Raw genomic sequence first — 57,671 nt, 5'->3', positions numbered from 1 at the left:
GAAGAAGCGGTCTGGTGGTTCGGCGGCGGCATGGACCTCACGCCCTACTACGGTGTGAAGGAAGATGCAGTCCACTTCCACCGCACCTGCCGCGATGCGCTGCAGCCCTACGGAGAGGACCTGTATCCGCGCTTCAAGACATGGTGCGATGACTATTTTTACCTGAAACACCGCAAGGAGCCGCGCGGCGTCGGTGGCATCTTCTTCGATGACTTCAACGCCCTGCCCTTCGAGCAGGCCTTTGCCATGCAGCGCAGCGTCGGCGATGCCTTCCTGGAAGCCTACCTGCCCATCGTGGCGGCGCGCCGCGATACGCCCTATGGCGAGCGGGAGCGCGACTTCCAGGCCTATCGCCGGGGCCGCTATGTGGAATTCAACCTGGTCTTTGACCGGGGCACGCTGTTCGGATTGCAGTCGGGTGGACGCACCGAATCCATCCTGATGTCCATGCCGCCGCTGGTGAAGTGGCGCTATGACTGGCATCCGGAACCGGGCAGCCCGGAAGCTGCGCTGTATTCGGACTTCCTGGTGCACAAGGAATGGCTGTAATGGCGCCGCCTGCGGCGCAACGCTGCATTGCCGTGCTCGGCGGCAGCTTCGATCCGGTGCACAATGGCCACGTCCTGCTGGCCGAGCATTTCGTGCAACTGCTGCAGCCTGACGAGCTGCGCGTGATTCCCACCGGCAATCCGTGGCAGAAGCACGGCTTGCAGGCCACACCGGCCGATCGCGTGGAAATGGTGCGGCTGGCCTTCGACCGCCAGCAGGTGCCGGTGGTCATCGATGAGCAGGAAATCCGCCGCGCCAGCGCGACCTATACCATCGATACCCTGCGCGCACTGCGCTCCGAGCTGGGACCGGAGGTATCCATCGTGTTTTTGATGGGCGCCGACCAGCTGCAGCATCTGGATACCTGGCAGCACTGGCAGGAACTGTTCGAGTACGCGCACCTGTGCGCGGCCTCGCGGCCCGGCTTCGCGCTGGCCGATGCTCACGTGCCGTCGGCCGTGAGCGAAGAATTCAAGCGGCGCAGCGCTGCGCCGCAAGAGATCCGCAGCACCACGCACGGATACGGCTACCTGGCCCTCGGGCTGGCGGTCGATATCTCATCGACTGAAATCCGTGCCCAGCTGCAACGCGGCATCCGTCCCGATTCGCTGATCCCGGGCAGGGTGCTAGACTATATCGAACAACAACATCTGTACCGAACTCAATAATGGACATCAAAAAACTGCAAACCCTGGTCGTGGACGCCCTGGAAGACGTCAAGGCCCAAGAAATCCGCATCTATGACACCTCGCACCTGACCAGCCTGTTCGACCGCGTGGCCATCGCCTCCGGTACCTCGAACCGCCAGACCAAGGCACTGGCCGCGTCCGTGCGCGACAAGGTGAAGGCCAAGGGCGGCAACGTCGTCAGCGTCGAAGGCGAAGACACCGGTGAATGGGTGCTGGTCGACCTGGGTGACATGATCGTGCACATCATGCAGCCGGCCATCCGTACCTACTACCGCCTGGAAGAAATCTGGGGCGACAAGGAAGTCAAGCTGGGCGCGGCCAAGCGTACCGGCACTTCGGCCGCCGCCAAGCGCGCCGCCGCCGACGAAGCCCCGGCACCCAAGACCCGCCGCACCCGCGCCCAGGCCGAAGCGGTCGAAGCCAGCCAGGCCCTGGACGACGACGAGGACGCACCGAAGAAGCCGGCCCGCAAGCCGCGCGCGACTACGACCAGCACCACCGGTACCCGCGCTGCTGCCGGCACGACCCGCACCACCCGTACCACCGGCACCAAGACCACCGCAGCCAAGACCACCACCACCCGTGGCACCGCTGCCGGCAGCAAGACCACCACGACCAAGGCTGCTACCACCCGCAAGGCGGCAGCGCCCAAGACCCCGACCGGCAAGACCGTGCGCGTGGCTCCCGCCAAGAGCGAGACCGCCAAGAAGCCGGCCGCCAAGCGTTCCAGCAAGGCTTGATGCAGCTGGTGATCGCCGCCGTCGGCCACAAGATGCCGGCGTGGATCGAGACCGGCTTCCAGGAGTATGCCAAGCGCATGCCACCGGAATGCCGGATCATCCTCAAGGAAATCAAACCCGTCGAACGCTCCGGCAGCCGCACGGCAGAAACCGTGATGGCGCAGGAGCGCGAGAAGATCGAAGCGGCGCTGCCCAAGGGTGCGCGCGTGATCGCGCTGGACGAGCGCGGCCGCGACTGGACCTCGGTGCAGCTGTCGCAGCAACTGGTGCAGTGGCAACAGGATGGACGCGACGTGGCCTTCGTCATCGGGGGGGCCGATGGCCTCGATCCGGGATTCAAGGCCGGTGCCGATACGCTCATCCGCATCTCCAGCATGACCTTGCCGCATGGCATGGTGCGGGTGATGCTGGCCGAGCAGTTGTACCGGGCCTGGTCGATCACGCAGAACCATCCGTACCACCGCGCCTGAATTCGTCCACCGCCGGCCAGCCGCGCTGGATCCGGCCTTTGACATCCATGGCTCAATGAAACAAGCGGACCACAAAATCTATCTCGCCTCGAAAAGCCCGCGCCGGCGCGAATTGCTGCGCCAGATCGGCATCGATTTCGAACTGCTGCTCTCGGACAAGGAAGTCGACGAGAGCGTGCTGCCCGGCGAAGCCCCGCTAGACTACGTTGCCCGCGTCACCCGCGCCAAGCTCGACAGCGCCCAGCAGACCATGATCCTGCGCCAGTTGCCGCACCGCCCGCTGCTCTCGGCCGATACCACGGTGGTGGTCGATGACATGATCCTGGGCAAGCCGGCCGATCACGATGAAGCCGTGCGCATGATCAACCTGCTCTCCGGCCGCACGCACCAGGTCCTGACCAGCGTGGCAGTGGGCGTGACGCACGGGGTGGACACCGAAGTCTGGCAGATCGTGCAGCAATCCGACGTCAGCTTTGCGCCGCTCACCGAGCAGGCCATCGCGGCCTACTGCAATACGGTGGAACCCTACGACAAGGCCGGCGCCTATGGCATCCAGGGCCTGGCCTCGGTCTTCATCAGTCATATCGTGGGCAGCCATTCCGGTATCATGGGGCTGCCGCTCTTCGAGACGGCTCAACTACTACAACAAGCGGGCGTGCGCATCCTATGAGCGAAGACATCCTCATCAACATCACGCCGCAGGAGACGCGCGTGGCGCTGATCCTGCAAGGCGCCGTGCAGGAACTGCACATCGAGCGCACTCTCTCGCGCGGCCTGGCCGGCAACATCTACCTGGGCAAAGTGGTACGGGTCCTGCCGGGCATGCAATCGGCCTTCATCGACATCGGCCTGGAGCGCGCGGCGTTCCTGCACGTGGCTGACATCTGGGAAGCCCGTCCGCACGATGGCCAGAATGCGCCGGCCATTCCCATCGAGAAACTGCTGCACGATGGCCAGAGCATCACGGTGCAGGTCATCAAGGATCCCATCGGCACCAAGGGAGCGCGGCTGTCCACGCAGATCTCCATTGCCGGGCGCATGCTGGTCTACCTGCCGCAGGACAAGCACATCGGCATCTCCCAGCGCATCGAGAACGAAGCCGAGCGCGAACTCTTGCGCAGCAAGGTGCAGGCGCTGCTGCCGCCGGAAGAAAAAGGCGGTTTCATCATCCGCACCATGGCCGAGGATGCCTCCGACACCGACCTGCAGATGGACGTGGAATACCTGCGCACCACCTGGGCCACCATCATCAAGCAGGCCAAGACCAAGCCGGCGCCGACGCTGCTGCACCAGGATCTGTCGCTGGCGCAGCGGGTGCTGCGCGATTTCGTCTCCGACCACACCGCCACCATCCAGGTCGATTCGCGCGAGAACTTCCACATGCTGCAGGAGTTCGGCGCCGTCTATACGCCCTCGGTGCTGCCCAAGCTGATGCATTATCGCGGCGAGCGTCCGCTATTCGAGCTGTATGGCGTGGAAGAGGAAATCGAGCGTGCCTTGGGCCGCCGGGTCGACCTGAAGTCGGGCGGTTATTTGATCGTCGACCAGACCGAGGCGATGACCACCATTGACGTGAACACCGGCAGCTTCGTCAACGGCCGCAACTTCGACGACACCATCTTCAAGACCAACCTCGAAGCGGCGCATGCCATCGCCCGCCAGTTGCGGCTGCGCAACCTGGGCGGCATCATCATCCTGGACTTCATCGACATGGAGAGCACCGAGCATCGCCAGGCCGTGCTGGCCGAACTGGGCAAGGCCTTGCAGCGCGACCGCACCAAGATTTCGGTGTCCGGCTTCTCGACGCTGGGCCTGGTGGAAATGACCCGCAAGCGCACCCGCGAATCACTGGCCCACATCCTCTGCGAGACCTGCCCCGCCTGCAAGGGCCGTGGCCAGGTCAAGACGCCGCGCACGGTGTGCTACGAGATCCTGCGCGAGGTCATGCGCGAGGCCAAGCAGTTCAATCCGCGCGAATTCCGCATCCTGGCCTCGCAGGTGGTGGTGGACATGTTCCTGGAAGAAGAATCGCAACACCTGGCCATGCTGGGCGATTTCATCGGCAAGCCGGTGTCGTTGCAGGTGCAGAGTGATTACCAGCAAGAACAATACGACATCATTCTGATGTAACGCCCTGAGCCCCCCTTCTTACACGCTTTACCCATGAACTCCTTCTCCAGCGCATCCACCGCCACGTCTTCCCTGTCCGCGTATGTCGATTTCAGCAAATTGCGGTTGGGCGACCGCATGGCCTCGGCCTGGTATGCCCAGCAGCGCCGCCTGCGCACGGGGGAACGATTCGGCATGGTGGATGAGCACCTGCTGATTCCCGAACCGTTTCCGATGGATGTTTTTTTCCCGGAGACCTTCGTGGCCATCTCGCGCGAGGAGATCGCCGCTACCGCGCTGCCGGAATGGGACCAGACCATCCTGTGGATCAATGCCACCAACGAATTTGCCCGCCATCCCGCCAACGGATTTTTCGAGCACATCCCCGAGGACGTGATGGCAGCCGCCCAGGAACTGGTCAAGCAGCGCAAACCGAACCGTCCGCGCGTACTCATGCACGTGCTTGACGATGCCACCTACAATCACCGGCGCAACTGGCAGCGCAGCGATGCCCAGGCTACGGCACGGGCGCTGCAAGGAGCGGGATGCGAGGTAGTCCTCCTCAATCCGGCCCAGGGTCAGTTCAATGGTTCCTATCGCGACATGATGGCGCAGATGCTGGCCGCCGATGCCTTCATCGGCGGCGATACCGGCCCCAGCCACCTGTTTGCGCAGCTCTGCCCGCTCAAGCCGCAACTGGCGATCTATCCGAACATGGCGCGCGACCAGCGCACCTACCGGCCGGTGCAGCAATCCCTTGGACTACCGCTGGCCTGGAACAGCCTGCCCTTGAAAGCCAATCTGGCGACGATCCAGCTGAAACAGGTCAGAAAGCTGACACTGGAAGGCTGGAGAGTGCGCCGGCGCCGTTATCAGCACTTCTTCGCGGCAGACGTGCTGGCGGTATTGATGCCGCTGCTCAAGGCGCATCGTGCGTTCCCGTTGAGCCACATCCGTTCGACCGCGCCCATCAGCACGGCCAGTACGATGACGTAAAAGAGGGCGCATTCGCGCCACAGCAGCATCACGTCCACCAGACCGTAGGCGACGTAGCTCAATACCAGCGTCGTGCCCATCATCGCCGCTGCAGCGCCGGTCTGCGGCGCGCGCAACACCGCGCGGAGGAAGTACATCAACGGCACCACATACAAGGCCAACAGCGAAACGATGCCGGCACTGCCGAGAATGGCGGCAAAAAACAGTGCTTCATTGTGCGAGTGGGGAAACTGGCTGCTCTGCTCGGACAGCAGACCGCGCCTGGCCATGTCCTTCAAGGCGGGCGAATAACCCGTCAGCCCGACTCCGATCAGCGGATGCTCGGCAAATATGCGCGCCGAGGCCTTCCACAACTGCATGCGCGTCCCGATGGAAGAATCGCTTTTGTCGTGCACCTTCATGTCATGCACATCAGCCTGTATCTGCGCCACCCGCTGCCGCACCGAAGCGGTGGTTCCATAGATCACACCGATGAACAGCAGTGCGACCAGCGCCACCAGCAGCTTCCTGATGGCGGTCTTGCCCGGCAGGAAGGTCAGGCTGATGGCGATGGCAAAAACGGGAATGGCCAGCCAGGCACCACGCGACTGATAAAGATAAATCGTGTAGAGACTGCACACGCCCGCGAACATCAGCGGCAAATGGCGCACGCGCAAACGGTAAGGCTGGTCCAGGCTGCGCTGTGACCACGCAATGGCCAGGACCGCCATCACGCCCAGCACCCCACCCAGTTCCGAGAAGGCCAGAATGGGCATGAAGTTGGGATGTTCGCGGGTGACGCCGCCACCGGTGAGCCAATACGTCTTGAGCATGACGATGATGGCACCGCCGGCAAAAAGCCAGCCCATCCATTGGAAGAAACGCTTTTCCAGCTGGCAGATTCCCCAGAAGAAAAAAACGAAGCCAAAGAAGCGCAGGCCGAAATTGAGCTCGTTGGAGGAGAACTGATGGAACCACCATTGATTCATCGCCAGCGACAGCAGCACCGACGTCATCGCCAGATAAAGCGGCCAGTAACGGCGCCAGGAACCTGCATACGCCAGCAGACTGGCCCGGCCGCCCTGAAAGATGCTGACCAGGCCCAGCAGGATGAGCAGATAAAAGCAGGCACCCGCCACCCTGTCCACGCTCAGCCCCAGGAGCAGGAACAAGGAGAGGACACCGAAGAACGACCATTGCAGCCACATGGGTGCGGTGGGGTGATTCATTTTCAAAGAATTCTTATAAGAAATAGAAGTAGGTGAACTGCGGCAAGAAGTGGCGGCGTTCGTTCAATCGGATGGGACCATCGCCGATGCCATGACACCATGGTGCAAGACCGTCTCCAGCACCTCATCCACGGAAATCTCGGTAATCCAGCCCTTGCGCGTCTTCACGCCAATGAGCGTGGTCGAGGCAGCATCGAAGGGCACCCACTCCGGGCTGGTCTGGCGCATCAGCGCGATGACCGGCACATGGACCGCATTGGCCAGATGCATGATGGCGGTCTCGACCGAGACAATCAGCGTGCACAGACTGAGGACAGCAGGAAGCTCGAAAAAATTCTCCTGGGCGCTGAAGAGGTGAAGGAAACTCTTCTCTGCCGGCAACAAGGCCTGCGCCTGCGCCATCTTCTCGGGCACGACATTGATGATGAAATGCATCTGCCCTCCCCCCGGGCTGTGCCGGATGCGCTGCGCCAGTTCGATCATGCGTTCCAGGGGCCAGCTGCGTTCCTGGGATTTCGAGAAGGCATTGAGGAAAATGAGCTTGCTGCCCGGCGCCACACCGGCCGCCTGCAAGCGCTGGCGGACGCGGTCGATCCAGACCGGCGCGATGTCGACGTAGGGGTACAAGGCATCCCGGTCAATCGGCATGCCAAACAGCTGGGAGAACCAGCCCGCATAGATCTCGCTGATGTGCCTGCCATTCAGATCGGCCGTGGTGTAGGCCGGAATGACCGCATCCAGCTTGCGATAGGCCAGATGCTTGCGGATATCGAGCAGGCGCACACGCTTCTTCTGTCCCACCACGAAGCCATGGGGCGACAGCTTGCGGGCCAGTTCGGCATAGAGATGCCGGCGTAGCACGGCGAAGGACACCACGATGGGATAGTTCTCCTGGCGCGCCTCTTCGATGGATTGCCGGTACAGCTCAGGGCTGTAGGTGCGGTCGTAGATGCGCTCGAACATCCCGCAATCGCGCACCCAGTCGTAGAGCGAATACTTGCTCAGGTGCTCCCACTGGCTCGCATCCGGGGTGCGCCTGACCTCATCGACCCAGAGATGGATGCGGATATGCGGATAGGCTTGCCGGAACGCGCGGAAGCAATTCTGCATGTAAGTGAAATCGCCCAATGCCAGATGGGCGACGAAGAGAATCTTGTCCGCCTTGCCGAGCAAGTCCGCGGGGATCAATTGTTGTGTCATGTTGTACTTTCTGTACGTCCTGGGGCGCTAGTGGTCTGCCTGGGGTGAGCGGCGGTCAACGATGCAAGCGGCGGCGCGCCATCAAATAGCGCCAGTACCAGCGCAAGCTGTCGGCATACTGGCCGCGTGCCCATTGGAAACGGGAATGCATGCGCAACTCCTTGTAATTCTCCGGCGCCAGGTCCAGCGGCAGATCCGACCAGGCCGATTCAGCGTGATAGCGCTGGAACAGCGCCACGGCGTCGTGGCCGCTCCATACCCCCCACGGTTTGACCGAACCGGCAAAATGGATGAGGCTGGCCGCGCCCTCGGGAATGGCCAGCGCAGTGCGCGTGTTCTCCAGATCGCCCACCAGACCATAGAGATAATTCCAGCGGATATCGACGTAACGGGCCCGGCCGTCCAGCACCAGGTTGAGGGCATCCTGATCCGGGAAGCGGAAATCCTCCCATTCCTTGAGCAGCACATCGATGATCTGCTGGGTGATGCCCTCCGCGATCCAGTTGGTGATGTTGATGTAGAGCATCCCCGAATTGAAGTAGCGACCATGCTTGAGCTTGAGTGCCTCCACCCGGCGCCGCGTGGTGGCCTCGGCGTCGGGAACGACGGCGGCGATGGTGTCTTGCAGGTCCAGCGCTACCAGCGCGTCGAGACTGCCGACGCACAGGATGTCGGCATCCAGGTACAGCACGCGGTCGGTGACCGACTTGAGCACGTCGGCAATGACCAGCCGCGCAAAGATGGCCGAGGAGTAATAGGTCGATTTGGTGTAGTGCTCGAAGCGGGAAAACAGCGCAGCATCCAGCACGTGCAACTGCGTAGTGACGCCGGGCTGCTGGCCGAGCGAGGCAAAGCGGCGGCGATTGTCTTCATTGACCTGCGTGGCCAGCACGTGGAAGCTGAAACGGCGGCGCGGGTTGTTGGCCAGCAAGGAAGCAATGGTGGCGCCCATGCAGCGGAAATAGCGATCATCGACGCAGAAGGCGATGTGCACCGTGTCCTGGTCGCGCTGGGCGGCATTCGCCGCCGGGTTGGGAGGCAGGCTGCTCATTGCTTGGACTCCGGTGTTTGCAGCACTTGCAGCACTTGCTGGGTGGAGATGGCATCCACCCAGTCGCTGCGACGTGCGGCCATGATGACCGTGCTGTGGGCCCGGTCGATAGGTGCCCACTCCGGATTCTTGCGGCGCATCAGCGCCACCACCGGGACGTGCACGGCATTGGCCAGATGCATGACAGCCGTCTCCACCGAAATGATCAGGCCACAGCGCTGCAACACTGCCGGCAGCTGGAAGAAGTTCTGCTGGGCGCTGAACCAGTAAGTCCGCGCTGGCAAACGATCGGCGATCTCGGCCTTGGCCGCTTCGATCTCCTGGGGCGTGGCGTTGATGACGAAACGGGTCTGCGCCCACGCCGGATGGGCCTGCAGCGCCGAGATCAGTTCTGCCACACGGGTCACGGGCCAGCAGCGTTTCCTGGTCTTGGCAAAGGGATTGATGAACACCAATGCCGGCTTGCCGGTGCCGGTGGTGGGACCGTCAACACCCCACTCCAGCAGTTGCGCCCGGGCAGCCTCTTGCCACTGCTGCGGAATTTCGACGAAGGGCAGGCGTTGCTCCCCTTCGACGGCCACGTTGCCGAGTTGCCGGAACCAGTGGGCATACTCATCGGTGATGTGATAACCGGCAAAGGGCTTGAACGGCGCAAAGGCAGCATCCAGGCAGCGATAGGCCAGCTGTTGCAGCGGCGCGTACCAGCGCAGCTTGCCGCGCATGCCGACGACCCAGGCATCGGGGCCGACCTGGCGTGCCAGGCGCGCATACTGCGCCGGTCGCAAAGTCGCCAAGGAAACCACCAGCGGATAATGCTGGGCGCGCGCTTCTGCGATCGACTCTTCCAAGAGGGCCGGGCTGTAGGTGCGGCGATAGACCTTGGCGAAGAACGGGCAATGCTCGGCCCAGTCATAGAGCGCGTAGTTTTTCAGATAGGGCCACTTGCTCTGGTCATCGGTGCGACGCACCTCATCGATCCACAGGTGCACCTGCAAGTGCGGATGTGCCTGTGCGAAGGCACGGAAGAAGTTCTGCAGATAGGTGAAGTCGCCAATGGCCAGGTGGGCGATGAAAAGAATCTTGTCGGCGCCAGCCAGGCGGGGTGCGGGTATCACGCTCATTCAGTTGGCCATCCGTCTCAGCTGTTCGGGGGAGAAGCGCGGTGCGCTTCCCATCGGGATATCGAGGAACTGCATCACCTTGTCCACCGGGATGCGGTCGAGGCTGTCCTCGAAACCCTCGGTGTAGAGGATGTTGGTCTGCGCCGCATCGATGGGCGCCCACTCCGGATTGATCTGGCGCATCATCGCCACTACCGGCACCCGTACCGCATTGGCAAAGTGCATGATGGAGGTCTCGACGGTGATGATGAGATCGCACTGTTCCAGCATCGCCGGCAGCTGGAAGAAATGCTCCTGGGCGCTGAACACGTGCAGCCGGGGCAATGCGCTGTCCCTGACCGCCTGACGGACCTGCTCACTGGCTTCGGGCGGGGCGTTGAGGACGAAATGGGCATCCTTCCAGCGGGCATCGTTCTGCATGCGCTGCACCAGCGCAATGGCGTTGCCCAGCGGCCAGTTACGCTCCTTCTGTTTGGAAAAAGCGTTGACGAAAATGAGGGGATGATCGCGCTCTCCCTTGGCGGCACTGCCCCAATCCGCCAGCTGCGCCTGGGCCTGGCCGCGCCAGCTGGGCGGAACCGGCAGCTCCGGCACGCGCGCCTGCAGTGGCACCTCCAGACCGAACAGCTGCAGGAACCAGTCCGCGCAGATATCGCTGATGTGCTGGGTCTTCTGACGCGAATAGGGATAGCTGCCATCCAGGGAGCGGTAGATCAGGTGCTTGCGGAGGTCATAGAAACGCACCCGCTTGGACATGCTCACCACGAAACCCTTGGGGCTGATCCGCCGCACCAGCCGGGCATAGAAATCACGCCGTGCGATGCCGAAGGACACCACGATGGGATACTGCTCCAGACGTGCCTGGCGCAGCGAACTATGGAGCGCGAAGGGACTGTAGGTCTTGGTATAAAGCCGGTCGAACATGGGACAAGCTTCGAGCCAGTCGAAGACCACATAGTTTTGCAGATGCTTCCACTGTCGGAAGTCATAGGTGCGCCGCACCTCATCGACCCACAAGTGAATCTTGATGTGCGGATAGGCCTGCGCAAATGCCTTGAAGCAGGCCTGCATGTAAGTGAAATCCCCCAGTGCCAGATGGGCAACGAACAGTATCTTGTCGGCCCGCTGCAATAAGGCTGGCGGAACGATTTGCGCCCCCCCGGGCGCCGTTTCTTCGTTATGCATGGACATGTCGTTGTATATACGCTCTTGTTGTGCGCCGGTCAGACCAGCTTTTTCAGTTGCTGTAATTTGCTCTCATCCTGTTCGGTATCGTCTCCGGAAAACTGAAGGTGATAAAGCTTGGCGTAAGCGCCGTTCTGTTGCAGAAGTTCCTGGTGGGTCCCGACTTCGACGATCTTGCCGGCCGACAGGACCACGATGCGGTCGGCACGTTCCACCGTGGACAGCCGGTGGGCGATGACGAAGGTGGTGCGGCCTTCCATCAGCCAGTCCAGCGCGGCCTGGACGGCGCGTTCCGATTCGGTATCCAGCGCCGAGGTGGCTTCATCCAGGATCAGGATGGGGGCATTCTTGTAAATGGCGCGCGCAATGGCCAGGCGCTGGCGCTGACCACCGGAGAGGCGTGAGCCGTTGTCGCCGATCACGGTATGCATCCCGTCCTGCAGCTCCTTGACCAGCCCTCCCAGATGGGCCGCTTCCAGCGCCGCCTCTACCCGTGCCAGATCAGGCTGGGCATCGCCATAGGCCACGTTGTCGATGATGGTGCCGTTGAACAGCACGACGTGCTGGCTGACCATGGCGATCTGCTTGCGCAGGCTGCGCAGGGAAATCTGCTCGATGGGTTCGCCGTCCAGCAGGATCTGCCCGCCGGTGGCCGAATAGAAGCCGGGAATCATGTTGACCAGGGTGGACTTGCCGCCACCGGACATGCCGACGAACGCGATGGTCTCGCCGGCCTTCACGCTCAGGTTCAGATGATCCAGAGCCAGTTGCTCGCGCTCGGGATAGGCAAAACACAGATCGACCAGATCGATCTTGCCCTGCGCGCGGCCAGGCAGTTCGCGTCCGCCGGTGCGTTCGGTGGGCATGTCGATCAGGTTGAAGACCGCCTCGGCCGCCGCCATGCCGCGTTGCAGGGGGCCGTTGACTTCTGCCAGCTGCTTCAAGGGCGTCAGCAGCATCAGCATGGCGGTAATGAAGGAAACGAATCCGCCCACGGTGATCTGGCCATTGCCCGACTGGATCAGGGCCATCACGATCACGATGGCCACGGCCGATGCCGTCATGAACTGCGTGATGGGCACGGTCGACGAAAAGGTCTTGGTCATGCGCATGGTATAGCGGCGCAGGTTTTCGGAACTCTGATGAAAGCGATGCTTCTCGAACTCCTGGCCGCCGAATATCTTGATGACCTGCTGGGCGCGGGTGGACTCTTCGATGACCTGGGTCAGCTCCGCATTGACCTTCAGGGATTCCTGATTGAGCTTCTTCAGGTTGCGGCTGGTAAAGCGCACCACGGTGGCCAGCAAGGGCAGCAGGATCAGGGTGACGATGGTCAGCGACCAGTTCAGATACAGCAGCCAGGCCAGCAGCCCCAGCACGGTCAAGGCCGAGCGGATCATCGAGGTGAAGATCCGGGTCACCATGTCGGTGATGCCCTGAACCTCGAACATGATCGAATTGATGACCTTGCCCACGCTGTTGGTGGCATAGAAGGCCAAGGGAAAATCGAGCATCTGGGCGAACATGCGGCCGCGTACCTCATTGAGGATGCGAGTGGTGACCCAGGTCATCAGATAGCTGCTGGCGAAGGTGGAGGCGCCGCGGATGACGAAGATCCCGATCACGGCCACCGGCACCAGCCACAGCGAAAATGCCGGCTTGCCCACGAAGCCCTTGTCCAGCAACACCTGAAAGATATACGGCACCACAGGCTCGGTACCGGCCGTGACCGCCATGGCGACGAAGGCCATCAGCAGACGCCAGCGATAAGGCATGTGCAAGCGCAGCAGGCGAAGAAAATACGGCGAGATTTTTAGTTTCATTCTTTTACGTCCATGAGGAAATATCCCTGCGGCCGGGGCCGGTAGAGCGCGCCATCGGCAGTGCCGCCGTGGCTGCATCCCTGGCCCATCCCCGGCCCCATGTGCAGGCTTGCGGGATCAATATTCGACCACCACCGCTTCCTTGCCAAAGGAAGCCACCAGCGTCGATTGCAGGCTGTCGCTAGGATTGACGCGCCAGGCATCGCCCAGCACCACCTCGCAGGCGGCATCGGCCTGGCGGTAGCGCATCACGAAGGGCAGGCCCTGCTCCTGGCGATGTGCGGCCAGGGTGTCGCGCAGGTGATTCGGGTCGATCGCCTTGTTGAGCGACACCACCATGCGCACGCCGTACTGGATGCGCGCCGCGCCCAGGTCCATCACCTTGTCGGCAGCCACGCGCAGGCCGCCATTGAAGCGGTCTTCCGACACCTTGCCCGACACCACCAGCAATTCATCTTCCTTGATGAGGTGCTTGAACGGCTCGAACAGTTCGTTGTAGATCGTGGCTTCGATCACGCCCGTGCCATCGTCCAGCGTGCAGATCACCAGCTTGCCGCGCTGGGTCATCTGCACCCGCACGCCGGTGATGATGCCGGCCAGGCTGCGTGGCTCCCAGGACGGTTCCAGGCTGGCGATCTTGGTGCGCACGAAGCGGCGCACTTCCTTTTCGTAAGCCGAGAACAGGTGGCCGGAGAGATAGAAGCCCAGCGCGCCCTTCTCTTCGGTCAGGCGCTGCTTGTCGCTCCAGGGCGGCACCTGAACGTATTCCAGCGGTGCTTCCAGGTCGCTGTCGTTGCCACCGAAGAGGCTGACCTGGTTGGCCGATTTCTCGGCCTGCTCGGCGCTTTCCCAGGCCAGGTTGACCGAGGCCTGCAGGATCGCACGGTCGACCTTGAAGCAGTCGAAGGCACCAGCGCGGATCAGCGAATCGATGGTGCGGCGGTTGATCTGCTTCTTGTCCACGCGCTTGGCGAAGTCGAACAGGTCCTTGAAGGGGCCGCTCTTGCGGGCTTCCAGGATGGCTTCGATGGCGTTCTGCCCGGCACCCTTGACGGCACCCAGGCCATAGCGGATCTGGGTGGCCTTCTTGCCCGGCTCGCCCACCGGCATGAAGCGGTAGTCAGACTTGTTGATGTCCGGCGGCAGGATGGCCAGCTTGCAGATGTCGATCGAATCCTCGATCAGGATCTTCACCTTGTCCGTGTCTTCCATGGCCAGCGACAAGTTGGCGGCCATGAACGCGGCAGGGTGATGGGCCTTGAGGTAGGCAGTGTAGTAGGACAGCAGTGCATAGGCAGCCGCGTGCGACTTGTTGAAGCCGTAGCCGGCGAACTTTTCCATCAAGTCGAAGATCTCGTCGGCCTTGGCCTGGTCCAGCCCGTTCTTGGCCGCGCCTTCGCGGAACAGTTCACGGTGCTTGGCCATTTCCTCGGCCTTCTTCTTGCCCATCGCCCGGCGCAGCAAGTCGGCGCCGCCCAGCGAATAACCACCGATCACCTGCGCCATCTGCATCACCTGCTCCTGATAGACCATGATGCCGTAGGTCTCGGAGAGGATGCCCTCGGTACGCGGATCAGGATAGTCGAAGGCTTCGCCGTGCTTGCGCTTGCAGAAGTCGGGAATCAGGTCCATCGGGCCCGGACGGTACAGCGCCACCAGCGCGATGATGTCCTCGAAGCGGTCGGGACGTGCGTCCTTCAGCATGCCTTGCATGCCGCGGCTTTCCAGCTGGAACACGGCGACCGTCTTGGCCTTGGTCAGCAGTTCGTAAGAAGGCCGGTCATCCAGCGGCAGCTTGGCCAGGTCGAAATCGGCCATGGCCGGATCGAGCATGCGGATGTAGCGCACCGCCCGGTCGAGGATGGTCAGCGTGGTCAAGCCCAAGAAGTCGAACTTCACCAGGCCGACGGCTTCCACGTCGTCCTTGTCGTATTGCGAGACCACGCCGGAATCGCCGCCCTGGGTATAGAGCGGGCAGAAATCGGTCAGCTTGCCGGGCGCGATCAGCACGCCACCTGCGTGCATGCCGATGTTGCGGGCGATGCCTTCGACCTGCTGGGCCAGGCCCATTAGCTGCTTGACCTCTTCCTCGTTTTCCAGGCGCTCTTTCAACAGAGGCTCTTCCTCGATGGCATCGGCCAGGGTGACCAGCTTGCCCGGCTTGAAGGGGATCAGCTTGGAAATGCCATCGCAGAAGTTGTAGCCGAGGTCCAGCACGCGGCCCACGTCGCGCACCGCGCCCTTGGCGGCCATGGTACCGAAGGTGGCGATCTGCGAGACCGCATCCTTGCCATAGCGGTCCTTCACGTACTGGATCACGCGGTCGCGGCCTTCCTGGCAGAAGTCGATGTCGAAGTCGGGCATCGAGACGCGTTCCGGGTTCAGGAAACGCTCGAACAGCAGGTTGTAGCGCAGCGGGTCCAGGTCGGTGATCAGCAGGCAGTAAGCCACCAGGGAGCCTGCACCCGAGCCCCGGCCGGGACCGACCGGCACGCCATTGTTCTTGGCCCACTGGATGAAGTCGGCCACGATCAGGAAGTAGCCCGGGAACTTCATCTTGATGATGGTGTTGTTCTCGAACTCCAGCCGCGCCTCATAGCGGGGGCGCTGCTTCTCGCGTTCGGCTTCGTTGGGGAACAGTTCCTTCAGGCGCACTTCCAGCCCGGCCTTGGTCTGGGCGACCAGGAAGTCGTCGATGCTCATGCCGTCGGGCGTGGGGAAGTCCGGCAATTGCGGCTTGCCCAGTTGCAGCACCAGGTTGCAGCGCTTGGCGATTTCCACCGAATTGGCCAGCGCACCGGGCAGGTCGGCGAAGAGCTCGGCCATCTCGGCCTGCGACTTGAAGTACTGCTGCTCGTTGAAGCGGCGCACGCGGCGCGCATTGGCCATGATCTCGCCTTCGGCGATGCAGGTGCGGGCTTCGTGGGCAATGAATTCTTCGGGACTCTGGAACTGGATCGGGTGCGTGGCCACGCAAGGCAGGCCCAGCTTGGCGCCCAGGGCAACGCTCTGGCGCACCTGCAGTTCCATGTTGGCCTGGCCGGCGCGTTGCAGCTCCAGGTAGAAGGCACCGGGGAAGATCTCGGCCCAGCGGCGCGCGCAGGCTTCGGCCTGGGCCAGGTTGCCGTTGTCGATGGCCTGGCCGATGTCGCCCATGCCGGCCCCGGACAGGGCGATCAGGCCGTTGCCGCCGTCCTGGTGGCGCAACGCGTCCAGCCATTCCATGCGCACTTCGGCACGGCCCTTGTATTGGTTGTTCAGCCAGGCTTGGGACAATACTTCACATAATTGCAAGTAACCATGACGGTTCTTGATCAATACGAGCAGGCGGAAGGGTTTTTCGCGGTCGGCATCGTTGGTGATCCACAGATCGCAGCCGGCGATGGGCTTGACCCCCTTGCCGCGCGCTTCCTTGTAAAAACGCACCATGCAGAACAGGTTGGCGAGGTCGGTCACCGCCAGGGCGGCCTGTCCATCCTTGGCGGCGGCCTTCACGATGTCGTCGATACGCACCAGGCCGTCCACGATGGAATACTCCGAGTGCATACGGAGGTGTACAAATTGCGGGGTAGTCATAGGGCGTCATTTTACCGGAGCTTGCGAGCCTGACCGATTCCTATTGATGGCAATTTGTGACGGATTGCAAAGACTTTACACCTGCCATGAACGGCGATCCCGCGAACTTGCCTTGATCTGCATCAGAGAAGCCGCACGCACCTGCCAAATAACTGCGGCCAGCCGGAGCGCACGGTTATAATGCTGACGATTCAAAGACTTAGAGTTGAGCACGACATCATGCAGTCCCCCGATACCCCCTACGTCAACATCGCCGCCTACAAATTCGTCAGCTTCGATGACACCGCCGAAAAGCGTCCCGCTTTTCTGGAGTTTTGCCAAAAGAACAACCTTCGCGGCACCGTGATCCTGAGTCCGGAAGGCATCAACCTGTTCCTGGCCGGCCTGCGCCATGAAATCGACGCCTTCCTGGCTTGGCTGCGTGCCGATGCGCGCTTTGCCGACCTCACCGTCAAGGAAAGCTATTCCGAGAAGCAGCCCTTCACCCGCATGCTGGTGAAACTGAAGGCCGAGATCATCACGATGAAGCATCCGCTGATCAAGCCGGAGCTGGGCCGCGCGCCCTTCGTGGAACCGAAGGAACTCAAGCGCTGGCTGGACCAGGGCCATGACGACGAAGGCCGTCCGGTGGTGATGGTGGATACCCGCAATGGCTTCGAGGTCGATGTGGGTACATTCGACAACACCGTGGATTACCGTATCAGCAAGTTCACGGAATTCCCCAAGGTGATCGAAGACCACAAGGCCGATTTCGAGGGCAAGACCGTGGTGACCTTCTGCACTGGCGGCATCCGCTGCGAAAAGGCTGCCATTCACATGCAGAACATTGGCTATGACCATGTGTACCAGCTCGAAGGCGGCATCCTGAAGTATTTCGAGGATGTCGGCGGCGCCCACTACAACGGCGACTGCTTCGTCTTCGACTATCGCACCGCCCTGAGCCCCGAGCTCAAGGAAACCCAGACCGCCCAATGCTTCGCCTGCCGCGCCGTGGTCACCCCGCGCGAACAGCTGTCGCCGGATTACGTGCCGGGCAAGTCCTGCCCGCATTGCGCGCCCCGGCAGCGTGCAGCGCAGGAAGCCAGCTCTGCTGCGGCCTGAGCGGCACAGCGTCCTGACAACGAAAAAAGCCGGCCCTTGTGAGGCCGGCTTTTTCACATCTGCAGCAAAAGGAGTGAAGCTTACTTCTTGAACTTGGCAGCCGTTTCCACCACGCGCGCACCAAACAGCTTGGCCGTTTCTAGGTCGCCCGGCAGCGGACCTTCTTCCGGCGAGGAATCCGACGGGCTTTGCGCCATCAGGCCCGAGAACGAGGCGACGTAGTTGATATCGTTGCGCTGGGCTGCCTTGCTGTTGGAAGGCATCAGGCCGGTGCCGACCCAGATCATGCTGTGCTGCATGCCCAGCGTGAACAGGTAGTGCAGGGTCGACAGCTTGTCGCCGTTCATGCTGGCCGAATTGGTGAAGGCGGCGCCGATCTTGTCCTTCCATTTCTGGCTGAACCAGGGCTTGGAGGAAGCGTCGGCGAATTTCTTGAACTGCCAGGACACGGTACCCATGTAGGTCGGCGAGCCGAAGATGATGGCATCAGCCGCATCCAGGCTGGCCCATTGTTCATCGGTGATGGTGCCTTCGGCGCTGATGGCGATCAGCTCGACATTGGCGCCGGCAACGCCGGCAGCGCCAGCCTGCACGGCTTCAGCCTGCTTCTTGGTGTGGCCGTAGCCGGAATGGTAGACGATGGCAACTTTGGTCATGACGTAATTCCTTCTCTAGAGAGTGAAGTGACGCGAAAAAACCGCCGGTGTGATCGGTACCGGCGGGCTTGCTACTGCAAACTGCCCTGCCAGCGCTAAGTGCTCAGCGCGGCAGATCGAACAAGAGAACCTCAGCCTTTTCACCGCCAGCAATCTCGATGCGGTCGACCGCACTGAGCTTGACGGCATCGCCCGCTTCCAGGGGCTGGCCATTGACGCTGACCTTGCCACGGGCTACATGCACATAGCCCAGGCGGCCTTGCGGCAAGGTGTAGCTGGCGCCTTGGGCGCCATCAAACAGACCGGCATACAGCTGGGCATCCTGGTTCATGCTGACCGAACCGTCACGACCATCCCGCGAGGCCACTAGGCGCAGCTTGCCCTCCTTGTCGGCGGCCGAGAAGTGCGCTTCCTGATAACCCGGTTCGGCGCCGGCGCGGTCCGGCATGATCCAGATCTGCAGGAAATGCGTGGTGCCGTCCTGGGAGTGGTTGTACTCCGAGTGGCGCACGCCCGTGCCGGCACTCATGCGCTGCACGTCACCGGGGCGGATCACGCTGCCATTGCCCATGCTGTCCTTGTGTGCAAGTTCACCTTCGAGCACATAGGAAATGATCTCCATGTCACGGTGGCCGTGCGTACCGAAGCCCTGGCCAGCAGCAACGCGGTCTTCATTGATCACGCGCAAGGGGCCGAAGCCCATATGCTTGGGATCATAGTAGTCCGCGAAGGAAAAGCTGTGATAGGAATCCAGCCAACCGTGGTTGGCGTGGCCACGATCATTCGCTTTGCGAAGTTCCATCATGTCAACACCTCTTTCTTGAGTCAGGTACAAACCGGAATTGGTTTGGTCAAAATGTTTGTCGATGGCGTCACTATAGAGGCTAACTTTTGGACAGATAAGGTCTAAAATCCGTAGTGTTCGTTCAAAAAATTTAAACAAGCGGAGCAAGACGTGAACCTGACCCTGGAATCCCTGCTGATCCTCGACATGATCGACCGCAAGGGCAGCTTTGCCGCGGCTGCCGTGGCACTGGACCGGGTGCCCTCGGCCCTGACCTACAGTGTGCGCAAGCTGGAAGATGACCTGGACGTCCTCCTGTTCGACCGGCGCGGCCATCGGGCCCAGTTGACACCGGCGGGCCTGCAATTGTTGCAGGAAGGCCGTCATTTGCTACTGGCCGCCAACGACCTGGAGCAGCGCGTCAAGCGCACCGCCACCGGGCGTGAGACCGAGCTGCATATCGTGCTCAACAGCCTGATTCCTTTTGACAAGATGCTGCCGGTGATCGAGGCCTTCGACCGCGAGCAATCCGGCACTCGCCTGCGCTTTACGCCCGGCGTGCTGACCGGTGCCTGGGAAAAACTCATCGAAGGCCGCGCCAACCTGGTCATCGGGGTGACGCTGGACGGGCCGGAAGTGGTGCGCACCAGCGGCCGCTTCCAGATGCAGGAGCTGGGGGCGGTGGATTGGGTCTTTGCGGTGGCGCCGCAGCACCCGCTGGCCTCGGCCAGCGAGCCGCTGTCGGCCGAACTGGTGCGCAGCCACCGGGCCATTGCCGTGGGGGACAACAGCCAGTCCCTGCCCACCTTGACCATGGGCTTGCTGTCGGGCCAGGAAACGCTGACGGTCGCCACCGTGGCCGACAAGCTGCAAGCCCAGCTGGCCGGCCTGGGCTGCGGCCACCTGCCGCGCATCTGGGCCGAGCCCTACCTGACCACGGGCGCGCTGGTGGAAAAGCAGACCCTGGCCACCAAGCCCAGTGACAACTTCATGGTGGCCTGGCCCAAGGCCGAACTGGGCAAGTCGCTGAGATGGTTCATCCAGCACCTGGCGCAGCCGCACGTGCGGCAGTCGCTGATCGGCCCGGTCCCGCTGCGGGAGCAGCCGTGAGCCGCCCGGCCTACGTGGGCCGCTTTGCGCCCTCGCCTTCCGGGCCCCTGCATGCCGGCTCGCTGGTGGCGGCGCTGGCCAGCTACCTGGATGCGCGCGTGCACGCGGGCCGCTGGCTGCTGCGCATCGAGGATATTGATGAGACCCGCACCGTGCCCGGCGCGGCTGACGACATCATCGCCACCCTGGCCGCGCTGGACATGCATTCGGACGGCCCGGTCCTGGTGCAGAGCCAGCGCAAGGCGCGCTACCAGCTGGCGCGTGAGCGGCTGGGTGCGCTGGCCTACCCCTGCGGCTGCAGCCGCAAGGAGATCGCCGATTCACGGGTAGGAACGGCCAGCGATGGCGCCGCACTCTATCCCGGCACCTGCCGTCACGGCCTGGCGCCGGGCAAGGAGGCGCGTACGCTGCGGCTGCGCGTGCCGGAATCCGGCGAAGCGGGCGAGCTGGTGCGATTCACGGATCGCTGGCTCGGCCCGCAGGCACAGCACCTGGCGACGGAAGTGGGAGATTTCGTGCTGCAGCGAGCCGATGGCTTCTGGGCCTATCAGCTGGCGGTGGTGGTGGATGACGCCGAACAGGGCGTGACCGACATCGTGCGCGGCGCCGACCTGCTCGACTCGACGGCGCGGCAGATCTACCTGCAGGGATTGCTGGGCTATCCGACGCCGTGCTACCTGCACGTGCCGCTCTTGATGAATGCGATGGGGGAGAAGTTTTCCAAGCAGAACGGCGCGCAGGCACTGGACCTGAGCCAGCCGCTGCTGGCCTTGCAGCAGGCGGCGGCATTCCTGGGACTGGAGACGGGCGCGGCGCGTGACCGCGAGGGCTTCTGGACCCTGGCGCTCACCGCCTGGCGAGCGCGTTTCGGCCCTGGCTGACAGCGCGGAATCAGCGCTTGGGGATGCCGCCCAGCAAGGCTGCGACCTTGGGCTTGGGACGGTTGTTCTTGGGCAATTCCGGCTTGGTGGAGACGGTCTCGGTGGCGCTGGGCTCATAGGGCTTGAGGAACCAGGGATCGACCTTTTCGCGGCGTCCCGACGGCGCAGCACCGTCACGGCTGCCACGGCTGCGCTCACTGCGCTCGCCGCGCTCCGAACGCTCACCACGATCACCACGATCACCACGATCACCACGATCAGAGCGCATGCGCGGCGCAAAGCCGGCAAGTTCGGCGCGCTCGAATTTCTTCTTGATCAGCTTCTCGATATCGACCAGCAGACGTTCATCCTTGTCACAGAACAGCGAGATGGCGTCGCCCGAGGCGCCAGCGCGGCCGGTACGGCCGATACGATGCACATAGTCTTCGGCGTTGTAGGGCAGGTCATAGTTGATCACGCAGGGCAGCTCGGCGATGTCCAGACCGCGTGCAGCCACGTCGGTAGCCACCAGCACTTCGATCTGGCCCTGCTTGAAGGACTCCAGCGCGGCCATGCGCTCGGACTGGGTCTTGTCGCCGTGGATGGCAGAAGCCTTCACACCCTCGGCCAATAATGTGCGCGCCAGGCGCGAAGCGCCGATCTTGGTATTGGAAAAAACGATCACTTGCTTCAGTTCGCGCTGGCGAATGATGAAGCTGACTGCATCGGCCTTGGCGGCTTCCTCCACCTTGTAGATGGTCTGGGTGACGTTTTCGGCGGTGGCATTGCTGCGCGCCACTTCGATGGTCACCGGGTTGTTCTGGAAGCTGGCGGCCAGCTTCTTGATCTCGGGCGAGAAGGTGGCCGAGAACAGCAGGTTCTGGCGCTGCTTGGGCAGCAGGTTGATGATGCGCTGCAGGTCTGGCAGGAAGCCCATGTCCAGCATGCGGTCGGCTTCGTCCATGACCAGGATCTGGGTCTGCGACAGGTTCACGGTCTTTTGCTGCACGTGATCCAGCAGGCGGCCCGGGGTGGCGATGACGATCTCCACGCCGGCACGCAGGGTGGCGGTTTGCGGGGCCATGTCCACGCCACCGAAGACGACGGTGGAGCGCAGCGGGGTGAAGCGTGAATACGCCTTCACATTGTCCGCCACCTGGTCCGCCAGCTCGCGCGTCGGGGTCAGGATCAGGGCGCGCACCGGATGGCGGGCCGGCGAAGCGCTGTGGCTGGCGTGCGCCAGCAGGCGCTGGATGATCGGCAGAGAGAAGCCGGCGGTCTTGCCGGTGCCGGTCTGGGCTGCCCCCATCACATCGCGGCCTTGCAGCACCACGGGAATGGCCTGGGCCTGGATCGGGGTCGGGTGGACGTAGCCTTGTTCGGCCAGGGCTTTCAGGATATCGGGCGAAAGGCCGAAATCTTCGAAGCGGACGGCAGGTGCAGCCGGTGCTGCGGACGCGGACGTGGTGTCGGACATGGTGTATTGCGAACGGTGCGACAGCGCCGCGGCAGCCGCCAGGCGGCTCCGGTGCATGGCGTGCATGCGCACGGGTTCTGATTGCTTTCTGTGTTGAGGTGTTACGGGCGAACCGGCCAAACCTGCTCGGCCGGGCGCTTCGGATGATGCCAACGATGCTGACCGGGCCGGCACAAACTCTGCCCGGAACTCCTTATTATACGCCGCATCGCGGCCGGCTTCATGACAGTTTGGTTTCCGCCCGGAATTGCGGGCTGCAGAACAAGCCTGCGGGCGCTGCAGCCACCGGCTGCGGCGCCCTGCTCGCCGGCCTGGTCAGCCGATGGTGATGTTGAGGTCCGGCAAGCCGTCCACGTGGCCTTGCAGGTGATCGCCCTTGACCACTGCCCCCACGCCTTCGGGAGTGCCGGTATAGATCAGGTCGCCGGGGAACAGCTCGACCAGGCCGGAGAGGTAGGAAATGGTCTCGGCCACGTTCCAGATCAGGTCCGAGAGATCACCCTGCTGGCGCACTTCACCGTTGACCTTGAGCCAGATGGCGCCCTTGTCCGGATGGCCGGCCTGGGCCACCGGCACCAGCGGTGCGCAGGGAGCGGACTGGTCGAAGCCCTTGGCCATGTCCCAGGGACGGCCCAGCTTCTTGGCCTGCGCCTGCAGGTCGCGGCGGGTCATGTCCAAGCCCACCGCATAGCCATAGACCGTTTCCAGCGCCTGTTCCACCGGGATGTCACGGCCGCCCTTGGCCAGCGCCACCACCAGTTCGATCTCGTGGTGGTAGTCGGCGGTGGCAGCCGGGTACGGCACCACCGAGTCGGTCGGCACGACGGCATCGGCCGGCTTCATGAAGAAAAACGGCGGTTCGCGGTCAGGGTCATGGCCCATTTCGCGGGCGTGGGCGGCATAGTTGCGGCCCACACAATAGATGCGGCGAACCGGGAACGGCGCACCGCCAAGCACGGCAACGGTGGCCTGGGCGGGGGCGGGAATGGCGAAACTCATCGGGAAGACTCCGTGGTGGCGACATGCATGCAGCCTGCATGCGGTGGATGAAGAACCGGTCAGTGCCGGCTTGGCGCATCAGTTGTCTGATGTCCCGGTAGTGTAAAAGAAAAGCGCGCCCCCCGCTGGCGCACCTACCGGTTACCCCGCTGCCCAACCATAGCCCGCAATTGGAGGGCGATTGCCCCGGTAATCCGCTGGCAGAAACAGCGCGAATTTGGGACACTTGCCAGACTCCGGCACTGTCGGCACTTCTCTCTCACATTGACTACTTCCATGCATCCGCAAGCAAACGCGTCACTCATCTTGTTGCAAAAAGCCCTGGCACTTCATCAGAAAGGCAAGCTGGGACCGGCGGAGGATCTCTACAAGAAGGTGCTGGTCAAGCTGCCGCGCCATTTCGAGGCCAATTATCTCTACGGCATGCTCAAGCTGCACCAGGAAGACTGGGAGGCCGCCGAAGCCCAACTGGCCAAGGCGATCGAACTCAATCCCGAGCATGCCGATACCTATTTCGACCACGCCGGCGCCCTGGTCCACCTGGGCCGCGACGCCGAAGCCGTAGAACGCTACAACCAGATCCTGGCGCACAACCCGGCCTTCGCCGAGGCCCTGCTGGCACGGGGTACCGCCTTGCGCCGCCTCGAGCTGAACGCAGAAGCGCAGGCCGACCTCGAACGTGCCGTGGCGCTGGCCCCCGACAATGCCGATGCCTGGTTCCAGCTGGGCAATATCCAGCATGAACGCTACGCCTATCATGATGCGCGCGAGAGCTATGAGCGTGCCGTGGCGCTGCGCCCCGACTTCATCGAAGCGTGGTTCAACCTGGGCAATACCTGCAAGGACAGCTATCGCTTCGAGGATGCCCTGCGCGCCTATGACCGCGCCGTGCAGGAGCATCCGGACTTCTTCGAAGCGCATTCCAATCGTGGTTTCGTGCTCTTCAAGATGCATCGGCCCGTCGAGGCCCTGTCCGCCTATGACCGCGCCCTCGAACTGGACGAGAGCTCACCGGACCTGTGGTTCAATCGTGGCTCCACGCTGGAACAGCTGTATCGCTTCGACGAAGCCACCGAATGCTATCGCCGCGCCCGCGCACTCAAGCCCGATACGAATTCGGCCGCCTGGAACGACGCGCTCATGAAATTGCGCCAGGGTGACTTCGCCCAAGGCTGGCCCGCCTACGAAAGCCGCTGGGCGACCGAGCAGATGCGCTCCCTGGCGCGCCAGTTCCTCCAGCCGCTGTGGCTGGGTGAACAATCGCTGCAGGGCAAGACCCTGCTGGTCCATGCCGAGCAAGGCTTTGGCGACACCCTGCAGTTCGTGCGCTATCTGCCGCTGGTGGCCGCCATGGGCGCTCGCGTCATCCTAGAAGTCCAGCCGGCGCTGGTGCGCCTGCTGGCCAAGGTGCCGGGCGCTGCCGAAGTCATCGGCAGCGACCATTTCATGCGGCCCGGCTTTGACTATCACTGCCCGCTGATGAGCTTGCCACTGGCCTGCAAGTCCTTCAGCGAAGCCGACATCCCGCGCGCGCCCTACCTGCTGCCGGAAGCCGGCGCCTGGGCCGGCTGGCTGCAGCGCCTGCCGCACAACCGCGCCTTGCGGGTCGGCCTGGTGTGGGCAGGCAGCTCTGCCCAGACGCATCCGGATGCAGTGCGCATCGACGGCGAACGTTCCCTGCCCTTTGACGCGCTGGCTCCGGTGGTGGAGCTGGCACGCGAGCATGCCCGGCTGGAATTCTATTCGGTGCAGATCGGCGAGGCCGCCCTGGCGCAGTTGCGCGCCCATCCGCTGGCGCAGCATGTGCAGGACTGTTCGCCCGAATTGCGCGACTTTGCCGACACCTCCGGCCTGATCGCCAATCTTGATCTGCTCATCAGTGTGGACACGGCGGTCTGCCATCTGGCCGGCGCGCTGGGCAAGCCGGTGTGGCTGCTCAACCGCGTCAACACCTGCTGGCGCTGGCAGCTCGAACGCAGCGATACGCCGTGGTATCCGTCCATGCGCCTGTTCCGCCAGGGCCAGACCGGCGACTGGAGCGACGTGATCGCCGAGGTGCGCAGCGCCTTGCTGCAACAGTTGGCCTGATGCTGGTACCATGCGCGCCGATGCGGATGGCCAGCTCATCCGCCGGAACCTGGCGCGCCGACCTGCCTCATATCCTGTAGCGCACAAGCAGCAGAAGCAGCCCGACTCCATTGCAACCGGACAGGCGGCACGGCCACGCGCCCTGCCGCCTGCCGGCATGAACAGAACAAGGACAGACCATGCAAGCCCCGACGCCCTCCCCGAACAAGCCGCCCCACGCCGGCGGTCCGCGCCTGCTGGCCGACATCGGCGGCACCAACGCCCGTTTCGCGCTGGAAACTTCAGCTGGGCATATAGAACAAGTGAAGGTCCTGCGCGGCGCGGACTATCCGCAATTTACCGATGCCGTCCAGGCCTACCTGAAGCTGGCCGGACACCCTCCGGTCAGGCATGCCGCGGTGGCCATCGCCAATCCGGTACAGGGCGACCAGATCAAGATGACCAACCACGACTGGGCCTTCTCCATCGAAGCGGCGCGCCAGCTGCTGGGCTTTGATCTGCTGCTGGTGGTCAACGACTTCACGGCGCTGTCGATGGCGGTGCCGCAGTTGCGCGCCGATGAGCTGCAGCAGATCGGTGGCGGTGCGCCCAAGCCTGGCCAGCCGGTCGGACTGGTCGGTGCCGGGACCGGATTGGGGGTCGGCGGACTGGTACGCGGCGATGGCCACTGGCTGCCACTGGCCAGCGAAGGCGGCCATGCCGCTTTTGCCCCGGCCAATGCGCGCGAAGCAGCGGTATTGGCCTATGCCTGGCAGTTCCATGAGCACGTCTCGGCTGAACGCCTGGTCTCCGGACCGGGGCTGGAATTCATCCACCGCGCGCTGCTGGCCATCGATGGTCGTCCGGCTGCCGAACTGAAGGCCGCCGACATCGTGGAAGGCGCATTGAAACAAGGCGATGCACTGTGCCAGGAAACACTGGACCTGTTCTGCAGCATGCTGGGCACCGTCGCCGCCGACCTGGCGCTGACCCTGGGTGCGCTGGGCGGCATCTATATCGGCGGCGGCGTAGTGCCGCATCTGGGTGAGTATTTCGCGCGCTCGCCCTTCCGCGCGCGTTTCGAGAACAAGGGCCGCATGTCGGTGCTCACCAAGGCCATTCCGACCTATGTCATCACGGCGGAATATCCGGCTTTCACGGGCGTCTCGGCGATCCTGGCGGACCGGCTGGATCCGCACGAGTAATCTCTGCCGCAAGTGAAGTACAACGGCTGATGCGACTTGTTCGCTTCAGCCTTTTTGATGGCCGTGACAAACGCAAGCGCTGAGGCAATCAATCCGGGAAAGCAAGGAGCGGGAAGAACTGCTGGAACAACAGAAGAGAAAGAGAATAGAGGCGAGCCTTGTCTGCGGCACTTGCGGGAAATGGCTGTGGCTGCTTCGTTCCCGACCTGACCAGGTTGACCATGCCACAATGCGCAGGGGCCCGCCGGGGTGCATTGTATCCCAATTCACACAGGCCCGGCCAGAGAAATCATTGCAGTGCATCAGAAAGTGAAAAGCCGCGCAAAATGCCTAAACAATTTACGCGGCTTTTTACCTGAAGCTTCACCTGGCGAGAGCGGCGTGTCACACGCGACCGCCCGACCTGCTTAGATACCGAGGTCCTTCCAGATGGTATCGACACGCTTCTTCACATCGTCGCTCATCACGATGGGCGTACCCCATTCACGGCTGGTTTCACCGGGCCACTTGTTGGTGGCATCGATGCCCATCTTGCTGCCCAGCCCGCTGATGGGCGAGGCGAAGTCGAGGTAATCGATGGGCGTGTTATCCACCAGCACCGTATCGCGCACCGGGTCCACACGGGTGGTGATGGCCCAGATCACTTCCTTCCAGTCGCGGATATCCACATCCTCATCCACCACCACGATGAACTTGGTGTACATGAACTGGCGCAGGAAACTCCACACCCCGAACATCACCCGCTTGGCATGGCCGGCGTAAGATTTCTTCATCTGCACCACCGCCATGCGATAGCTGCATCCCTCGGGAGGCAAGTAGAAATCGGTGATTTCGGCAAACTGCTTCTGCAACAAGGGGACGAAAACTTCATTCAACGCCACACCCAGCACAGCCGGCTCATCGGGCGGTTTGCCGGTGTAGGTGGAGTGATAGATGGCATCGCGCCGCATCGTGATGCGGTCGATGGTGAAGACCGGGAACCAGTCCTGCTCATTGTAGTAACCGGTGTGATCGCCATACGGTCCTTCGAGCGCATGCTCGAATCCGGAGGCATGATGTTCATCCGGATAGATATGCCCTTCCAGCACGATCTCGGCCGACGCCGGCACGCGCAAGTCACTGCCCATGGCCTTGACCAGCTCGGTGCGGCTGCCGCGCAAGAGGCCGGCGAACTGGTATTCGGAAAGGCTGTCCGGCACCGGCGTGACCGCACCTAATATAGTGGCGGGATCGGCCCCCAATGCCACCACCACCGGATACGGCTTGCCCGGGTTGGCAATGCAATGCTCGCGGAAATCCAGCGCCCCGCCGCGATGGGCCAGCCAGCGCATGATGACCTTGTTGGGGCCCAGCACCTGCTGGCGATAGATGCCCAGATTCTGGCGCTTCTTGTGCGGCCCCTTGGTGACGACCAGGCCCCAGGTAATCAACGGGGCAATGTCGCCCGGCCAGCAGTGCTGGATCGGCAGGCGCGACAGGTCCACGTCCTTGCCCTCCCACACCACATCCTGGCAGGGTGCCGAGCTGCGCTCCTTGGGGGCCATGTCCCACAAGGACTTCACCAGCGCGCCCAGGTCCAGCACATCCTTGATACCCTTGGGCGGTTCAGGCTCCTTCAGCCGCGCCAGCAGATGGCCGATGCGGCGCAATTCACCGATGTTCTCGGCCCCCATGCCCAGGGCAACACGATGAGGAGTACCGAAAAGATTCGCTAAAACCGGGATATTTTTTTGGTCGACTTGCTCAAAAAGGAGCGCCGGGCCTTCCGCCCGGAGGGTGCGGTCGGCGATTTCGGTCATCTCCAGATGCGAGGAAACGGGATGCGAGACACGCTTGAGCTCACCTTTTTGTTGCAATTTGGAAATAAAGTCGCGCAAATCAGTGTATTTCATACTTTTTAACAAATTTCTTTTTGCATCACAGCCGGCTCAAGTAACCCCGGCAAACGCTTGATTCTATTGATTTTTGACGAAAGGCCACGTGCAATATGATACACAAAAGTTATAAAGAACTCTTTTCATAGTATTGACTCGATATAAAGTGGCTTCTACAATTCGCCCACTCTAAACCGAAGAGGTGAGCCGTGAGCTCGTAGAGGCTCGATCGAAAATAGTCGAGCCAAGCAAGGTATCCAGGGATCCGGGGTCCCAGCAACTCAAGAAGTGTGTCCAGGGCGTCAGCCCTACCCCCCGAAACATGCCATCCGACGGCAGGGCCAGCAGGCCTCGCGGATGGCCTTGCCGTAACGCCTTGCGACGGTAACGTAATAGATTGCAGCAGCGACAGTTCAGCCGTTTGGTCTTCACTTCTTGGCCAGGCGCGCCCTGTTTTTGCCGCAATAATGCAGGAGGTTCAATGTCCAACCAAGCTTCCGAGGCGCCTTTAGCGGGCGCCCCGCAGATGGTTCGCCGCGTGAATTTCCGGAATCTCTCCGGGAACCCACGCATTGCTCAATTTTTCGGCATCGCCCATCGTCTGCTGACGATTCTCGGCCTTGCCGCGCTGTTCGTTCTGGGCCTGATGTTCTTCAATCCCGACCTGGCCGACAAGCTGATCAGCATGTCGCCCTTCTCGGATGCCACCGAAGAGGTCCAGGAAGCCGAAGCGCCCGCCACGCCAGCCTTGGCCGACCTGATGGCACCCACCGCACCGGTGGCTACCGTGAGCGCCCTCGCTGGTGCAGCGGCCGCCAGCTCGGTGCAGCAGGCGCCGGTCCATCCGGGCCCCCAGGCACTGTCGCCCGAAGAGCGCCAGTTCCTGGGCAATCCGCGCCAGCAGAAGCTGGTCACCAACTGGCTGGCCAAGCGCTATCGTGTGGCCAGCGACGCGGCTGACATGCTGGTCTCGGCCGCCTACCTGACGGCCCGCGACATCAAGCTCGATCCGCTGCTGATCCTGTCGGTGATCGCCATCGAATCGCGCTTCAACCCCTTCGCCGAAAGCCCGATGGGCGCGCAGGGTCTGATGCAGGTGATGGCCAAGGTGCATCACGACAAATTCCAGGAACTGGGCGGCATCAAGGCGGCCCTGAATCCGGTGGCCAACATCCGCGTCGGTTCGCAGATCCTGAAGGAATACGTCACCCGTGGCGGTTCGGTGGAAGCCGGCCTGAAGAGCTACGTGGGTGCGGCGGACATGGCCAATGATGGCGGCTATGGGATCAAGGTGCTGTCGGAATACCAGAACCTGAAGGAAGTGGCGATGGGCAAGAATGTCTCCATCTACACCACTGCGACCGTCAAGCTGCCGGTCTCGGCCAGCGCCGAACAGCCCAAGGCGCCTGCCAACAACGTGGCCTCGGCAGCCAAGCCCAAGACGGAAGAACAACTCGCTGCGCTGTAAATACAGCAAAGCGTGTTGCGATATGAATATTACCGGTATTCAGAACGCATGAAAAAAGGAGCCCTCGGGCTCCTTTTTTTGTACCTATACACAGGATCAGGGCTTCATGCCGCCTTGCGCCGCGCGTCGAAGAAAACGCGCAGACGGGCCACCGCCTCCTGCAGCTTTTCCATCGAGGTCGCATAGGACAAGCGGATATAGCGGCGCGCCGTGAAGGGTCCGAAATCCAGCCCTGGCACCAGCACCACGCCGGCTTCGTAGAGCATGTCCAGGCTCAGCTGGTCGGCATCGTCGCATAGTGCGCTGCAATCGGCATACACATAGAAGGCGCCGTCCGGCACCACCGGCACCTTGAAGCCCAGGCTTTCCAGCGCCGGCACGATGTAGTCGCGGCGGCGCTTGAACTCGGCCTTGCGCGCCTCATACACGGCGATGGTCTCGGGCGTGAAACAGGCCACCGCCGCATGCTGGGCAATCGAGGACGCACAGATCAACAGGTTCTGCGCCAGCTTCTCCACCTGCGGCACCAGCGCCGGCGGCAACACCAGCCAGCCCAGGCGCCAGCCGGTCATGTTGAAATACTTGGAGAAGCTGTTGATGACCACCACGTCCTCGCCCAGCGACAGCGCCGAGAATGGCGCGCCTTCATAGGACAGGCCCTGGTAGATCTCATCGACGATGGTGAAGCCGTCACACTGGCGCACTTCGCCGAGAATGGCCCGCAATTCATCGGGAGCAATCGAGGTACCGGTGGGATTGGAGGGCGAGGCCAGCAGCACGCCGCGCGTCTGTTCTCCCCAGTGCTCACGCACCATCTCTGCGGACAGCTGGAAGCGATGTTCCGGGCCGCTGGCGATGAGCTTGGCGCGCCCCTCGAAGGCCGCTACGAAATGGCGGTTGCAGGGATAGCTGGGGTCGGGCATCAACACTTCGCTGTCGCGTTCGACCAACGCCGCACAGGCCAGCAGCAGCGCGGCCGAAGCACCGGCCGTGATGACGATGCGTTCCGGCGCGATCTCCAGCCCGTAGACGCTGCGGTAATGCTCAGAGATGGCTGCGCGCAAGGCCGGCAGGCCCATGGCTGCGGTGTATTGCATTTTGCCCTCGGCCATGGCGCGGGTAGCGGCCTCGACCACGGCGGGCGGCGCCGTGAAATCGGGTTCGCCGATGCCCATGTGGATCAGGTCGCGGCCCTGCGCGGCCAAAATGTCGGCCTTCTTGGACAGTTCCATCACGTGGAAGGGAGCGATGTGCTGCAGACGTGAAGCAAGTTGGTTCAGGTTCATGCGCTAATCCCAGACAACATGGGCAAAAATGACAAGACGGCGCCCGTGGCCACGGCGCCGTCCAAAAGCGAGCAGCTGCGCTGGCAAACGCAGCGGGCGCAAGTCGCTCAGCGGCGGCCGGCCGCTTCCACTTCGGTGGCGCGGGCCTGGGCGGCGAAGCGGTCCAGCACGCCGTTGACGTACTTGTGACCATCGATGCCGCCAAAGGACTTGGTGAGTTCCACGGCTTCGTTGATGACCACCTTGTAGGGGATCTCGATATGGTTCTGCAGCTCGTAAGCACCGATCAGCAGGGCCGCGTGCTCCACCGGCGAGAGTTCCTTGAGCGGACGGTCGATCAGCGGCGCCAGGCCCGCACGCAGCTTCTCGGCGTCGCGGATGGCACCAGTGAGCAGGGTATCGAAGTGTTCGGCGTCGGCCTTGTCGAAACCGTGGGCTTCGCGGATGTGGGCTTCGATGGCACCCGCGTCCTCGTGGTTGAGCAGCCACTGGTACAAGCCCTGCAACGCGAACTCGCGCGCGCGGTGGCGCGGGGTGCGGTTCTTGTTCGAATTGGCGTGTTGAGTTTTGTTCGACATGATGAATGCGGCCGGGGCCTTGGATAACTGAAACAAATGAATGCGAGTGCCGGCAGAGGCCGGCGGGGCGGCGGCAGGACGCAGGTCCCGCCGCTACCGGTGAATTATTCTTCTTCGGGGGCCTGGCCGAGCTCTTCCAGCACGATCGACAGGTTGGCCATTTCCACGGCCACGCGCGCCGCATCGGCGCCCTTCTCGGCCATGCGGACTTCGGCTTGCTCGTCGTTTTCGGTGGTCAGCACGGCATTGGCGATGGGCAGGCCGAAATCCAGGCCGATGCGGGTGATGCCAGCACCGGATTCATTGGAGACCAGTTCGAAGTGATAGGTCTCGCCACGGATGACTGCGCCCAGCGCGATCAGGGCGTCGAACTGTTCGGTCTCGGCCATCTTCTGCAGGGCCAGCGGGATTTCCAGGGCACCCGGCACGGTCACGTGCAGGATATCCTCGTCAGCCACGCCCAGGTGCTTCAGTTCGGCCAGGCAGGCGGCCAGCAGGCCATGGCAGACGTCTTCGTTGAAGCGGGCCTGGACGATACCGATGCGCAAGCTTTCGCCATTGAGGTCTGGTTCATAGGTTCCGATGGTCATGGCTGTTCCTTCTCGATAGGTTGACTTGCGTAATGGGGTAATGCGTCGGGCGGCTCAGTGGCCTTCGCGCGTCTGGTAACCGGTGACTTCCAGCTGGAAGCCGGTCATCGAGGGCATCTTGCGCGGGCTGGCCAGCAGCTTCATCTTGCACACGCCCAGATCCTTCAGGATCTGGGCGCCGATACCATAAGTGCGCAGGTCCATGCGGTCGGCGCGGGTAGGCTTGGCGGCGGCGGGCGTGCCGACCTTGTTGAGCGCGCCGAACTGGTCGAACATCTGCTGCGCCGATTCTTCGCAATTGAGCAGCACGATCACACCGGATTGGGCAGCCTGCACCGCCTGCATCGCAGCGGCCAGGTTCCAGGAGTGAGTGGTGGCACCGGCTTCGAGCAGATCCAGGATGGATACCGGCTGGTGCACCCGCACCAGGGTTTCCTTGCCCGGCTGGATGTCGCCGTGCACCAGCGCCAGGTGCGCGCCGCCCGAGGGTGTATCGCGATAGGCGATGGCCTTGAAGCTGCCGTGGGCAGTCTGCATCTGGCGCTCGGCCACGCGTTCGATGATGCTCTCGTTGCGGCTGCGGTAGTGGATCAGGTCGGCGATGGTGCCGATCTTCAGCTGGTGTTTTTCGGCAAACTCCAGCAGGTCCGGCAGACGGGCCATGGTGCCGTCTTCCTTCAGGATTTCGCAGATCACCGACGCCGGGGTGAGCCCGGCCATGGCAGTCAGGTCGCAACCGGCTTCGGTATGGCCGGCGCGCATGAGCACCCCGCCCTTTTGCGCACGCAGCGGGAAGATGTGGCCCGGCTGTACCAGGTCGGACGGCTTGGCGCCCTTGGAGGCGGCCACCTGGATGGTGCGCGCGCGGTCAGCGGCAGAGATGCCCGTAGTCACGCCTTCAGCGGCTTCGATGGACACGGTGAAATTGGTGCCATAGGCCGTACCGTTGCGGGTGGCCATGAGCGGCAGGTCGAGCTGGTCGACATGTTCTTCGGTGAGGGTCAGGCAGACCAGGCCACGCGCATGCGTGACCATGAAATTGATGGCTTCGGGCGTCACGAAGTCGGTGGCCAGCACCAGGTCGCCTTCGTTTTCACGGTCTTCTTCGTCGACCAGGATCACCATGCGTCCGGCACGGAGTTCGGCGACGATTTCTTCGGTTGTTGCAAGTGGCATGTTCACGCTCTTTTCCCAATTGGAACCCGCTATTTTAAAGGATTGCGGGCCTCCTCCGCTGGCCAATTACGCCATTTGCGCAGCCTGTGCAGCCTGGGTACGTTGCAAGGCTTCCACCAGCAGCGCCGGATCCCCCAGCGCCAGCCGTTTGGAATCCGACAAGGTTTGCCGGAAGGCACGCGCACCGGGCATGCCGGTCAACAGGCCCAGCATGTGGCGGGTGATGCTGTTGAGGCGCAGGCCGCGGCCATTGTCGCCATGCAATTCCAACTGGCGCTTGATGTAGGGCAACATGGCCTCGATCACCTCAGCGCGGCTGGGCTGGCGGCCACCGTCCAGATCGCCATAGTAGCGGGCGTCGAAACTGGCCATCAGGTAGGGGTTGTGATAAGCCTCGCGGCCCAGCATGACGCCATCCACGTGCTTCAGGTGCTCGTCGATCTCAGGCAGGGTCTTGATGCCGCCGTTGATGAGGATTTCCAGGTCGGGGAAATCCTGCTTCAGTTGATAGGCGTAGTGGTATTTCAGCGGCGGGATTTCGCGGTTTTCCTTGGGGCTCAAGCCCTTGAGGATGGCATTGCGGGCATGGACGATGAAGGTCTTGCAACCCGCCTCGGCGATCTGGCCGACGAAATCGCGCACGAAGTCATAGGATTGCACGTCATCGATGCCGATGCGGTGCTTCACGGTCACATCGATGGACACCGCATCGCGCATGGCCTTGACGCAATCGGCCACCAGCGCCGGTTCGCCCATGAGGCAAGCGCCGAAGGCGCCCTTCTGGACGCGCTCGGAGGGGCAGCCGCAGTTCAGGTTGATCTCGTCATAGCCCCACTGCTCGCCCAGCTTTGCACCATGGGCCAGGTCGGCCGGCTCGCTGCCGCCCAGCTGCAGGGCCACCGGGTGTTCCTGCTCGTCGAAATCCAGATGACGCGGCACGTCGCCATGCAGCAGCGCGCCGGTGGTGACCATCTCGGTGTAGAGCCAGGTGTGGCGGGTGATCTGGCGGTGGAAGACGCGGCAGTGGCGGTCGGTCCAGTCCATCATCGGGGCAACCGACAAGGTACGCGCAGGCAGGAATTTCTTCATAAACTGACGAAACGCTTCATTAAATTTCTGGGCAGGATGCCGGAAAGCCGGACAACAAGCGCCGGGGATGAACAAACCTTCATTTGACCGTTTTAGCACCCCGGATCAGCCGCAGCGGCAAATAGAAAGCCCGCAAGGCTTGCGCGTTGCGGGCTGGTGTCCCCTCTATCCTCTTCGAGATAGGATTTTTCGTACAGCGGACTCGATTCTGCACCACAATCCGGCAGCCGTCATTTCGCAATGCACAAAAACAGCGCAGCACAAACTATTTTGGACAAACGTTCATCTCATACAACGATAAACGGAAGTAAAGACCTTCATCTCACACCTGCCCGGCAGGCGTGGAAGCCGCCAGCCGCATGACTTCAGGCGGAATGGCAAAAAAAAAGCCCACAACCGAAGTTGCGGGCTTGAATCCAATTCTTTAGGAGGAAATTGGAGGAGACAGGTGTAACTATATGGCACTGCATCATGACTGTCTGCTTTTTTGTGCTGATATCAGTTATTCACAAAACCCATATCACCACCAGGCCAGCCTGCCACACCTGCAACCTCACAACAGGCCGCCCCAGCCGGGACTGCCCTTCCTGCTATCGATTTAGATGGATTCCTCGCGCGACGCCTTCTTGCGCTCGTGTTCCTTCAGGTGACGCTTGCGCAGGCGGATGCTCTTCGGAGTCACTTCAACCAGTTCGTCGTCCTCGATGAATTCCACCGCGTATTCCAGCGACAGTTCGATGGGCGGCACCAGGCGCACGGCTTCGTCGGTACCGGAAGCGCGCACGTTGGTCAGCTGCTTGCCCTTGATCGGGTTGACGACCAGATCGTTGTCACGCGAGTGGATGCCGATGATCATGCCTTCGTACACCGGGTCGTTGTGGCTGACGAACATGCGGCCGCGATCCTGCAGCTTCCACAGTGCGTAGGCCACGGCAGCGCCGTCGTCCTGGGAGATCAGCACGCCGTTGCGACGGCCGGCCAGTTCACCCTTGGTGGTGTCGACTGGCTTGTAGTCGTCGAAGACGTGGCTCATCAGGCCGGTGCCGCGAGTCAGGGTCATGAATTCACCCTGGAAGCCGATCAGGCCACGTGCCGGGATATGGTATTCCAGGCGCACACGGCCCTTGCCGTCCGGTTCCATGTTCTGCAGGTCGCCACGGCGGCGGCCCAGTTCTTCCATGACGCCACCCTGGTGGGTTTCTTCGACGTCCACGGTCAGGTTTTCGTACGGCTCTTCGCGCACGCCATTGACCATGCGGAACACCACGCGCGGACGCGAGACGGCCAGCTCGAAGCCTTCGCGGCGCATGTTTTCGATCAAGATGGTCAGGTGCAATTCACCACGGCCCGACACTTCGTAGGTCGAGTCGTCGTTCTCGGCCTGCACCACGCGCAGGGCCATGTTGGACTTCAGTTCCTTTTCCAAGCGGTCGCGGATCTGGCGGGTGGTGACGAACTTGCCTTCGCGGCCAGCCAGCGGCGAGGTGTTGACCATGAAGTTCATGGTCAGGGTCGGTTCATCCACCTTCAGCATCGGCAGGCCGTTGGGCGCATCCGGTGCACAGATGGTGGAGCCGATGCCGATTTCTTCGATACCGTTGATCAGCACGATGTCACCAGCCAGGGCTTCATCGACCAGCACGCGTTCCAGGCCCTTGAAGGTCAGCACCTGGTTGATGCGGGCCTTGGTCGGCTTGTCTTCCGGACCATTCATCCACACCACGTCCTGACCGCCCTTGACGCGACCAGCCAGGATGCGGCCCACGCCGATCTTGCCGACGTAGGAGGAGTATTCCAGCGAGGTGATCTGCAGTTGCAGCGGTGCGTCCGGATCATCCTTGCGGGCCGGGACGTACTTCAGGATGGCGTCGAACAGCGGCTCCATGTTGCCTTCGCGGGTTTCCGGATCCAGGCTGGCGTAGCCGTTCAGGCCCGAGGCGTAGATCACGGGGAAGTCCAGCTGCTCTTCGGTCGCACCCAGCTTGTCGAACAGTTCGAAGGTGGCGTTGATGGCCCATTCGGCGCGTGCGCCCGGACGGTCGATCTTGTTCAAGACCACGATGGGCTTCAGGCCCAGGGCCAGCGCCTTGCGGGTCACGAAGCGGGTCTGCGGCATCGGGCCTTCCTGGGCATCCACCAGCAGCAACACCGAGTCCACCATCGACAGCACGCGCTCGACTTCACCGCCGAAGTCGGCGTGGCCCGGGGTGTCGACGATGTTGATGTGGGTGCCCTTGTATTCCACCGCGCAGTTCTTCGACAGGATGGTGATGCCGCGTTCCTTTTCGATGTCGTTGGAGTCCATCACGCGGTTGTCCACTTGCTGGTTGTCGCGGAAGGTGCCGGACTGGCGCAGCAGCTGGTCCACCAGGGTGGTCTTGCCGTGGTCAACGTGGGCGATGATGGCGATGTTGCGAATTGCGCGGATATTGTTTGACATGGTGAATGTGGTTGGGAAATGCCGAATCTCGGGAGGCGCGCATTATAGCATGTTGCGACGCATGAACTTTGGAAAAACCTGTGTTTTCAACGGCTTGCCGCTGCTTCGGGGCTGCCCCGGAAGCCGCGCCGCAAGCCGCTTTGACGCTATCTGTGCTCAGGCGGTGGACACCAGCCTTTCGGGGGCCAGGATGGCGTATTCCTGCAACAGTCCGGTGCCCAGCAGGGCGGCATCCGAACTGCGATAGACGCGTACGCGCCCGGTCTGCTCCGGCACCGCCACGCCTTCCTTGCCCAGCGGCAAGCGCTGGCCATGCAGGAAGCGGCGCGCCAGCTCATCGGTCAGATGCACCGCCGGGAAGGTCCGCAACAGGCCATCCACCGGCAGCAGCAGGGCCTTGCGGGCCTCCAGCTCGCCGGTGGCATCGAAGGTCTCCAGCGTGACGGCACCCTCCAGCGTGAGAGCGCCGACCCCAGTGCGTCTGAGGGCATTGAGGTGAGCCCCACAGCCCAATACTTCGCCAATATCTTCACCTAGCACGCGGATATACGTCCCTTTGCTGCAAGTTACGCGGATGCGCAGCATGGGGGCGTGGTAGTCCAGCAACTCCAGGGCGTGGATGGTGACGTTGCGGGCTTCGCGTTCCAGCGTGATGCCGGCGCGGGCGTATTCGTAGAGCGGCTTGCCGTCGCGCTTCAGGGCCGAGTGCATCGGCGGCACCTGGCTGATGGGGCCACGGAATTGCGCCAGGGCTGCTTCGATCTGTTCCAGGCTGACGTCGACTGCGCGCTCGCTGATGACCTGGCCTTCGGTGTCGCCGGTATCGGTGCGCACGCCCAGGTGGACCACGGCCTCGTAGGTCTTGTCAGCTTCCAGCAGGTCCTGCGAGAACTTGGTGGCTTCGCCGAAGCACAGCGGCAAGAGGCCGGTGGCAAACGGGTCCAGCGTGCCCGTGTGGCCGGCCTTGGGGGCATTGAGCATGCGCTTGGCGCGGATCAGGGCATCGTTGGAGGACAAGCCGACCGGCTTGTCGAGCAACAGCACGCCATGCACCGGCACGCGCGGCGGACGGGGCGTGCGGGCCTGCTGGCCGCGTTTGGCGCGCGGCTGCGGGGTATCGGGAGAAGCGGAAACGGTATCCGCCGTCGTGTCGTCGGCCATGAAATGCAAGACCGGCCTCACGCTTCCGAGCAAGGAAGACGCAGACCGGTGTGAGGTAAATGAAGAAAACTGCAAGACTGCCTGCGCAGCCCGCACTGCCCGACTCCGGGCATCAGGACTCGTCGTCCGAATCCTTGGCGCGGGTGGCGTTGGCTTCGTCGATCAGGCGCGACATTTCAATGCCGCGTGCGGTCGAGTTGTCGTGCACGAAATGCAGTTCCGGCAGGGTGTGGATGGTCAGCCTGCGCCCCAGCTGGGTGCGCAGGTAACCGCCCGCCTTGCGCAGGCCGGCCAGGGTGTTCTTGATCGCTTCGGGGTTGTCCACCAGCGTGGTGAAGAAAACCTTGGCGTGCGCGTAGTCCGGCGTGACCTGCACTTCGGTAATGGTGATCATGCCCACTCGCGGATCCTTCAGCTCGAAGGCGATCAACTCCGACAGATCGCGCTGGATCTGGTCGGCGACGCGCAAGCCGCGTCCGGGAATGGATTTGCTGTGTTTTGCCATGCTTTAAAAAAACAATCCGCCGATGGCGTGGCGGGAGGATTCCCGCGTTGCTGCGACGGATCTTGCCAGTGAAGCCGGCGCATCGCGAACGATACGCCGGCGTATTGCATTACAGGGTACGGGCGACTTCCTGGACTTCGAAGATTTCGAGCTGATCGCCCACTTCGATGTCGTTGTAGCCCTTGAGCGACAGACCGCACTCGAAGCCCGACTTGACTTCCTTGACGTCGTCCTTGAAGCGCTTGAGCGAGTCCAGTTCGCCGGTCCACACCACCACGTTGTTGCGCAGCAGGCGTACTTGCGAGCCACGCTTGACCAGGCCTTCGAGCACGTAGCAGCCGGCGATCGAACCGACCTTGCTGACCACGAACACCTGGCGGATTTCCACCAGGCCCAGCGCCTGTTCGCGCTTTTCCGGGGACAGCATGCCCGACATCGCGGCCTTCACCTCGTCCACCGCATCATAGATGATGTTGTAGTAACGGATGTCCACGCCCGAGGCTTCGGCCAGCTTGCGTGCCGACGCATCGGCACGGGTGTTGAAGCCGATGATGACGGCCTTCGAAGCGACTGCCAGGTTGACGTCGTTTTCGCTGATGCCACCCACTGCAGCGTGCACCACCTGGACACGCACTTCGGCGGTCGACAGCTTCTGCAGCGACTGCACCAGGGCTTCCTGGGAACCTTGCACGTCGGTCTTGATGATCATCGGCAGGTTCTTGACCTCGCCTTCGGTCATCTGGTCGAACATGTTTTCCAGCTTGGCGGCCTGTTGCTTGGCCAGCTTCACGTCGCGGAACTTGCCCTGGCGGAACAGGCCGATTTCGCGCGCCTTGCGCTCGTCGGTCATGACCACCACTTCTTCACCGGCGGAGGGCACTTCGGTCAGGCCCTGGATTTCCACCGGCAGGGACGGGCCTGCCTCGGCGATGTTCTTGCCGTTTTCGTCCAGCATCGCACGCACACGGCCGTAGGCCGAACCGGCCAGCACGACGTCGCCGCGCTTCAAGGTACCGGACTGCACCAGGATCGTTGCCACCGGGCCGCGGCCCTTGTCCAGCTTGGCTTCGATCACCAGGCCACGGGCCGGCACATCCACCGGTGCCTTCAGTTCCAGCACTTCGGCTTGCAGCAGGACGTTTTCCAGCAGCGAGTCGATGCCTTCGCCGGTCTTGGCGGAGACGGCGATGAACGGGGCATCGCCACCGTATTCTTCCGGCACCACTTCTTCGGCGATCAGTTCCTGCTTGACGCGGTCGGGGTTGGCACCCGGCTTGTCGATCTTGTTGATGGCCACCACCAGCGGTACACCGCCGGCCTTGGCGTGGGCAATCGCTTCCTTGGTCTGGGGCATCACGCCGTCGTCGGCGGCCACCACCAGAATCACGATGTCGGTTGCCTTGGCACCACGGGCACGCATGGCGGTGAACGCCTCGTGGCCCGGGGTATCCAGGAAGGTGATCATGCCGCGCGGGGTTTCCACGTGGTAGGCACCGATGTGCTGGGTAATGCCACCGGCTTCACCCGAGGCCACCTTGGTGCGGCGGATGTAGTCCAAGAGCGAGGTCTTGCCGTGGTCGACGTGACCCATGACGGTGACCACTGGGGCGCGCGGAGTCGCTTCGGCGTCGGCGTGCTCTTCGCCTTCGACCAGCAGGGCTTCCGGATCGTCCAGCTTGGCGGCGTGGGCGCGGTGGCCCATCTCTTCCACCACGATCATCGCGGTTTCCTGATCCAGCACCTGGTTGATGGTGACCATCTGGCCCAGCTTCATCAGGTGCTTGATGACCTCGGAAGCCTTGACCGCCATCTTGTGGGCCACTTCAGCCACGGTGATGGTTTCGGGCACGTAGACATCGTGCACCACGGCTTCGGTAGGCACCTGGAAGTTGCTTTCACGCTGGTCGTCGCCATGCGAGTGACGGCGGCCCTTGGGGCCGGCGCGCCAGCCATCGCGGCCACCGCCGCCGGTGGCGCCACGCGACTTCATGCCGCCGGCACCACGCTTCTTGGCATCATCCTGCCAGGTCGAGGAGACATTGGCCGACTTGATCGACTTCTTGTCTGCGGCCACGGCGGGCTTCTTGTCATCCTTCTTCTCGCCCGGCTTGGCGGCGGTCGTGGCGGGCTTGTGCAGCGTGCCTTCGGAGGTCTTGGCTGCAGGTGCGGCCGGTTCCGGCGCCTTGATGACGCGACGCGGCGCATTCATCATGGCCTTGATCTGGGCCACTTCATCTTCCACGGCCTTGCGCGCACGGTCGGCGGCAGCGGCGCGGTCGGCGGCTTCCTTGGCAGCGGCTTCGGCCTTTTTCTTGGCTTCTTCGGCAGCAGCACGCTTCTTTTCTTCGGCAGCCGGATCGACGGCCGGAGCAGGCGCGGCAGCAGCGGTGGCGGCCGGTGCAGCAGCGGCCGCGGCCTTGGCCTTTTCGGCTTCGGCAGCCGCGGCGGCGGCTTCAGCGGCCTGGCGCTTGGCTTCAGCCTCGGCTTCTTCGCGGGCACGTTGCTGTTCCAGCTCGGCAGCCTTGGCCTGGGCGGCGCGTTCGGCCTCCAGCTGGGCCAGGCGTTCTTGCTGGGCCTTCAGTTCAGCCTGACGGCGAGCCTCTTCCTGCTCACGTTCCTGCGCTTCGATGGCCGGGTCGCGCTGAGGCGCCGCAGCACGTGCTGCGGTCTCTTCCACGCCGGGCTCGTCACGCTTGATGAAGGTGCGCTTCTTGCGCACTTCCACCTGGATCGTGCGCGATTTGCCGGTTGCATCGGCCTGCTTGATCTCGGTGGTTTCCTTGCGGGTCAGCGTGATCTTTTTCTTCTCGCCTTCCGGCGCGGCCCCGCGCGCACGGCGCAGGTGTTCAAGCAGGCGGTCCTTGTCTTCCTTCGACAGGGAATCGGATGCAGAGCTCTTCTCGACACCGGCCGAACGCAGCTGGGTCAGCAGCAGGTCAGCAGGCATCTTAAGCTCGGTGGCAAATTGGGCAACGTTGTTACTCGCCATTCAGTCCTCTTTTCTATGTGGCTCGGCAGATGATGTGGAGACGCTCCGCTTCTCAGCGGCCTTCGACTGCGCTCCATGCCTTGGCCTGCAGGGCCTTGGCGCGCTCATCGTATTTGGAATCGATGAGCTTCATTTCATCGTCGGTCACATCTTCAAATGCATTTTCAATCAGTTGGCGCGCGCGCTCGGAAGGCAGGGCCAGGATCGCGCCGAATTCGTCATAAGCCAGGCCGGCAAAGGCCGGCAGCGTCTTCACGCCAGCCAGGCCCAGCTTGCCGGCCAGCACACGGTCCAGGCCTTCGAAATTGATCAGCTCCTCGTCCATGCCTTCCAGGCCTTCTTCGGAGGCGATCGCTTCGGTCACCAGGGCGTCGCGGGCGCGGTTGCGCAGCTCATTGACGGTCTCTTCGTCGAACGATTCGATCTCGAGCATCTCGTTGATCGGCACGTAGGCGATTTCTTCCAGGGTCGAGAAGCCTTCCTCGACCAGGATGTCGGCCACTTCCTGGTCAACATCGAGCTTTTCCATGAACAGCGTACGGATCAGCGCGGTCTCGGCCGCCGACTTGTCGGCCGATTCCTCGGCCGTCATGATGTTGATCTGCCAGCGGGTCAGCTCGGCTGCCAGACGCACGTTCTGGCCGCCGCGGCCGATGGCGATGGCCAGGTTTTCTTCATCCACCACCACGTCCATGGCGTGCTTTTCTTCGTCGACCACGATGGAGGTGACGTTGGCCGGGGCCAGCGCGCCGATGACGAACTGCGCCGGGTCTTCGGACCACAGCACGATGTCCACGCGCTCGCCGCCCAGCTCACCGGTGACGGCCTGCACGCGCGAACCGCGCATGCCCACGCAGGTACCGATGGGGTCGATGCGCTTGTCGGCGGTGTAGACGGCGATCTTGGCGCGCACACCCGGGTCACGGGCAGCCGACTTGATTTCCAGCGAACCTTGTTCGATTTCCGGCACTTCCAGTTCGAACAGCTTCATGATGAATTCCGGCGCGGTGCGCGACAGGATCACCTGCGGGCCACGAGCACTGCGGTCCACGCGCAGGATGTAAGCACGCACGCGGTCGCCGATGCGCAGGTTTTCCTTGGGGATCATCTGGTCGCGCGGCAGGCGGGCTTCGATCTTGCCGGACTCGATGATGGCGTCACCACGTTCCATGCGCTTGATGGTGCCGGTCACCAGGGCATCGCCACGGGCCAGGAAGTCGGCCAGGATCTGTTCGCGCTCGGCGTCGCGGATGCGCTGCAGGACGACCTGCTTGGTGTCTTGCGCGAAGCGGCGGCCGAATTCGACGGATTCGATCGGATCTTCGATGTATTCGTCGACTTCGATATCGGGGAACTGTTCCTTGGCTTCGAACAGCAGCACTTCCTGGTCGGGCAGCTGCAGGCCGGCTTCGTCGGGCACCACGTGCCAGCGGCGGAAGGATTCGAACTCGCCGCTTTCACGGTCGATCGAGACGCGAATGTCGACCTCGCCTTCATAGCGCTTCTTGGTAGCTTGCGCAAGCGCATGCTCCAGTGCGCCGAAGACGACTTCCTTATCGACGTTCTTTTCGCGCGCCAGCGCATCGACCAACAACAAAATTTCGCGACTCATCCTTTGCGACTCCTAAAATCGACCTGCGGCACCAGGTGTGCCTTATCCACATCGGCCAGCGTGAAATTCAACACGGCAGCCGACCCATCGTTTGCTTCAAATTCCAATACCAGTTCCTCGCCCTCAGGTTCGCGCAACACACCTTCATAAGTCTTGCGGTTGGACGTACCGGGCAGCGGCACGCGCAGCTTGACCACGGCTTCGCAATCGACGAAACGCACGAAGTCGGAAAACTTTTTCAGGGGGCGGTCCAGCCCGGGCGAGGAGACTTCCAGACGCTCATAGAGCACGTTCTCCACGGTGAAGACGTGCAGCAGCTGATGCGTCGCCTTCTCGCAATCCTCGACGGTGATCGAACGCACTTCTTCTGCTTCGGGGTCGAACGGAAAATCGATGAAGACGCGCACCAGACCGCGCGCCGCCTTCTCGAACTCAACCAGTTCGTAGCCCAGGCCCGAGAGGGTGGATTCGATCAGCTCCAGCAATTGCAAGACTATTTCTCCATCACGATGCCGCTTTGCCATCACGGCGAGCGCACATCCAAAATTGATCAGCAAAAAAAAAATGGGCATCTGCCCATCTTTTGTTATCTCATGCAACTCGAGATCACACATCACGCGAACCACCGCATTTCCATCATTCATGGCGCAGGCGGATCTATCAATGATTTATCACATATGCGATTCGCGGCAGGTTGCGTTTAACTAACATATTATAACCGATTCAGGTATGCACAGCAAATCCGGAATGGTGTCAATTGTGATCGAGACACCAAAAACGTTCATAAAAAACGTCATTGGCGCACTCAACCACGCACGTCACGCAGCGTTGATGGCGCTACCCGGCCCGCCAGCTTTCCGGCGGGCAAGGCGATGCATCAACGGCCGCCGCGACGGCGATTCATGCCGGGCAAACCACCCAGCATGAAGTTGGCGGCGGTATTGCCGCCGCGCTGCGGACGATTGCCGCGACGCTGGTTGCCGGCGTCCGGGAACCCCAGCGCGGTCTGCAACGGGTCCGGCTGGCGGCTCTTGGGCTGGCCGCCCTTGTTGCCGCCACCATAGTTGCCACCGTTGCCGTAGTTGCCGCCGTTGCCGAAGCTGCCGCCCTGGCGGCCCTTTTGCGGTCCCTTGTTCTGCATACCGTTGCCGCGCGGCCCGTTGTTCTGGCTCTTGCCGGCGTGGCCGCCATTGCCCTGATTGCCGGACTTGGCTTCACCGGCCTGCTTTTCCAGACCACAGGCGGCCATCAGGTTGCGTACGGCGTTTTCTTCCAGCTCTTCCCAGCGGCCGCGCTTCAAGGTTTGCGGCAGGGTCATGGCACCGTAGCGGGTACGGATCAGGCGGGAGACCGTCAGACCGACCGCTTCGAACATGCGGCGCACTTCGCGGTTGCGGCCTTCGCCGATGGTCACACGATACCACTTGTTCACACCCTCGCCGCCGCCATCGGCGATGCGCGAGAACTGCGCCAGACCGTCGTCGAGCTCCACGCCCGCCAGCAGCTTCTGGCGCATGCCCTCTTCCAGCTCGCCCAGGGTACGCACGGCGTATTCACGTTCGATGTTGTAGCGCGGGTGCATCAGGCGGTTGGCCAGGTCACCGGAGGTGGTAAAGAGCAGCAGGCCTTCGGTATTGAAGTCGAGGCGACCCACGGCCAGCCACTTGCCGGCCTTCATGGTCGGCAGGCGGTCGAACACGGAGCTGCGGCCTTCCGGATCGGCATGGCTGACGATCTCGCCCGAGGGCTTGTGATAGACCAGCACACGCGGCGGGCGCTTGCTCACCTTGCGCTGGATCAGCTTGCCGTTGATGCGCACGGCGTCGGTCGGCAGGATGCGCTGGCCGATGTGGGCCGGCTCGCCATTGACCGAGACGCGGCCGGCGACGATCAGCTCTTCCATGTCGCGGCGCGAACCCAGGCCGGCGTCAGCCAGCACCTTGTGCAGCTTGGGGGCATCGTCCTCGGCGGTGAGGTCGCGGCGGCCATTCTTGCCGCGCATCTGGTGCGGCTGACGACCACCGGCCTTGGCGCCTTCGTCGCGGTCATATGCTTCGGAGGTCACGTAGGAGAAGATGTCATCAACCGGCTCGGCAGAGCGCAGGCCCAGTTGCGGCGCCTTGGGCTTCTTGCCGTTCTTGTCGAAATTCTTCTTGCCTTGCTGGCCGGGCTGGCCATTGTTCTTGCCGAACTGGCCGCGCGGCTGGCGCTCGGGGGCGGCAGCAGCATCGCCCTCGCTCTTGCCGTGCACCGGTGCCGCCTCGGCAGCACCGCCAGCGGCGGCACGCTGGGCAGCGCGGTTGTTGCGCAGCGCACGCGGGCCGCGCACGCCACGGCGGGCGGGCTTGGCGCGATTGGGATCGGCCGGCGCATCCAGCAGGACCGGCGGCGCGACCACTTCTTCACCCACGGTGACGATGACCTTGGGCAGCTCGGGCGCAGCCGGAGCAGGCGCAGCCACTTCAGGCGCTGCAGCCTTGGGCTTGGCAGCGCGCTTGGGCTTGGCCGGAGCGGCAGGCGCCGGCTCCATGGCCAGGCTCATCTGGGCCGGCGCTTCCGCGACCGGGCCTTCGGCAGCCACGTCAGCCTTCTTGGCACGCGGCTTGGTGGCGCGCGGTTTCTTTTCGGGAGCCGGTGCGGGCTCGGCAGCCGCGACCGGCGCCGCAGCCACCTCGTCGGCGACGACCTTCTTGGCGCGCGTGGCGCGCTTTTTCGGCGCAGCCTCAGCGGTTGCCGCTTGCGGGACGGCTTCTGCTTCGGCCGGCGCGGCAGCGGCCGCAGGCTTGCGGGTGCGCTTCTTCACCGGCTTGTCGGATGCGGCGGCATCGGCCGCGGCCAGGTCGACCTGGGTCTCGTCTTTGGAACTAGTTGGCTTCATTCTTCGAATCTGGATGTGGCGGACGCGCGTCATTTCCCCGCTGATCGGCCCGCTCGGTGGTGTCGTTGTGCTCGCCTGCCGCTTCGCCGGCGGCCTCGATGGCGTCTGTGCCAGTTACGGCAACGTCTTGCTCAAAAGGTTCTTGCGCTTCTGGGGAAGCGTCTTCACTGCCTGCAGCGCGCTCTTCCCCGGCGGCGGCTGCGATTTCCGTATGTTCTGCATCTTGCCCGGCGACCGGCTCATCGGCCTCGACAGGCGCTTCAGCCTCGACAGCCTCGGCCGCAGGCTCTGCAGTGTCGGCGGATTCAGGAGACTCGGCAACTTCAGCAGCTTCGGCTTCCTCTGCCTCCTCCTGCTCCGCGCCTGCCAGGGCAGCCACGCCACCCTCCAGCGCCTGCAACTCAAGCAGCGCGCCCTGGGCGGCGGCCTCGCCGCTGACCTGCTGCAGCGGCGGCAATTCTTCCAGCGAACTCAGGCCCAGGTCGTCCAGGAACTTGCGGGTCGTGGCAAACAGTGCCGGCCGGCCCGGTACGTCGCGGTGGCCGATCGATTCGATCCAGCCCCGGTCTTCCAGCATGCGGATGGTCTGGGTATTGACCGCCACGCCGCGAATCTCTTCGATGTCGCCGCGCGTGACCGGCTGGCGGTAAGCGATGATGGCCAGCGTCTCCAGCGTGGCGCGGGTGTACTTGGGCGGTTTCTCCGGATTCAGGCGTTCCAGGTAGACCTTCATTTCCTTGCGGCTCTGGAAGCGCCAGCCGGTCGACAGGCTGACCACTTCGACTCCCTTGTCGGCCCATTCGGTGCGCAGCTCGTCGAGCATCTGCCGGATGATCTCGGCATTGATGTCGCTGCTCTCATCGCTCTCGGGATCGACGTACAGCTTCTTCAGGTCATTGATCGACAGGGGCTCATGCGTGCAAAGCAATGCAGTTTCGAGGACTTTCTTGGCCTCAGCAATATTCATGTACCACTCTTGTGCGTCTTGTTGTTAACAAAGTTCGGCTTGCAGCAGATCTCCGGCGCCACGGATGCAGCCAGCCCCGCCCGCAGCCAGAGCTGACACAGGCCGGGTGCGGCAAGTCTTGCGCGGTGCTGGATGCGGCGGCGCTGCCTTCCGGTGTTTGGAGATTGAATGAGCTGGAATCTAAGACCCGGGCAAATCGGCGTCGCGGAGGTATCGCGCTTTCGCAAAGCCGTCATGTCGCTGGGTTGCGGACGGCCGACCTGCACCTTTTCAACTACCGGCCTTGCGTCATGGAGCCTTTGTTGGCCGCACAGGCTGCGGCGGTCGGGGCGCAAGGCATCAAAAGTACTGCGCGAAAGTGTAGCACAAAGATTTAGGCCAATGCAGCCTGTTGCAGCCTGCGGACAATTATTTGCATGACGCTTCCTGACCGTTTCCCGCCTGCCGGGTCATCCAGGCCGTGAAATCCTCCACCGCCATGGGCTTGCCGAAGAAGTAACCCTGCACTTCGTCACAGGCATTTTCCTTCAGGAAAGCATGTTGTTCTTCATCCTCGACCCCTTCGGCGATGACACGCAGGTTCAGAATATGAGCCAGCGATATGATGGCCTTGACGATGGCTGCGCTGTCGGCATCGCGCGCAATGTCCCGTACGAAGGACTTGTCGATCTTGAGCGCATCCACGGGGAAGCGGCGCAGGTAAGAGAGACTGGAATAGCCGGTGCCGAAATCGTCGACCGAAATCTGCAGACCCAGGCGTTTCAAGGCATGCAGGGTGGCCACGCTCTTCTCGGCATCCTTCATGACCACGTTTTCGGTAATCTCCAGCTCCAGGCAGGAGGCCGCCAGGCCGCTCTGGGCCAGCACGCCGGAGACGAACTCCGGCAGGCTCTGGTTCAGCTGCCGTGGCGACAGGTTGACCGCCACGGGGATCGGCGGCAGGCCCGCGGTTTGCCAGCATTTGTTCTGCTGGCAGGCGGTACGCAGCACCCATTCACCAATGGGGACGATCAGCCCGGCCTCTTCGGCGAAGGGAATGAAGCGGTCCGGCGGCACCATGCCCTGTTCCGGCGACTGCCAGCGGATCAGCGCCTCAGCGCCGATCACGCTGCCATCCTTGAGGCTGAGCTTGGGCTGGTAGTAGAGCTTGAACTCCTCCTGATCCAGCGCGCGGCGCAGGTTGATCAGCATTTCCAGGCGGTTGCTGACCTGCGTATCCATCCAGGGCGCGAAGAACTGGAAATTGTTGCGGCCCTGCTCCTTGGCCCGGTACATCGCCGAATCGGCCTGCTTCAACAGCGTCTCGACATCCTTGCCATCGGCCGGATAGCGGCTCACGCCGATGCTGGCGGTGACCTGGAACTCCCGGTCACCGGCCTGCCAGGGCTTGGCCACGGCCGCCAGGATGCGCTGCATCACCTCGGCGATGCCCAGTTCGCCGCCGGTCTGGTTCTGCAGCACCAGCACGAATTCATCGCCGCCCTGGCGCGCCACCATGTCGGTCTCACGCAGACAGGCCTGCAGGCGCTGGGCCACGGTCTTGAGCAGTTCATCGCCGACCGTGTGGCCCAGGCTGTCGTTGATGAACTTGAACTGGTCCAGATCCACAAACACCACCGCCGTCAGCCCACCCTTCTGGCGCGCCACCTGGATGGCCCGCTGCAGGTGCTCATGCAGCATGTTGCGATTGGGCAAACCGGTCAGCGCGTCGTGCGTGGCCTGGTGGCGCATCTCGGCCTCATGGAGCTTGCGCTCGGTGATGGCCTCGACCGTGCCTTCGTAGCAGACCAGCTTGCCGCTGTCGTCATAGACGGCACGGGCGTTTTCGGAAATCCAGATGATGTCGCCATCGCGCCGGTACACGCGCGACTCGAAATTGGAGACCGATCCGTGCCGCTCCATCAGCCGCATGAATTCTGCGCGCCGCTCCGGCTCCACGTAAAGTTGATGGCTGATGTCGCGCAGGCCCACGATCAGGTCTTCCGGCGAGTGGTAGCCATAGATGCGCGCCAGCGCCGGATTGACGGCGATGTAGGTGCCATCGGGCGTGGTCTGGAACACGCCTTCGATGGCGTTCTCGAAGATGCTGCGGTAACGGCGCTCGGCCTCCTGCAAGGCCTGCGCAGCTTCCTTGCGCTCGGTCACGTCCTGCAGGAAGCCTTCCATGGCCTCGACCTTGCCGGCCGCGTTGTACAGCCCTACCCCGCGCTCCCACACCCAGCGCAGGCTGCCGTCGGCGTGGACGATGCGATATTCGATGTCGATGCGGCGCCGTTCGCGCATGCAAGTGTCGATATGGTTGCGGACCAGCTGGCGGTCTTCCGGATGGGTCAATTGCAGGAAGGAAATACGGCTGTTGAGCAGCAGGTCCTCGGGCGAATAGCCGGTCAGCGCCTGACAACCCTCGCTGACGAATTCCAGGGTCCAGTGGGCATCGTCGCGGCAGCGGTAGACCATGCCATCGAGGTTGGCCAGCAGGGTTTCCAGCAGGCGCGGCGGACGTGCCATGGCGACCACGGATTGCGTCTGCCCGGCATCGTGGCGACACAAGGCCCTGGAAGGACGCGAAGAGGAGGAGGAAGCCCGCAACGGGCCTCGTGCAGCAACAGTTTTCATAACGACATGTGTCTCGCGCCCTTGGCGGGCAGGCGCGCTGTAATAGTGGAGTTCGCCCGTGTACCAGACACCCCGTTCCCCACGGTGCCTGGCTGGATGATTCGTCAAAGCAATAAGGATGCCACTGCGCAAGCAGCGGGCTTGCGGACCAGCGCCGGCGCCAGTGCGGACAAATCGCCTGACAAAACCTTTCACTTCGTCGCACACCCCGACTGAACCTCGGCGTTAGAATCCTGCTACCCCGCCCACTGGCCGCTGCGCCGGTGCCGGTTCCATCCTGACAACTAGCGGACTCTTCTATGTGGGCTAATCGGTATTTCGTATTCTGGGCCGTGGTGGTCCTCACCTTCGGCTTGCTGATCCTGGCAGCCACCCTTGGCATCGGCTGGGGCTGGGCGCTCATCCCCCTGGCGTTGACCGTCATCGGCATCCACGACATGGTACAGCGGCGCCATGCGGTCTTGCGCAACTATCCGCTGATCGGCCACTTCCGCTTCATGTTCGAGGCCATCCGGCCGGAACTGCGCCAGTATTTCTTCGAAGATGAAATGGATGGCCGCCCGTTCTCGCGCAAGAAGCGCAGCATCGTCTATCAGCGCGCCAAGGCCGAAGTCGACAGCCGCCCCTTCGGCACCGAGATCGACATGCAGCAGGCCGGACACGAATGGATAGGCCACTCGCTCTCCCCCACCAAGATCGCCAGCCACGACTTCCGCGTCGTCGTCGGTGCCGACCGCGCGCAGCCGTATTCGATGTCGGTCTTCAACGTCTCGGCGATGAGCTTCGGGGCACTCTCGGCCAATGCCATCCGCGCGCTCAACCAGGGTGCAAAAAAGGGGAATTTCGCCCACGATACCGGCGAGGGCTCGGTGTCGGAATATCACCGCGAATTTGGCGGCGACCTGGTGTGGCAGATCGCCTCGGGCTACTTTGGCTGCCGCAATGCGGATGGCAGCTTCAATGAAGAAAAATTCACTGCCCAGGCGCAGTCTCCCCAGATCAAGATGATTGAGGTGAAGCTCTCGCAAGGCGCCAAGCCGGGCCACGGCGGCGTACTGCCGGCGGCCAAGATCACCCCCGAAATCGCTGCCACGCGCGGCATCCCGATGGGGGTGGACTGCATCTCGCCGGCCGTACACTCGTCCTTCTCCACGCCGATCGGCCTGCTGGAATTCATCGAGAAGCTGCGCGGTCTCTCCGGCGGCAAGCCGGTCGGTATCAAGCTGTGCGTGGGCCACCCCTGGGAATTCTTCGGCATCGCCAAGGCCATGCTCAAGACCGGCATCGTGCCCGACTTCATCACCGTCGATGGCTCCGAAGGCGGCACGGGCGCGGCGCCGCTGGAATTTGTCGATCACGTGGGCATGCCCTTGCAGGAAGGACTGGTGATGGTGCACAACACGCTGACCGGTATCGGCCTGCGCGAAAAGGTCAAGATCGGCGCCAGCGGCAAGATCGTCACCGCCTTTGACGTGGCGCGCACGCTGGCACTGGGCGCGGACTGGTGCAATTCGGCGCGCGGCTTCATGTTCGCGCTGGGCTGCATCCAGTCGCAGAGCTGCCACACCGACCGCTGTCCCACGGGCGTAGCCACCCAGAATGCCCAGCGCGCCCGCGCGCTGGTGGTGCCGGACAAGGCCGAACGCGTCTTCCGCTTCCACCAGAGCACCCTGCATGCCTTGCAGGAACTGGTTCAGGCAGCAGGTCTTCCGCATACCTCGGCCTTGCGCCCGCATCACATCGTACGCCGCATCAACGACCATGAGATCCAGCTCATGTCCAACGTGCTGAAATACCTGCAGCCCAATGATTTACTGGAAGGCAATTATCGCTATCGGGTGTACGAAAAGTTCTGGCCGATTGCCCGCGCCGAGAGCTTCCACCCGGAGTTTTGAAAAAAGCTTCATTTCCGGCCCGACGACAAAAAACCCGCAGTGCCTGCGCGCTGCGGGTTTTTTCATGTTGCCGGGATGGACAGGAATGCTGCTTATTTGCGCTTCATGAAGAAGATGAACTCGTGTTCATCATTCTGCGATTGCTCCAGCAGATCGTTGCCGGTCTGCTTGGCAAAGGCCTGGAAATCGCGCACCGAACCGGTATCGGTGGCGGTCACCCTGAGCACCTGGCCACTGGCCATGTCGGCGAGGGCTTTCTTGGTCTTGAGGATGGGCAGCGGACAGTTGAGACCGCGCGCATCAAGTTCACGGTGAAATTGGATGGCCATTACTTCGACTCAAAATGGATCACGACGAAAACGATTCTACTGCAAAATGCGCCGACTTGATGCATTGCACAAGTTCTGTTGTTTTCACCGCACTATGCTTGTGCAAAAGCAATCATATTTCCGCCGCCAAACCCGCAGCCTGGTGGCTTGCCCGCTTACTTGAGCACCACGGGCTCCTCGATTGGCGTGCTTGATCCGGCAAACTCCACATACTGCACCGGCAGATTGCGCTGGCGCATCCAGTCCGCCACCGCATGGCCGGTTCCGGCCGGCCAGGGGCGCAGATCGGCGGGCGCGCTGAGGCGATATTCCACCAGTTCCGGCGAGAGCCTGATGGTGCCACTCGCTTTGACATAGTAGGCGATGATCAGCTCGTTCTTGCGCATGAATTCATAGACGCCGATCAGTTCGATGTGCTCGGCGTCCAGATCGGTCTCTTCCTTCAGTTCGCGGGCGATCCCCTGCTCGGGGGTCTCGTCACGTTCCATGAAACCGGTGATGAGGGCAAAGCGCCCTTCGGCCCAGGCGGCGTTGCGCGCAGTGAGCATCTTGCCGTCGATCTCCACCAGCGCAGCAAGTACCGGCAGGGGGTTGTCCCAATGCGTCCAGTGGTCATCGGGACAGGCCAGGCGCACCTTGCCGGCCTCGCCCTCATCGGCGCGCAGCACCAGCGACGCTGCGCAGACCGGGCAGAACTTGAATTGACTCATGGGCGCTGTGGATCCGGGCCGATGGGAATGATTACAGCTTGGCCTGAACCCAGCCCGCCACGCCTTGCAGCGCGCCCGGCAGGGCGGCCGGCTCGGTGCCGCCAGCCTGGGCCATGTCCGGGCGGCCGCCACCCTTGCCGCCCACCTGCTGGGCGACGAAGTTGACCAGCTCGCCGGCCTTGACCTTGGCGGTGGCATCAGCCGTCACGCCCGCAATCAGGCTGACCTTGCCATCCTTGACGCTGCCCAGCACGATGGCGGCGGTCTTGAGCTTGTCCTTCAACTTGTCCATGGTTTCGCGCAGGGTCGCCACGTCAGCGCCTTCCAGGGTCGCAGCCAGCACCTTGATGCCGTTGATGTCGACCGCCTGGTTGACCAGTTCGTCCCCTTGGCTGGAGGCCAGCTTGGACTTCAGCGAAGCCAGTTCCTTTTCCAGCGCCTTGACCTGATCCTGCACCTGGCCGATGCGCGGCAGCAGTTCTTCCGGCTGGGTCTTGAGTGCTGCAGCGGCTTCGGCCACGCGGGTCGACAGCGACTGCACCAGCGCCAGCGCGCCTTCGCCGGTGACGGCTTCGACACGGCGGATGCCGGCCGCGACACCGCCTTCGGAGACGATCTTGAACAGGCCGATGTCACCGGTGCGAGTCACGTGCGTACCGCCGCACAGTTCGGTGGAGGTACCGATGGACAGCACGCGCACCTGGTCGCCGTACTTCTCGCCGAACAGCGCCATGGCACCCGCAGCGATGGCGTCGTCGTAGCCCATCAGCTGGGCGCCGGTAGCGACGTTGGCCAGCACTTCGCGGTTGACGATCTCTTCCACGCGGCGAATTTCCTCGGCGGTCATCGGGGCGTTGTGGCTGAAGTCGAAACGGGTCTTGTCGGCATCGACCAGCGAACCCTTCTGCGACACGTGCGAACCCAGCACTTCGCGCAGGGCCTTGTGCATCAGGTGGGTGGCCGAGTGGTTGCGCATGGTGCGGGCGCGCTGGTCGGCATCGACCTTGGCCTCGACGGCATCACCGATGGCCAGGCTGCCCTTGATCAGTTGGCCGTGGTGACCGAACACCTCGGCCTGGATCTTTTGCGTATCGGCTACGGCGAAGAGGCCACTGGGCGCTTCCAGCGCACCGGCATCACCCGCCTGGCCGCCGGATTCGGCATAGAACGGGGTGGTGTCCAGCACCACGATGGCGTCCTGGCCGGCCTCGATCTTCTGCACCGGGCTGCCGGCCACGTAGAGGGCCACGACCTTGGCCGACTGGGCCAGCGATTCATAGCCGACGAAGCGGGTCTTGTCGCCGGTGTATTCGATGGCTGCGGCCATCTTGAACTTGCCGGCGGCGCGGGCGGCGCTCTTCTGGCGTTCCATGGCGGCAGTAAAGCCGGCTTCATCCAGCTCGACCTTGCGCTCGCGGCAGATGTCGGCGGTCAGGTCCAGCGGGAAGCCGTAGGTGTCGTAGAGCGTAAAGGCGGTCTCGCCATCCAGCTTGCCGGTGTTGGCAGCCAGCGCGGCTTCCAGGATCTTCATGCCGTGTTCCAGGGTTTCGCCGAAACGCTCTTCTTCCTGCTTCAGGACCATCTCGACACGCTCGGCGGCTTCCGGCAGTTCCGGATAGGCCGCGCCCATCTGTACCACCAGGTCCTTGACCAGCTTGTGGAAGAACGGCTTGGTCTGGCCCAGCTTGTGGCCATGGCGCAGCGCGCGGCGGATGATGCGGCGCAGGACGTAGCCACGGCCTTCATTGCCGGGGATCACGCCATCGACGATCAGGAAGGAGGTCGCGCGGATGTGGTCGGCGATGACGCGCAGCGAGGCATTGGACAGATCGGACTCGCCGGTTTCGCGGGCAGCGGCCTTGATCAGCGCCTGGAACAGGTCGATCTCGTAGTTGCTGTGCACGTGCTGCAGGATCGCGGCCAGGCGCTCCAGGCCCATGCCGGTATCCACGCAAGGGGCCGGCAGCGGGGTCAGGGTGTATTCGCCGGTGGCCGGGTCGAGCTGGCGGTCGAACTGCATGAACACGTTGTTCCAGATCTCGATGTAGCGGTCGCCGTCGGCGTCGGGGCTGCCCGGGGGGCCGCCCCAGATGTCCGGACCGTGGTCGTAGAAGATTTCGGAACAGGGACCGCAAGGGCCGGTCTCGGCCATCTGCCAGAAGTTGTCGGAGGCGTAGGGCGCGCCCTTGTTGTCGCCGATGCGCACCACACGCTCGGGCGGCAGGCCGATTTCCTTGGTCCAGATGTCGTAGGCTTCATCGTCGGTCTGGTAGACGGTGGCCCAGAGCTTGTCGGCCGGCAGGCCATAGACCTGGGTCAGCAGTTCCCAGGCCCACTTGAGCGACTCGCGCTTGAAGTAGTCACCGAAGGACCAGTTGCCCAGCATTTCGAAGAAGGTATGGTGGCGCGCGGTGTAGCCGACGTTTTCCAGGTCGTTGTGCTTGCCGCCGGCGCGCAGGCAGCGCTGCACGGAGGCCGCGCGCACGTAGTTGCGCTTGTCGGTGCCCAGGAACACGTCCTTGAACTGAACCATGCCGGAATTGGTGAACAGCAAGGTCGGATCATTGCCCGGCACCAGGCTGGAGGAGCGGACGATGGTGTGTTCTTTGGATTCAAAGAATTTCAGAAACTTGTCGCGAATTTCGGCTGAGTTCATGTTCGAAGACGGATAAATGGGCCTGATGCCGCCGCTAACGCGCAGATCGGGCCCGGATGGGAGTCGGTGCAAAAAACGATTGCGAACCGGTGATTATACGGTATCCGGGCGCGGATACGCAGGCTTGACAGCCGCACTGCAATGCCCAGCCAGCATGCCGGCCAGCGCCATCCTGCAGACGAAAAAAAACCCGCCGGGAAACCCGGGCGGGTTACAGACTCGGCTGACCCGGCAGGCGCGTTACTCTGCACCACCGGACCTTAACTGTGTCAGCCGAACCTTCCGGTAAAACCGTGTGCGGGCCGCGCCGTGCGGACCGCCACAAGAAGACCGGACAATCAGGCGCCCTTGTTGGCCGGCACCGGATTGGTCTTCTTGGCCTTCTTGTGCTTGTGCTTCTTGGCCTTTTTGGCATGCTTCTTGTGCTTCTTGTGAGCATGCTTGGCAGCCGGGGCTTCGGCGGCAGGAGCGCCAGCCGGAGCCGGTGCGGGCTGGGCCAGGACCGGCATGGCGAAGGCGGCGACGAGTACGGCAGCCAGCAGTTTGTTGATCTTCATCGTTTTCCTCTATCTCTCAGTGTTGTGTGCTTCCACAAGTCCACCGGCGTGCTCACGGGCGCCGGCCTTGTGCTTCATTAACGCAAGATTTTTGCGGCGCGTTGACAACAACTGTCGACTGCCCTCCAGTTATTGTTAACCGCCTGCAAATCATAGCGATGGCGTCAGGATTCAGTCCACCGGTAAGAGCATCATTTGCCATTCATTTCCACGCTGCGCGAGAGGCGCAATGCAGGCAGCGTGGAGCTGGCCCGTCTTACCAGGCGTCTGCCGCGATGAGGTCGATCCGATCGGTGCAGAAGGCATCCACGCCCCATTGGCGGATTTCCCCGGCACGCGCCATGTCGTTGACGGTGTAGCAGAAGAGTCCGTAACCAGCCTCCTTCACGGCTGCCGCCAGGGCCGGGGTGAGGTGCTTGTGATTGGTGTGCAGCGCCACGGCCTGCAGTTGTTCCAGACGCGCCTGCCAGTCGTCCGGGATCACGTCCACCAGGTAGCCGCGCGGCAGGGCCGGGGCAGCCTCCTTGGCCGCCAGCAGCGCCTCGAAGGAGAACGAGGACAGCACCGGCAAGGCCGCCCCGCTCTTGCCCTCGAAGCGGCGTGCCACCGCCTGCGCGGTCAGCTCGCCGGTGCGGCGGGCATGTTCTGCGGCGGCGGGCTTGATCTCGACGTTCATCCAGATACCCTCGGCGAGGCAAAAATCCAGCCCCTGCTCCAGCGTGCAGATGCGTTCGCCGACAAAGCGGGTATCCAGCCAGGCACCGGCTTCCAGTTCGCGCAGGTCGGCCCAGTCGGTCTCGGCGATCTTGCCGGTGCCGGGCAGGGTGCGCCCGCGCTGGGGGTCATGCATCAAAATGGGCACTTCGTCGCGCGTAAGCATGACGTCGAATTCGGCGGCGCGGTAGCCGTGCTGCAGGCCGCAGCGAAAACCGGCCAGGGTGTTTTCCGGCGCCAGGGTGCCGCCGCCGCGATGGGCGAGGATACGGGGATAGGGCCACATGATGTTTCTCCGAAGGTAGGCCTTGCAGAAGGGGGAAGGCAACCGGCGCATAAGGTAGAGCAGTTCACGCCGCGCCACAAGCACTTGGCGCCTATCCAGCCGCGCTTGATCGCAAGCCGCTGGCATGGCGCAGGCGGGCGGCGCATCCTTGCCGCATCGTTCAACCACCCTTGCGAGGCCATCATGCGCGACACTGACCGTTTCTCCCCTCTCAACGACATCCCCACCGAGGCCACCTCGGCCGACTACGCCCGCGCCGAACGGCGGGTGGCGCGCCAGGTCGGCTTTTTCCATCACCTGGCCATCTATCTGGCGGTCA

At 62.9% G+C, this 57,671-nt stretch carries 45 protein-coding genes and 1 other RNA gene (2 of these 46 only partly in view); 14 read left to right on the top strand and 32 right to left on the bottom strand.

The window, feature by feature from the left end; all coding sequences use genetic code 11:
* The 6 genes in view from hemF to rng are tightly spaced (at most 55 nt apart) and all read left to right on the top strand, a layout consistent with a single transcriptional unit that may run on beyond the window.
* On the top strand, positions 1 to 549 hold the 3' portion of the coding sequence (hemF, locus tag ACVC5H_RS07000) for an oxygen-dependent coproporphyrinogen oxidase (protein WP_489621633.1). The gene continues 426 nt to the left of window position 1, outside the view; the window shows 549 of its 975 coding nt (coding positions 427-975); its start codon lies beyond the left edge, outside the window; it ends in the stop codon at positions 547 to 549.
* Positions 549 to 1,217 carry a nicotinate-nucleotide adenylyltransferase gene (locus tag ACVC5H_RS06995; protein ID WP_489621632.1) on the top strand — a complete coding sequence of 223 codons (669 nt, stop codon included), beginning with the start codon at positions 549 to 551 and terminating at the stop codon, positions 1,215 to 1,217. The genes hemF and ACVC5H_RS06995 overlap by 1 nt, the downstream gene beginning before the upstream one ends.
* Positions 1,217 to 1,978, top strand: coding sequence for a ribosome silencing factor (gene rsfS / locus ACVC5H_RS06990; RefSeq protein WP_489621631.1), 762 nt, complete (start codon positions 1,217 to 1,219; stop codon positions 1,976 to 1,978). Before ACVC5H_RS06995 ends, rsfS begins: the two co-directional genes overlap by 1 nt.
* Positions 1,978 to 2,448 carry a 23S rRNA (pseudouridine(1915)-N(3))-methyltransferase RlmH gene (gene rlmH / locus ACVC5H_RS06985; RefSeq protein ID WP_006464668.1) on the top strand — a complete coding sequence of 157 codons (471 nt, stop codon included), beginning with the start codon at positions 1,978 to 1,980 and terminating at the stop codon, positions 2,446 to 2,448. The genes rsfS and rlmH overlap by 1 nt, the downstream gene beginning before the upstream one ends.
* A gap of 55 nt (positions 2,449 to 2,503) precedes the next feature.
* Positions 2,504 to 3,118, top strand: coding sequence for a Maf family protein (locus ACVC5H_RS06980; RefSeq protein ID WP_489621630.1), 615 nt, complete (start codon positions 2,504 to 2,506; stop codon positions 3,116 to 3,118).
* A complete protein-coding gene (rng, locus tag ACVC5H_RS06975; RefSeq protein WP_489621629.1) occupies positions 3,115 to 4,578 on the top strand; it encodes a ribonuclease G in 1,464 nt (487 codons plus the stop codon). The genes ACVC5H_RS06980 and rng overlap by 4 nt, the downstream gene beginning before the upstream one ends.
* A gap of 851 nt (positions 4,579 to 5,429) precedes the next feature.
* Here the strand turns inward: rng and ACVC5H_RS06970 are convergent.
* The 7 genes from ACVC5H_RS06970 to dnaE all read right to left on the bottom strand — a co-directional run bounded on the left by ACVC5H_RS06970 (position 5,430) and on the right by dnaE (position 16,717).
* Positions 5,430 to 6,761, bottom strand: a complete 1,332-nt coding sequence (locus tag ACVC5H_RS06970) for an O-antigen ligase family protein (RefSeq protein WP_489621628.1) — start codon at positions 6,759 to 6,761, stop codon at positions 5,430 to 5,432.
* Between the two features lie 63 nt (positions 6,762 to 6,824).
* The gene (locus ACVC5H_RS06965) at positions 6,825 to 7,961 is read right to left on the bottom strand and encodes a glycosyltransferase family 9 protein (RefSeq protein ID WP_489621627.1); all 1,137 of its coding nucleotides are present in this window, start codon (positions 7,959 to 7,961) and stop codon (positions 6,825 to 6,827) included.
* 55 nt (positions 7,962 to 8,016) lie between these two features.
* The gene (locus ACVC5H_RS06960; RefSeq protein WP_489621626.1) at positions 8,017 to 9,012 is read right to left on the bottom strand and encodes a glycosyltransferase family 8 protein; all 996 of its coding nucleotides are present in this window, start codon (positions 9,010 to 9,012) and stop codon (positions 8,017 to 8,019) included.
* On the bottom strand, positions 9,009 to 10,133 hold the full coding sequence (locus ACVC5H_RS06955) for a glycosyltransferase family 9 protein (protein ID WP_489621625.1): 1,125 nt from the start codon (positions 10,131 to 10,133) through the stop codon (positions 9,009 to 9,011). Before ACVC5H_RS06955 ends, ACVC5H_RS06960 begins: the two co-directional genes overlap by 4 nt.
* A complete protein-coding gene (locus ACVC5H_RS06950) occupies positions 10,134 to 11,318 on the bottom strand; it encodes a glycosyltransferase family 9 protein (protein ID WP_489621624.1) in 1,185 nt (394 codons plus the stop codon).
* A 38-nt stretch (positions 11,319 to 11,356) separates the two neighbouring features.
* Positions 11,357 to 13,141, bottom strand: a complete 1,785-nt coding sequence (gene msbA, locus ACVC5H_RS06945) for a lipid A export permease/ATP-binding protein MsbA (RefSeq protein WP_489621623.1) — start codon at positions 13,139 to 13,141, stop codon at positions 11,357 to 11,359.
* A gap of 117 nt (positions 13,142 to 13,258) precedes the next feature.
* Positions 13,259 to 16,717, bottom strand: a complete 3,459-nt coding sequence (dnaE, locus tag ACVC5H_RS06940; protein ID WP_489621622.1) for a DNA polymerase III subunit alpha — start codon at positions 16,715 to 16,717, stop codon at positions 13,259 to 13,261.
* A 219-nt stretch (positions 16,718 to 16,936) separates the two neighbouring features.
* On the opposite strand from dnaE, the gene ACVC5H_RS06935 reads away from it, so the two are divergent.
* A complete protein-coding gene (locus tag ACVC5H_RS06935) occupies positions 16,937 to 17,818 on the top strand; it encodes a sulfurtransferase (protein WP_489621621.1) in 882 nt (293 codons plus the stop codon).
* Between the two features lie 80 nt (positions 17,819 to 17,898).
* Here ACVC5H_RS06935 and ACVC5H_RS06930 read toward each other — a convergent pair whose 3' ends face one another.
* Both ACVC5H_RS06930 and ACVC5H_RS06925 read right to left on the bottom strand, forming a co-directional pair.
* Positions 17,899 to 18,474 (bottom strand): flavodoxin family protein, encoded by a 576-nt coding sequence (locus tag ACVC5H_RS06930; RefSeq protein WP_489621620.1) that lies wholly within the window; start codon positions 18,472 to 18,474, stop codon positions 17,899 to 17,901.
* Between the two features lie 103 nt (positions 18,475 to 18,577).
* A complete protein-coding gene (locus tag ACVC5H_RS06925) occupies positions 18,578 to 19,279 on the bottom strand; it encodes a pirin family protein (protein WP_489621619.1) in 702 nt (233 codons plus the stop codon).
* Between the two features lie 150 nt (positions 19,280 to 19,429).
* Between ACVC5H_RS06925 and ACVC5H_RS06920 the strand changes: the two genes are divergently transcribed.
* Together ACVC5H_RS06920 and gluQRS are read left to right on the top strand one after the other, a co-directional pair.
* Positions 19,430 to 20,368, top strand: a complete 939-nt coding sequence (locus tag ACVC5H_RS06920) for a LysR family transcriptional regulator (protein WP_489621618.1) — start codon at positions 19,430 to 19,432, stop codon at positions 20,366 to 20,368.
* The gene (gene gluQRS, locus ACVC5H_RS06915; protein ID WP_489621617.1) at positions 20,365 to 21,249 is read left to right on the top strand and encodes a tRNA glutamyl-Q(34) synthetase GluQRS; all 885 of its coding nucleotides are present in this window, start codon (positions 20,365 to 20,367) and stop codon (positions 21,247 to 21,249) included. The genes ACVC5H_RS06920 and gluQRS overlap by 4 nt, the downstream gene beginning before the upstream one ends.
* A 10-nt stretch (positions 21,250 to 21,259) precedes the next feature.
* Here the strand turns inward: gluQRS and ACVC5H_RS06910 are convergent, their stop codons facing one another.
* Positions 21,260 to 22,705: a DEAD/DEAH box helicase gene (locus ACVC5H_RS06910; RefSeq protein WP_489622661.1), complete on the bottom strand. Its 1,446-nt coding sequence runs from the start codon at positions 22,703 to 22,705 to the stop codon at positions 21,260 to 21,262.
* 315 nt (positions 22,706 to 23,020) lie between these two features.
* The gene (locus ACVC5H_RS06905) at positions 23,021 to 23,704 is read right to left on the bottom strand and encodes a fumarylacetoacetate hydrolase family protein (RefSeq protein WP_489621616.1); all 684 of its coding nucleotides are present in this window, start codon (positions 23,702 to 23,704) and stop codon (positions 23,021 to 23,023) included.
* A 306-nt stretch (positions 23,705 to 24,010) separates the two neighbouring features.
* Between ACVC5H_RS06905 and ACVC5H_RS06900 the strand changes: the two genes are divergently transcribed.
* Together ACVC5H_RS06900 and ACVC5H_RS06895 are read left to right on the top strand one after the other, a co-directional pair.
* Positions 24,011 to 25,792 (top strand): tetratricopeptide repeat protein, encoded by a 1,782-nt coding sequence (locus ACVC5H_RS06900; protein WP_489621615.1) that lies wholly within the window; start codon positions 24,011 to 24,013, stop codon positions 25,790 to 25,792.
* Positions 25,793 to 25,971: 179 nt separating this feature from the next.
* Positions 25,972 to 26,976, top strand: coding sequence for a glucokinase (locus tag ACVC5H_RS06895; RefSeq protein ID WP_489621614.1), 1,005 nt, complete (start codon positions 25,972 to 25,974; stop codon positions 26,974 to 26,976).
* Positions 26,977 to 27,123: 147 nt separating this feature from the next.
* Here ACVC5H_RS06895 and ffs read toward each other — a convergent pair.
* Positions 27,124 to 27,222, bottom strand: an RNA gene (gene ffs / locus ACVC5H_RS06890) — signal recognition particle sRNA small type.
* A 161-nt stretch (positions 27,223 to 27,383) separates the two neighbouring features.
* On the bottom strand, positions 27,384 to 28,868 hold the full coding sequence (gene ubiD, locus ACVC5H_RS06885; protein WP_489621613.1) for a 4-hydroxy-3-polyprenylbenzoate decarboxylase: 1,485 nt from the start codon (positions 28,866 to 28,868) through the stop codon (positions 27,384 to 27,386).
* A 463-nt stretch (positions 28,869 to 29,331) separates the two neighbouring features.
* Between ubiD and ACVC5H_RS06880 the strand changes: the two genes are divergently transcribed.
* On the top strand, positions 29,332 to 30,318 hold the full coding sequence (locus ACVC5H_RS06880; RefSeq protein WP_489621612.1) for a transglycosylase SLT domain-containing protein: 987 nt from the start codon (positions 29,332 to 29,334) through the stop codon (positions 30,316 to 30,318).
* A gap of 104 nt (positions 30,319 to 30,422) precedes the next feature.
* On the opposite strand, the gene ACVC5H_RS06875 is transcribed toward ACVC5H_RS06880, so the two are convergent.
* The 14 genes from ACVC5H_RS06875 to ACVC5H_RS06810 all read right to left on the bottom strand — a co-directional run bounded on the left by ACVC5H_RS06875 (position 30,423) and on the right by ACVC5H_RS06810 (position 50,097).
* Positions 30,423 to 31,604 (bottom strand): pyridoxal phosphate-dependent aminotransferase, encoded by a 1,182-nt coding sequence (locus tag ACVC5H_RS06875; protein WP_489621611.1) that lies wholly within the window; start codon positions 31,602 to 31,604, stop codon positions 30,423 to 30,425.
* A gap of 107 nt (positions 31,605 to 31,711) precedes the next feature.
* Entirely contained in the window at positions 31,712 to 32,182 is a 471-nt protein-coding gene (nusB, locus tag ACVC5H_RS06870) for a transcription antitermination factor NusB (RefSeq protein WP_338716138.1), read from the bottom strand.
* 104 nt (positions 32,183 to 32,286) lie between these two features.
* Positions 32,287 to 32,772, bottom strand: coding sequence for a 6,7-dimethyl-8-ribityllumazine synthase (gene ribH, locus ACVC5H_RS06865; protein ID WP_489621610.1), 486 nt, complete (start codon positions 32,770 to 32,772; stop codon positions 32,287 to 32,289).
* A 54-nt stretch (positions 32,773 to 32,826) separates the two neighbouring features.
* The gene (gene ribBA, locus ACVC5H_RS06860) at positions 32,827 to 33,948 is read right to left on the bottom strand and encodes a bifunctional 3,4-dihydroxy-2-butanone-4-phosphate synthase/GTP cyclohydrolase II (RefSeq protein WP_489621609.1); all 1,122 of its coding nucleotides are present in this window, start codon (positions 33,946 to 33,948) and stop codon (positions 32,827 to 32,829) included.
* 66 nt (positions 33,949 to 34,014) lie between these two features.
* A complete protein-coding gene (dusA, locus tag ACVC5H_RS06855; RefSeq protein ID WP_489622660.1) occupies positions 34,015 to 34,995 on the bottom strand; it encodes a tRNA dihydrouridine(20/20a) synthase DusA in 981 nt (326 codons plus the stop codon).
* A gap of 640 nt (positions 34,996 to 35,635) precedes the next feature.
* Complete coding sequence (gene typA, locus ACVC5H_RS06850; protein ID WP_489621608.1) at positions 35,636 to 37,477, bottom strand: translational GTPase TypA; 1,842 nt, start codon at positions 37,475 to 37,477, stop codon at positions 35,636 to 35,638.
* Positions 37,478 to 37,633: 156 nt separating this feature from the next.
* Positions 37,634 to 38,638: a tRNA pseudouridine(55) synthase TruB gene (truB, locus tag ACVC5H_RS06845; protein WP_489621607.1), complete on the bottom strand. Its 1,005-nt coding sequence runs from the start codon at positions 38,636 to 38,638 to the stop codon at positions 37,634 to 37,636.
* 112 nt (positions 38,639 to 38,750) lie between these two features.
* The gene (rbfA, locus tag ACVC5H_RS06840; protein WP_489621606.1) at positions 38,751 to 39,143 is read right to left on the bottom strand and encodes a 30S ribosome-binding factor RbfA; all 393 of its coding nucleotides are present in this window, start codon (positions 39,141 to 39,143) and stop codon (positions 38,751 to 38,753) included.
* 109 nt (positions 39,144 to 39,252) lie between these two features.
* A complete protein-coding gene (gene infB / locus ACVC5H_RS06835; RefSeq protein WP_489621605.1) occupies positions 39,253 to 42,132 on the bottom strand; it encodes a translation initiation factor IF-2 in 2,880 nt (959 codons plus the stop codon).
* Positions 42,133 to 42,184: 52 nt separating this feature from the next.
* Positions 42,185 to 43,744: a transcription termination factor NusA gene (gene nusA, locus ACVC5H_RS06830; RefSeq protein ID WP_139971846.1), complete on the bottom strand. Its 1,560-nt coding sequence runs from the start codon at positions 43,742 to 43,744 to the stop codon at positions 42,185 to 42,187.
* Positions 43,741 to 44,235, bottom strand: coding sequence for a ribosome maturation factor RimP (gene rimP / locus ACVC5H_RS06825; RefSeq protein ID WP_489622659.1), 495 nt, complete (start codon positions 44,233 to 44,235; stop codon positions 43,741 to 43,743). The genes nusA and rimP overlap by 4 nt, the downstream gene beginning before the upstream one ends.
* 386 nt (positions 44,236 to 44,621) lie before the next feature.
* The gene (gene rluB / locus ACVC5H_RS06820) at positions 44,622 to 46,622 is read right to left on the bottom strand and encodes a 23S rRNA pseudouridine(2605) synthase RluB (RefSeq protein WP_489621604.1); all 2,001 of its coding nucleotides are present in this window, start codon (positions 46,620 to 46,622) and stop codon (positions 44,622 to 44,624) included.
* A complete protein-coding gene (gene scpB, locus ACVC5H_RS06815) occupies positions 46,609 to 47,589 on the bottom strand; it encodes an SMC-Scp complex subunit ScpB (RefSeq protein WP_489621603.1) in 981 nt (326 codons plus the stop codon). The genes rluB and scpB overlap by 14 nt, the downstream gene beginning before the upstream one ends.
* A 408-nt stretch (positions 47,590 to 47,997) precedes the next feature.
* Positions 47,998 to 50,097, bottom strand: a complete 2,100-nt coding sequence (locus tag ACVC5H_RS06810) for a putative bifunctional diguanylate cyclase/phosphodiesterase (protein WP_489621602.1) — start codon at positions 50,095 to 50,097, stop codon at positions 47,998 to 48,000.
* Positions 50,098 to 50,504: 407 nt separating this feature from the next.
* Between ACVC5H_RS06810 and ACVC5H_RS06805 the strand changes: the two genes are divergently transcribed.
* Positions 50,505 to 52,100, top strand: a complete 1,596-nt coding sequence (locus ACVC5H_RS06805) for an FMN-binding glutamate synthase family protein (RefSeq protein ID WP_489621601.1) — start codon at positions 50,505 to 50,507, stop codon at positions 52,098 to 52,100.
* Between the two features lie 92 nt (positions 52,101 to 52,192).
* Here ACVC5H_RS06805 and ACVC5H_RS06800 read toward each other — a convergent pair whose 3' ends face one another.
* From ACVC5H_RS06800 to ugpQ, 5 genes are all read right to left on the bottom strand, one after another.
* Entirely contained in the window at positions 52,193 to 52,429 is a 237-nt protein-coding gene (locus ACVC5H_RS06800) for a sulfurtransferase TusA family protein (protein WP_013235553.1), read from the bottom strand.
* A gap of 155 nt (positions 52,430 to 52,584) precedes the next feature.
* Positions 52,585 to 53,139: an NUDIX domain-containing protein gene (locus tag ACVC5H_RS06795; RefSeq protein WP_489621600.1), complete on the bottom strand. Its 555-nt coding sequence runs from the start codon at positions 53,137 to 53,139 to the stop codon at positions 52,585 to 52,587.
* Between the two features lie 31 nt (positions 53,140 to 53,170).
* The gene (gene alaS / locus ACVC5H_RS06790) at positions 53,171 to 55,795 is read right to left on the bottom strand and encodes an alanine--tRNA ligase (RefSeq protein WP_489621599.1); all 2,625 of its coding nucleotides are present in this window, start codon (positions 55,793 to 55,795) and stop codon (positions 53,171 to 53,173) included.
* 338 nt (positions 55,796 to 56,133) lie between these two features.
* Positions 56,134 to 56,352 carry a hypothetical protein gene (locus ACVC5H_RS06785; protein ID WP_489621598.1) on the bottom strand — a complete coding sequence of 73 codons (219 nt, stop codon included), beginning with the start codon at positions 56,350 to 56,352 and terminating at the stop codon, positions 56,134 to 56,136.
* Positions 56,353 to 56,608: 256 nt separating this feature from the next.
* Entirely contained in the window at positions 56,609 to 57,352 is a 744-nt protein-coding gene (gene ugpQ / locus ACVC5H_RS06780; protein ID WP_489621597.1) for a glycerophosphodiester phosphodiesterase, read from the bottom strand.
* 183 nt (positions 57,353 to 57,535) lie between these two features.
* Here ugpQ and ACVC5H_RS06775 point away from each other — a divergent pair, with 183 nt between their 5' ends.
* A protein-coding gene (locus ACVC5H_RS06775; RefSeq protein WP_489621596.1) for a 2TM domain-containing protein crosses the window boundary here: on the top strand, positions 57,536 to 57,671 show its beginning. It continues 170 nt past the right edge of the window; only the first 136 of its 306 coding nucleotides appear in the window; its start codon is at positions 57,536 to 57,538; its stop codon lies off the right edge, out of view.

The organism is Herbaspirillum sp. Her3, assembly GCF_057961275.1.
The sequence above is the reverse complement of the archived record's forward strand: the minus strand, read 5'-3'. Positions and strand labels throughout refer to the sequence as shown.

Bases quoted from the DNA above. Each gene is read 5' to 3' on its own strand.
- rlmH (WP_006464668.1), top strand. From the start codon at position 1,978: ATGCAGCTGGTGATCGCCGCCGTCGGCCACAAGATGCCGGCGTGGATC.
- ACVC5H_RS06875 (WP_489621611.1), bottom strand. From the start codon at position 31,604: ATGAACCTGAACCAACTTGCTTCACGTCTGCAGCACATCGCTCCCTTC.
- ACVC5H_RS06995 (WP_489621632.1), top strand. From the start codon at position 549: ATGGCGCCGCCTGCGGCGCAACGCTGCATTGCCGTGCTCGGCGGCAGC.
- nusB (WP_338716138.1), bottom strand. From the start codon at position 32,182: ATGTCGAACAAAACTCAACACGCCAATTCGAACAAGAACCGCACCCCG.
- ribBA (WP_489621609.1), bottom strand. From the start codon at position 33,948: ATGCCACTTGCAACAACCGAAGAAATCGTCGCCGAACTCCGTGCCGGA.
- ACVC5H_RS06965 (WP_489621627.1), bottom strand. From the start codon at position 7,961: ATGACACAACAATTGATCCCCGCGGACTTGCTCGGCAAGGCGGACAAG.
- nusA (WP_139971846.1), bottom strand. From the start codon at position 43,744: ATGAGTCGCGAAATTTTGTTGTTGGTCGATGCGCTGGCGCGCGAAAAG.
- infB (WP_489621605.1), bottom strand. From the start codon at position 42,132: ATGGCGAGTAACAACGTTGCCCAATTTGCCACCGAGCTTAAGATGCCT.
- ACVC5H_RS06935 (WP_489621621.1), top strand. From the start codon at position 16,937: ATGCAGTCCCCCGATACCCCCTACGTCAACATCGCCGCCTACAAATTC.
- ACVC5H_RS06785 (WP_489621598.1), bottom strand. From the start codon at position 56,352: ATGAAGATCAACAAACTGCTGGCTGCCGTACTCGTCGCCGCCTTCGCC.
- ACVC5H_RS06895 (WP_489621614.1), top strand. From the start codon at position 25,972: ATGCAAGCCCCGACGCCCTCCCCGAACAAGCCGCCCCACGCCGGCGGT.
- ACVC5H_RS06810 (WP_489621602.1), bottom strand. From the start codon at position 50,097: ATGGCACGTCCGCCGCGCCTGCTGGAAACCCTGCTGGCCAACCTCGAT.
- msbA (WP_489621623.1), bottom strand. From the start codon at position 13,141: ATGAAACTAAAAATCTCGCCGTATTTTCTTCGCCTGCTGCGCTTGCAC.
- truB (WP_489621607.1), bottom strand. From the start codon at position 38,638: ATGGCCGACGACACGACGGCGGATACCGTTTCCGCTTCTCCCGATACC.
- ACVC5H_RS06930 (WP_489621620.1), bottom strand. From the start codon at position 18,474: ATGACCAAAGTTGCCATCGTCTACCATTCCGGCTACGGCCACACCAAG.
- ACVC5H_RS06910 (WP_489622661.1), bottom strand. From the start codon at position 22,705: ATGTCCGACACCACGTCCGCGTCCGCAGCACCGGCTGCACCTGCCGTC.
- ACVC5H_RS06800 (WP_013235553.1), bottom strand. From the start codon at position 52,429: ATGGCCATCCAATTTCACCGTGAACTTGATGCGCGCGGTCTCAACTGT.
- rsfS (WP_489621631.1), top strand. From the start codon at position 1,217: ATGGACATCAAAAAACTGCAAACCCTGGTCGTGGACGCCCTGGAAGAC.
- ACVC5H_RS06925 (WP_489621619.1), bottom strand. From the start codon at position 19,279: ATGATGGAACTTCGCAAAGCGAATGATCGTGGCCACGCCAACCACGGT.
- ACVC5H_RS06955 (WP_489621625.1), bottom strand. From the start codon at position 10,133: ATGAGCGTGATACCCGCACCCCGCCTGGCTGGCGCCGACAAGATTCTT.
- ACVC5H_RS06960 (WP_489621626.1), bottom strand. From the start codon at position 9,012: ATGAGCAGCCTGCCTCCCAACCCGGCGGCGAATGCCGCCCAGCGCGAC.
- ACVC5H_RS06970 (WP_489621628.1), bottom strand. From the start codon at position 6,761: ATGAATCACCCCACCGCACCCATGTGGCTGCAATGGTCGTTCTTCGGT.
- ACVC5H_RS06805 (WP_489621601.1), top strand. From the start codon at position 50,505: ATGTGGGCTAATCGGTATTTCGTATTCTGGGCCGTGGTGGTCCTCACC.
- dusA (WP_489622660.1), bottom strand. From the start codon at position 34,995: ATGATGGACTGGACCGACCGCCACTGCCGCGTCTTCCACCGCCAGATC.
- ACVC5H_RS06905 (WP_489621616.1), bottom strand. From the start codon at position 23,704: ATGAGTTTCGCCATTCCCGCCCCCGCCCAGGCCACCGTTGCCGTGCTT.
- ACVC5H_RS06950 (WP_489621624.1), bottom strand. From the start codon at position 11,318: ATGCATAACGAAGAAACGGCGCCCGGGGGGGCGCAAATCGTTCCGCCA.
- ribH (WP_489621610.1), bottom strand. From the start codon at position 32,772: ATGACCATCGGAACCTATGAACCAGACCTCAATGGCGAAAGCTTGCGC.
- rng (WP_489621629.1), top strand. From the start codon at position 3,115: ATGAGCGAAGACATCCTCATCAACATCACGCCGCAGGAGACGCGCGTG.
- ACVC5H_RS06795 (WP_489621600.1), bottom strand. From the start codon at position 53,139: ATGAGTCAATTCAAGTTCTGCCCGGTCTGCGCAGCGTCGCTGGTGCTG.
- rbfA (WP_489621606.1), bottom strand. From the start codon at position 39,143: ATGGCAAAACACAGCAAATCCATTCCCGGACGCGGCTTGCGCGTCGCC.
- typA (WP_489621608.1), bottom strand. From the start codon at position 37,477: ATGTCAAACAATATCCGCGCAATTCGCAACATCGCCATCATCGCCCAC.
- rluB (WP_489621604.1), bottom strand. From the start codon at position 46,622: ATGAAGCCAACTAGTTCCAAAGACGAGACCCAGGTCGACCTGGCCGCG.
- ACVC5H_RS06980 (WP_489621630.1), top strand. From the start codon at position 2,504: ATGAAACAAGCGGACCACAAAATCTATCTCGCCTCGAAAAGCCCGCGC.
- alaS (WP_489621599.1), bottom strand. From the start codon at position 55,795: ATGAACTCAGCCGAAATTCGCGACAAGTTTCTGAAATTCTTTGAATCC.
- ugpQ (WP_489621597.1), bottom strand. From the start codon at position 57,352: ATGTGGCCCTATCCCCGTATCCTCGCCCATCGCGGCGGCGGCACCCTG.
- scpB (WP_489621603.1), bottom strand. From the start codon at position 47,589: ATGAATATTGCTGAGGCCAAGAAAGTCCTCGAAACTGCATTGCTTTGC.
- ubiD (WP_489621613.1), bottom strand. From the start codon at position 28,868: ATGAAATACACTGATTTGCGCGACTTTATTTCCAAATTGCAACAAAAA.
- dnaE (WP_489621622.1), bottom strand. From the start codon at position 16,717: ATGACTACCCCGCAATTTGTACACCTCCGTATGCACTCGGAGTATTCC.
- ACVC5H_RS06880 (WP_489621612.1), top strand. From the start codon at position 29,332: ATGTCCAACCAAGCTTCCGAGGCGCCTTTAGCGGGCGCCCCGCAGATG.